This is a genomic window from Paraburkholderia elongata (assembly GCF_013177735.1).
Lineage (GTDB): Bacteria > Pseudomonadota > Gammaproteobacteria > Burkholderiales > Burkholderiaceae > Paraburkholderia > Paraburkholderia elongata.
The window spans coordinates 57,672-115,342 of sequence record NZ_WOEZ01000040.1 but is presented as its reverse complement, the minus strand read 5'-3'; the positions used below and the strand labels follow the sequence as shown (position 1 = coordinate 115,342).

At 61.9% G+C, this 57,671-nt stretch carries 49 protein-coding genes and 1 pseudogene (2 of these 50 cut by a window edge); 29 read left to right on the top strand and 21 right to left on the bottom strand.

Translation table 11 applies throughout. The annotated features are described in order from the left end of the window. The 4 genes from ada to GNZ13_RS07885 form a co-directional block, all read left to right on the top strand. On the top strand, positions 1–42 hold the end of the coding sequence (gene ada, locus GNZ13_RS07900; RefSeq protein WP_172162081.1) for a bifunctional DNA-binding transcriptional regulator/O6-methylguanine-DNA methyltransferase Ada. It extends 1,143 nt beyond the left edge of the window; the window shows 42 of its 1,185 coding nt (coding positions 1,144–1,185); its start codon lies off the left edge, out of view; its stop codon occupies positions 40–42. Further along, positions 39–956 (top strand): DNA-3-methyladenine glycosylase family protein, encoded by a 918-nt coding sequence (locus GNZ13_RS07895; protein WP_172162080.1) that lies wholly within the window; start codon positions 39–41, stop codon positions 954–956. Before ada ends, GNZ13_RS07895 begins: the two co-directional genes overlap by 4 nt. A gap of 265 nt (positions 957–1,221) precedes the next feature. Further along, positions 1,222–2,838: a glutamate--cysteine ligase gene (gshA, locus tag GNZ13_RS07890; protein ID WP_172162079.1), complete on the top strand. Its 1,617-nt coding sequence runs from the start codon at positions 1,222–1,224 to the stop codon at positions 2,836–2,838. A gap of 272 nt (positions 2,839–3,110) precedes the next feature. Then, a complete protein-coding gene (locus GNZ13_RS07885) occupies positions 3,111–3,611 on the top strand; it encodes a hypothetical protein (RefSeq protein ID WP_172162078.1) in 501 nt (166 codons plus the stop codon). A gap of 395 nt (positions 3,612–4,006) precedes the next feature. On the opposite strand, the gene GNZ13_RS07880 is transcribed toward GNZ13_RS07885, so the two are convergent. Further along, on the bottom strand, positions 4,007–5,569 hold the full coding sequence (locus tag GNZ13_RS07880; RefSeq protein ID WP_172162077.1) for a DHA2 family efflux MFS transporter permease subunit: 1,563 nt from the start codon (positions 5,567–5,569) through the stop codon (positions 4,007–4,009). A 135-nt stretch (positions 5,570–5,704) separates the two neighbouring features. Continuing rightward, positions 5,705–6,247: a MarR family winged helix-turn-helix transcriptional regulator gene (locus tag GNZ13_RS07875; protein ID WP_172162076.1), complete on the bottom strand. Its 543-nt coding sequence runs from the start codon at positions 6,245–6,247 to the stop codon at positions 5,705–5,707. A gap of 252 nt (positions 6,248–6,499) precedes the next feature. On the opposite strand from GNZ13_RS07875, the pseudogene GNZ13_RS07870 reads away from it, so the two are divergent. Then, positions 6,500–6,679 (top strand): annotated as a pseudogene (locus GNZ13_RS07870) (hypothetical protein); the annotation flags it as partial. A 189-nt stretch (positions 6,680–6,868) separates the two neighbouring features. Then, on the top strand, positions 6,869–8,437 hold the full coding sequence (locus tag GNZ13_RS07865; protein WP_172162075.1) for an efflux transporter outer membrane subunit: 1,569 nt from the start codon (positions 6,869–6,871) through the stop codon (positions 8,435–8,437). A gap of 69 nt (positions 8,438–8,506) precedes the next feature. Here GNZ13_RS07865 and GNZ13_RS07860 read toward each other — a convergent pair whose 3' ends face one another. From GNZ13_RS07860 to gspG, 9 genes are all read right to left on the bottom strand, one after another. Further along, positions 8,507–10,246, bottom strand: coding sequence for an IS1634 family transposase (locus GNZ13_RS07860; RefSeq protein WP_172162073.1), 1,740 nt, complete (start codon positions 10,244–10,246; stop codon positions 8,507–8,509). Positions 10,247–10,470: 224 nt separating this feature from the next. Further along, positions 10,471–11,250, bottom strand: a complete 780-nt coding sequence (locus GNZ13_RS07855; protein WP_172162071.1) for a type II secretion system protein N — start codon at positions 11,248–11,250, stop codon at positions 10,471–10,473. Between the two features lie 22 nt (positions 11,251–11,272). Then, positions 11,273–11,776, bottom strand: coding sequence for a type II secretion system protein M (locus GNZ13_RS07850; RefSeq protein WP_172162069.1), 504 nt, complete (start codon positions 11,774–11,776; stop codon positions 11,273–11,275). Then, positions 11,773–13,194, bottom strand: coding sequence for a type II secretion system protein GspL (gene gspL, locus GNZ13_RS07845; RefSeq protein ID WP_172162067.1), 1,422 nt, complete (start codon positions 13,192–13,194; stop codon positions 11,773–11,775). Before gspL ends, GNZ13_RS07850 begins: the two co-directional genes overlap by 4 nt. Before the next feature lie 28 nt (positions 13,195–13,222). Further along, positions 13,223–14,500 carry a type II secretion system minor pseudopilin GspK gene (gspK, locus tag GNZ13_RS07840; protein WP_236001865.1) on the bottom strand — a complete coding sequence of 426 codons (1,278 nt, stop codon included), beginning with the start codon at positions 14,498–14,500 and terminating at the stop codon, positions 13,223–13,225. 584 nt (positions 14,501–15,084) lie between these two features. Further along, on the bottom strand, positions 15,085–15,762 hold the full coding sequence (locus tag GNZ13_RS07835; RefSeq protein ID WP_172162066.1) for a PulJ/GspJ family protein: 678 nt from the start codon (positions 15,760–15,762) through the stop codon (positions 15,085–15,087). Beyond that, positions 15,740–16,144 carry a type II secretion system minor pseudopilin GspI gene (gene gspI, locus GNZ13_RS07830; protein WP_172162064.1) on the bottom strand — a complete coding sequence of 135 codons (405 nt, stop codon included), beginning with the start codon at positions 16,142–16,144 and terminating at the stop codon, positions 15,740–15,742. Before gspI ends, GNZ13_RS07835 begins: the two co-directional genes overlap by 23 nt. Position 16,145: 1 nt before the next feature. Further along, positions 16,146–16,715, bottom strand: coding sequence for a GspH/FimT family pseudopilin (locus GNZ13_RS07825; protein WP_172162062.1), 570 nt, complete (start codon positions 16,713–16,715; stop codon positions 16,146–16,148). Positions 16,716–16,861: 146 nt separating this feature from the next. Next, positions 16,862–17,326 carry a type II secretion system major pseudopilin GspG gene (gspG, locus tag GNZ13_RS07820; RefSeq protein ID WP_172162060.1) on the bottom strand — a complete coding sequence of 155 codons (465 nt, stop codon included), beginning with the start codon at positions 17,324–17,326 and terminating at the stop codon, positions 16,862–16,864. 263 nt (positions 17,327–17,589) lie between these two features. Here gspG and GNZ13_RS07815 point away from each other — a divergent pair, with 263 nt between their 5' ends. Further along, the gene (locus tag GNZ13_RS07815) at positions 17,590–18,003 is read left to right on the top strand and encodes a type II secretion system protein N (RefSeq protein WP_172162058.1); all 414 of its coding nucleotides are present in this window, start codon (positions 17,590–17,592) and stop codon (positions 18,001–18,003) included. A 144-nt stretch (positions 18,004–18,147) separates the two neighbouring features. On the opposite strand, the gene gspF is transcribed toward GNZ13_RS07815, so the two are convergent. The 3 genes from gspF to gspD are packed head-to-tail and all read right to left on the bottom strand — an operon-like array spanning position 18,148 to position 23,298. Further along, positions 18,148–19,365, bottom strand: coding sequence for a type II secretion system inner membrane protein GspF (gene gspF / locus GNZ13_RS07810; protein WP_172162056.1), 1,218 nt, complete (start codon positions 19,363–19,365; stop codon positions 18,148–18,150). Between the two features lie 4 nt (positions 19,366–19,369). Further along, positions 19,370–20,950 (bottom strand): type II secretion system ATPase GspE, encoded by a 1,581-nt coding sequence (gene gspE / locus GNZ13_RS07805; protein ID WP_328807196.1) that lies wholly within the window; start codon positions 20,948–20,950, stop codon positions 19,370–19,372. Further along, positions 20,947–23,298, bottom strand: coding sequence for a type II secretion system secretin GspD (gene gspD, locus GNZ13_RS07800; RefSeq protein ID WP_172162054.1), 2,352 nt, complete (start codon positions 23,296–23,298; stop codon positions 20,947–20,949). The genes gspE and gspD overlap by 4 nt, the downstream gene beginning before the upstream one ends. A gap of 526 nt (positions 23,299–23,824) precedes the next feature. On the opposite strand from gspD, the gene GNZ13_RS07795 reads away from it, so the two are divergent. Continuing rightward, the gene (locus GNZ13_RS07795) at positions 23,825–24,271 is read left to right on the top strand and encodes a lytic transglycosylase domain-containing protein (RefSeq protein WP_172162052.1); all 447 of its coding nucleotides are present in this window, start codon (positions 23,825–23,827) and stop codon (positions 24,269–24,271) included. Positions 24,272–24,430: 159 nt separating this feature from the next. Next, positions 24,431–25,729 carry a GTP-binding protein gene (locus tag GNZ13_RS07790; RefSeq protein ID WP_172162050.1) on the top strand — a complete coding sequence of 433 codons (1,299 nt, stop codon included), beginning with the start codon at positions 24,431–24,433 and terminating at the stop codon, positions 25,727–25,729. Between the two features lie 124 nt (positions 25,730–25,853). Here the strand turns inward: GNZ13_RS07790 and GNZ13_RS07785 are convergent, their stop codons facing one another. Next, positions 25,854–26,132 carry an HU family DNA-binding protein gene (locus GNZ13_RS07785; protein ID WP_006050811.1) on the bottom strand — a complete coding sequence of 93 codons (279 nt, stop codon included), beginning with the start codon at positions 26,130–26,132 and terminating at the stop codon, positions 25,854–25,856. 416 nt (positions 26,133–26,548) lie between these two features. On the opposite strand from GNZ13_RS07785, the gene mnmC reads away from it, so the two are divergent. The 7 genes from mnmC to GNZ13_RS07750 all read left to right on the top strand — a co-directional run bounded on the left by mnmC (position 26,549) and on the right by GNZ13_RS07750 (position 35,769). Then, entirely contained in the window at positions 26,549–28,516 is a 1,968-nt protein-coding gene (mnmC, locus tag GNZ13_RS07780) for a bifunctional tRNA (5-methylaminomethyl-2-thiouridine)(34)-methyltransferase MnmD/FAD-dependent 5-carboxymethylaminomethyl-2-thiouridine(34) oxidoreductase MnmC (protein WP_172162048.1), read from the top strand. An 840-nt stretch (positions 28,517–29,356) separates the two neighbouring features. Further along, positions 29,357–30,562 carry a cation:proton antiporter gene (locus GNZ13_RS07775; protein WP_172162046.1) on the top strand — a complete coding sequence of 402 codons (1,206 nt, stop codon included), beginning with the start codon at positions 29,357–29,359 and terminating at the stop codon, positions 30,560–30,562. A 142-nt stretch (positions 30,563–30,704) separates the two neighbouring features. Beyond that, positions 30,705–31,820, top strand: coding sequence for a YbdK family carboxylate-amine ligase (locus GNZ13_RS07770; RefSeq protein WP_172162044.1), 1,116 nt, complete (start codon positions 30,705–30,707; stop codon positions 31,818–31,820). 537 nt (positions 31,821–32,357) lie between these two features. Continuing rightward, a complete protein-coding gene (locus GNZ13_RS07765; RefSeq protein ID WP_172162042.1) occupies positions 32,358–32,996 on the top strand; it encodes a MarR family winged helix-turn-helix transcriptional regulator in 639 nt (212 codons plus the stop codon). 128 nt (positions 32,997–33,124) lie between these two features. After that, on the top strand, positions 33,125–33,838 hold the full coding sequence (locus GNZ13_RS07760) for a glutamine amidotransferase (protein WP_172162040.1): 714 nt from the start codon (positions 33,125–33,127) through the stop codon (positions 33,836–33,838). 73 nt (positions 33,839–33,911) lie between these two features. Then, positions 33,912–35,024, top strand: a complete 1,113-nt coding sequence (locus tag GNZ13_RS07755; RefSeq protein ID WP_172162038.1) for an NADH:flavin oxidoreductase/NADH oxidase — start codon at positions 33,912–33,914, stop codon at positions 35,022–35,024. A gap of 220 nt (positions 35,025–35,244) precedes the next feature. Further along, the gene (locus tag GNZ13_RS07750) at positions 35,245–35,769 is read left to right on the top strand and encodes an SET domain-containing protein (protein WP_172162036.1); all 525 of its coding nucleotides are present in this window, start codon (positions 35,245–35,247) and stop codon (positions 35,767–35,769) included. 62 nt (positions 35,770–35,831) lie between these two features. On the opposite strand, the gene GNZ13_RS07745 is transcribed toward GNZ13_RS07750, so the two are convergent. Both GNZ13_RS07745 and GNZ13_RS07740 read right to left on the bottom strand, forming a co-directional pair. Further along, the gene (locus GNZ13_RS07745; protein WP_172162024.1) at positions 35,832–37,334 is read right to left on the bottom strand and encodes a sensor histidine kinase; all 1,503 of its coding nucleotides are present in this window, start codon (positions 37,332–37,334) and stop codon (positions 35,832–35,834) included. Positions 37,335–37,477: 143 nt separating this feature from the next. After that, the gene (locus GNZ13_RS07740; RefSeq protein WP_028197606.1) at positions 37,478–38,164 is read right to left on the bottom strand and encodes a response regulator transcription factor; all 687 of its coding nucleotides are present in this window, start codon (positions 38,162–38,164) and stop codon (positions 37,478–37,480) included. A gap of 173 nt (positions 38,165–38,337) precedes the next feature. Between GNZ13_RS07740 and GNZ13_RS07735 the strand changes: the two genes are divergently transcribed. Further along, positions 38,338–38,562, top strand: a complete 225-nt coding sequence (locus tag GNZ13_RS07735; RefSeq protein WP_172162022.1) for a DUF3717 domain-containing protein — start codon at positions 38,338–38,340, stop codon at positions 38,560–38,562. A 94-nt stretch (positions 38,563–38,656) separates the two neighbouring features. On the opposite strand, the gene GNZ13_RS07730 is transcribed toward GNZ13_RS07735, so the two are convergent. Continuing rightward, positions 38,657–38,947 carry a 4a-hydroxytetrahydrobiopterin dehydratase gene (locus tag GNZ13_RS07730; RefSeq protein ID WP_172162020.1) on the bottom strand — a complete coding sequence of 97 codons (291 nt, stop codon included), beginning with the start codon at positions 38,945–38,947 and terminating at the stop codon, positions 38,657–38,659. A 103-nt stretch (positions 38,948–39,050) separates the two neighbouring features. Next, the gene (gene phhA / locus GNZ13_RS07725) at positions 39,051–39,941 is read right to left on the bottom strand and encodes a phenylalanine 4-monooxygenase (protein WP_216674748.1); all 891 of its coding nucleotides are present in this window, start codon (positions 39,939–39,941) and stop codon (positions 39,051–39,053) included. A gap of 148 nt (positions 39,942–40,089) precedes the next feature. Here phhA and GNZ13_RS07720 point away from each other — a divergent pair, with 148 nt between their 5' ends. Further along, a complete protein-coding gene (locus GNZ13_RS07720; RefSeq protein ID WP_120346414.1) occupies positions 40,090–40,581 on the top strand; it encodes an Lrp/AsnC family transcriptional regulator in 492 nt (163 codons plus the stop codon). 93 nt (positions 40,582–40,674) lie between these two features. Here GNZ13_RS07720 and GNZ13_RS07715 read toward each other — a convergent pair whose 3' ends face one another. Both GNZ13_RS07715 and GNZ13_RS07710 read right to left on the bottom strand, forming a co-directional pair. Continuing rightward, positions 40,675–41,211: a class IV adenylate cyclase gene (locus GNZ13_RS07715; RefSeq protein ID WP_172162018.1), complete on the bottom strand. Its 537-nt coding sequence runs from the start codon at positions 41,209–41,211 to the stop codon at positions 40,675–40,677. Between the two features lie 343 nt (positions 41,212–41,554). Further along, positions 41,555–42,454, bottom strand: a complete 900-nt coding sequence (locus GNZ13_RS07710; RefSeq protein WP_172162016.1) for a LysR family transcriptional regulator — start codon at positions 42,452–42,454, stop codon at positions 41,555–41,557. 133 nt (positions 42,455–42,587) lie between these two features. Here GNZ13_RS07710 and GNZ13_RS07705 point away from each other — a divergent pair, with 133 nt between their 5' ends. The 11 genes from GNZ13_RS07705 to GNZ13_RS07655 all read left to right on the top strand — a co-directional run. Beyond that, positions 42,588–44,126 (top strand): CoA-acylating methylmalonate-semialdehyde dehydrogenase, encoded by a 1,539-nt coding sequence (locus GNZ13_RS07705; RefSeq protein WP_172162014.1) that lies wholly within the window; start codon positions 42,588–42,590, stop codon positions 44,124–44,126. 849 nt (positions 44,127–44,975) lie between these two features. Further along, complete coding sequence (locus GNZ13_RS07700; protein ID WP_172162012.1) at positions 44,976–46,691, top strand: GMC family oxidoreductase; 1,716 nt, start codon at positions 44,976–44,978, stop codon at positions 46,689–46,691. Positions 46,692–47,067: 376 nt separating this feature from the next. After that, a complete protein-coding gene (locus GNZ13_RS07695) occupies positions 47,068–47,847 on the top strand; it encodes an ABC transporter ATP-binding protein (RefSeq protein ID WP_172162010.1) in 780 nt (259 codons plus the stop codon). Further along, positions 47,844–48,602 carry an ABC transporter ATP-binding protein gene (locus GNZ13_RS07690; RefSeq protein ID WP_172162008.1) on the top strand — a complete coding sequence of 253 codons (759 nt, stop codon included), beginning with the start codon at positions 47,844–47,846 and terminating at the stop codon, positions 48,600–48,602. Before GNZ13_RS07695 ends, GNZ13_RS07690 begins: the two co-directional genes overlap by 4 nt. A 66-nt stretch (positions 48,603–48,668) precedes the next feature. Then, on the top strand, positions 48,669–49,883 hold the full coding sequence (locus GNZ13_RS07685) for an ABC transporter substrate-binding protein (protein WP_172162006.1): 1,215 nt from the start codon (positions 48,669–48,671) through the stop codon (positions 49,881–49,883). A gap of 196 nt (positions 49,884–50,079) precedes the next feature. Beyond that, entirely contained in the window at positions 50,080–50,964 is an 885-nt protein-coding gene (locus tag GNZ13_RS07680) for a branched-chain amino acid ABC transporter permease (RefSeq protein WP_172162004.1), read from the top strand. Further along, the gene (locus GNZ13_RS07675) at positions 50,964–51,935 is read left to right on the top strand and encodes a branched-chain amino acid ABC transporter permease (protein ID WP_172162002.1); all 972 of its coding nucleotides are present in this window, start codon (positions 50,964–50,966) and stop codon (positions 51,933–51,935) included. Before GNZ13_RS07680 ends, GNZ13_RS07675 begins: the two co-directional genes overlap by 1 nt. 520 nt (positions 51,936–52,455) lie before the next feature. After that, the gene (locus GNZ13_RS07670; protein ID WP_172162000.1) at positions 52,456–53,622 is read left to right on the top strand and encodes an ABC transporter substrate-binding protein; all 1,167 of its coding nucleotides are present in this window, start codon (positions 52,456–52,458) and stop codon (positions 53,620–53,622) included. Positions 53,623–54,038: 416 nt separating this feature from the next. Beyond that, entirely contained in the window at positions 54,039–55,199 is a 1,161-nt protein-coding gene (locus GNZ13_RS07665; RefSeq protein ID WP_172161998.1) for an ABC transporter substrate-binding protein, read from the top strand. A gap of 205 nt (positions 55,200–55,404) precedes the next feature. After that, a complete protein-coding gene (locus GNZ13_RS07660; protein ID WP_172161995.1) occupies positions 55,405–56,460 on the top strand; it encodes a branched-chain amino acid ABC transporter permease in 1,056 nt (351 codons plus the stop codon). A 4-nt stretch (positions 56,461–56,464) separates the two neighbouring features. Continuing rightward, on the top strand, positions 56,465–57,671 hold the 5' portion of the coding sequence (locus GNZ13_RS07655) for a branched-chain amino acid ABC transporter ATP-binding protein/permease (protein ID WP_172161993.1). 578 nt of this gene lie beyond the right edge of the window; only the first 1,207 of its 1,785 coding nucleotides appear in the window; the start codon lies at positions 56,465–56,467; its stop codon lies off the right edge, out of view.

Here is a 57,671-nt window from a genome sequence, read left to right as displayed (position 1 = left end):
GCGGCCATTGCTGCCACCACCAACCTGGACCACGCCGCGTGAGTACGCTTGACGACGTCGCAACACTCGAACTGCCGTTCAAACCACCCTTCGACTGGCCGCGCCTGCTGCGCTTCTTCGGCGGACGCGCGACGCCCGGCGTCGAAGCGGTCGAAGACGGCGCCTATCGCCGCGCGATCGATTGGGCCGGCGACAGCTGCACGCTCACCGTGCGCCTGCATCCGCGCAAGCGCTGCATCGTCGCGAACATCGAAGGCCCGGCGAGCCGTCATGCCGACGCGCTCGCCGCGCCGATCGCGAGGATGTTCGACTTGCACGCCGACCCGAAGAAGATCGGCAACGAACTTGCCGCCGACCCATGGCTCGCGCCGTTGGTCGAAGCCGCGCCCGGCTTGCGCGTGCCGGGCGCGTGGTCGGGCTTCGAGCTGGTAGTGCGCGCCATCGTCGGCCAGCAGGTCAGCGTGAAGGCGGCGACCACGATCATCGGGCGATTGGTGCAGCGTGCCGGCGAGCGCATCGAAGGTCATCCGCATGAGAACACCGCATGGCGCTTTCCAACGCCCGCCGCGCTCGCGGCTGTGGATCTGGAAAAGATCGGCATGCCGGGTAAACGCGTAGCGGCGCTGCAAGGCTTCGCGCAGGCGGTCGCTTCAGGCGACGTCCCGCTCGACAGCAGCGTCGCCGATGCCGACAGCCTGCGCGCCGCGTTGCTCGCACTGCCTGGCATCGGCCCGTGGACCGTCGAGTACGTGGCGATGCGCGCATGGCGTGACGCCGACGCCTGGCCCGCATGGGACCTCGTGCTGATGCAGTCGATCTGCGCGCGCGACCCGTCGCTCGTGCGGCCCACGCAGCAACGCACTCGCACGGACGCGTGGCGGCCGTGGCGCGCGTATGCGGCCATGCATCTGTGGAACGAGGTAGCGGATCGGGCAGGCGCCGCGCGCGGCGGCTGAGGTCGTACGCCAGTCGGGGACAACCGCGGATCGCGCGTCGGGTGCGTGATGGGTAGCGTAGCAAGACGCAGGGCAGGCCGTTTCGTCGTGAAATCAGGCCAGGTTGTGTGGTCTGAGGGCCGGCCGAAGCGGCCTCAAGCAGGCGTCGTGGCGAGATGTTAAAGTGCCCGCTACCCGAAAATTCCGCCGAACGTTGTCAACCGCGCAGTGCTGCACATAAGCAGTGAGGCGGCACATGGCGGCCGACAACGCCCGACTCGCATCAATGCCAAACACGACACCTTCCCGCACGAACGACGCGTTATCGCACCGCCTATCCGTGCTGACCTCAGGCCCGCAGCGCGACGCGCTGATGCGTGGCCTGCGCGGCATCGAAAGGGAAAGCCTGCGCGTGACGCACGACGGCAAGCTTGCCATGACGCCGCATCCGCGCGCGCTCGGTTCGGCGCTCACGCATCCGTCGCTCACCACCGACTATTCCGAAGCGCTGCTCGAGCTGATTACGCCGGCTGAGCAAGACGTCGCGATCACGCTCGAGAAGCTCGATACGCTGCATCGTTTCGTGTACGCCGAACTCGGCGACGAGATCATGTGGAACAACTCGATGCCCGGCCTACTGCCCGAAACGGACGACGGCATTCCGATCGCGCATTACGGCACGTCGAATATCGGCAAACTGAAGTACGTGTACCGCATTGGCCTGGCGCTCCGTTACGGCCGCACGATGCAGTGCATTGCGGGCATCCACTACAACTATTCGCTGAACGAAGAAGTGTGGCGGGTGTTGCATGCCGACCAGCAATCCACAGCAAACGCCGTCGATTACCAGTCCGACCGTTACCTCGCGCTGATCCGCAATTTCCGCCGCACCAACTGGCTGTTGATGTACCTGTTCGGCGCGTCGCCAGCGCTGGATCGCCGATTCCTCCGCGATCGCAAACATACGCTCGAAACCTTCGACGCCGACACGCTGTATCGCCCGTATGCGACCAGCTTGCGCATGAGCGACCTCGGCTACTCGAACACCACCGCGCAAGCCGCGCTGCAGGCCGACTACAACACCTTGCCGGGCTACCTCGACGCGCTCGCGAAGGCGGTGAGCCAGCCGTATCCTCCATACGAGGCGATTGGCACGCAGCGCGACGGCGAGTGGGTACAGATCAACACGAACGTGCTGCAAATCGAAAACGAGTTTTATTCGACGATCCGTCCGAAGCGCGTCACGTATCCGGGCGAGCGTCCGCTGCATGCGTTGGCCGCGCGTGGCGTGCAGTATGTCGAAGTGCGTTGCATGGACATCGATCCATTTGAGCCGACCGGCATTTCGCTGGAGACGTCGCGCTTCCTCGATGCCTACCTGCTGGTCTGCGCGCTCGACGACAGCGCGCCGCTGCCGCCGGACGCGTATGCCGAGGCGAATCAGAACTTCGGCCGCGTGACGATGGAAGGCCGCAAGCCGGGCCTCGAACTGACGCGCGACGGCAGCCCGATCGCGATGGCGGATTGGGCGAACGAACTGCTTGTCAAGATCGACGCAGCCGCGGCAACGCTTGACGCACTGCACGGTGGCGACGCACACGCGCGCGCCGTGGCGGTTCAGCGCGCGAAATTGGCGGATGCATCGCTAACGCCGTCCGCGCGCGTGTTGCAGACGATGCGCGACAAGCAGCAGAGCTTCCTCGCATTTGGCCTCGAGCAAAGCGAAGCGCACGCCGCCTATTTCCGCTCGCGTCCGCTGGATGCCGCGCAGATCAAGGAATTCACCGACCTTGCTGCACAATCGCTTGCAGAGCAGGCCAAACTTGAACGGGAAGAGGTGGGTTCATTCGACGCGTTTGTCGCGGCATACCGCGCGTACACACTGAACCGGTTTAGCGTCTAAAGACGAAGTAGGTAGCGCCGGAAAAAGTGGCCCTGGGGGCTAATGCCGTTCAGCTAACACTGAACGGCATTTTCATTCGTGAAGCAGGAAGCGGCCTTGGAGGCCGCTTTTTTTGTTGCGCACAGTAACCTCTGCGCAAAGCGATGCTGGAGGCCTGACCATACCGGCAAAATTCCCAAACGTTTTGACGATTGGCTGATGCGTATGAAACACCTTGCCGGGGATGCGGTCCAACTTACATGACCCGCTCCAAAGAGGGAGGCTTCAACGTGATGAAAAAAGGTCTGTTGGTCGTAGTGTGTCTGGCGACGGCGGCGGGATGTTCGACGCAGGGGCAGGTCGATCCGGACGTCATGCAGATCGCGACCACGCCGTTGACGTGTTCGACCAAAGCCGAGTGTGATGTCTGGTGGCAGCGTGCGCAGACATGGGTAGCGGGCCATTCGAAGTACAAGATCGAATCCGCGACTGCCACGTTGATCCAGACTGCGGGCCCGGACGGCGGCAAGCGGGCACTCGCGTACGAGATTACGCGCACACCGAACCCGGACGGCACGGCAACGATTGGTTTCGCGGCGCATTGTGATGGATCGATGGGTTGCACGCCGAACCCATGGCAGGCGGGCGCCGACTTCAAGCAATTCGTACGAGGCACAGCGGCGGGCGCGCCGCAGAGCGGCGAGAAACCATCGCGACCAGCGCCGACGGAGATGCACCCGGAGGCGTCGGGACAATCGATCCCGGGAGCGGGTGGGGAAGCGGTAACGCAGTGAGGAAGGGGAAAACGATAACGCAGTCGGCGAGGAGAAAGCGCTCACGCATGAAACGCGAGCGTGACATTGAGTAACCTACCGTGCACAAACGCGGTGGGTAGTTTTAAGAAGTACGCTTCGGCGCGCGAAGCGCCGCCGGAAGAATGACTGCTGTGTCACTCACGCCGAATGTGCGAGGGCGCGGATTCCAGATGCTCCACTGCCCCCTCCAAGCCAGGGGACCCGCTTAAGAATTTGCGGTGTGAGCCGCTTTCTTTGCTTACTTTCTTTGCGGCGGCAAAGAAAGTAAGTGCCTGCCCCGCACAGGGGCGACGCTAATAGACCAATATCAAATCAAGGAAAGGCCAACGCCATAGGCACACAGACAACCAAGCGCCGCACAGGCAAAAAACACCTCAATGCCCCATAGAAGCCCCAACCCCCTTCCTAGGCTTAGTAACCCAAACCAGCAAAGCCAGCACAAGAAACCCCGCACAAGAAATACGAAAAAAATCATTAGTGGCCATCATATAAGCCTGCGCGGTGACAACCTGATTCAACTGAGCGGTAACGCTATCACCAGAAAGCCCAATCCCAGCCAACGCATTGGTATAAGCATTGGTATTAGCCGCATAGACATTAACCGAATCGGTCAACATCGCATGATGGCGGATAGTATCGTTCTCCCAGTAAGTCGTACTGACAGCCGTCCCAATAGCCCCTGACAAAGTCCGAAAAAAGTTCGACAAACCAGAAGCACTAGCAAGCCGATCATCCGACACGCTAGACAACGTAATCGTAGTCATTGGCACAAAGAAGCAAGCAACCCCAATCCCTTGCACCAACCGCGGCCAGATCACATGATTGAACGGCACATCGAGCGTAAAAGTCGAGTTCCAGAACGACACGAACGCAAACACGATGAACGCAAAACTCGCCACCACGCGCAGGTTCAGCCGATGCATATTCTTGCCGATCATCGGCGACAAAAACAGCGCAAGAATGCCGACCGGCGCCGTCGCCAAACCGGCAATCCCCGCGGTGTACCCCATCACCGTCTGCAGCCAGAGCGGGAAAATCACCACCGACCCGAAGAACGCCATAAACCCGAACGAGATAATCACCACGCCGAGCGCGAAGTTACGATCCTTGAATAGCGAGAGATCGACAACAGGTTCCTTATCCGTCATCTCCCACACCAGCAGGAACGCAATCGACACCACCGCGATGATCGCCAGCGTGATGATGAACGTCGAGTTGAACCAGTCGCGATCCTTGCCCAGGTCGAGCACCATCTGCAGGCACGACACGCCGATCACGAGCAACGCGAGGCCGATCGCATCGATACGCTGTTTGGTGACCTTGGTCTCGCGGCCGCGCAGCAACAGAAACGCGCACACCGCCGAGAACAACCCGATCGGCACGTTGATATAGAAGATCCACGGCCACGTGTAGTTGTCGGTGATATAGCCGCCCATCACGGGCCCGAAAATTGGCGCGCAGATCACGGTCATCGCCCAGAGGCCGAGCGCGAGCCCGCGCTTTTCCGGTGGGTATGAGCGCATCAGAATCGTCTGCGAGAGCGGCACCATCGGCCCGGAGACGAGTCCTTGCAGAAGCCGGAACGCGATCAGCGACTCGAAGTTGTGCGCGAAGCCGCACAGCGCCGAGGCGATCGTGAACAGCAGAACGGACAGCGTGAACAGCCTCACCTCGCCGACACGCCGCGCAAGCCAGCCGGTCAGCGGCACCGCGATCGCCGAGGCCACGGAATACGATGAGATGACCCAGGTCCCCTGACTGGTCGCCACGCCAAGGCTGCCGGAAATGGTCGGCACGGCAACGTTCGCGATCGATGTATCGAGCACTTCCATGAACGTGCCGAGCGCGAGACCGACGGTGAGCAACGCCAGCGCCCCGCCTTTGAGCTGAGCGGGTTCGGCGGCAGGTAGGGCTTCGGCGGGAGCCGTAGCAGCCATGTGTGTTTCTCCTCAACTGGGAAAGCTTGTCGCGGCAGCTTTATCGCACCCTCCGAATGGCGCGCTTACATGCCGGATCACCCTCTGCCCAGACAGACATCTTCAAACGATGGCGCTTTCAAAAACGCCTCTTGGTTACTGCCCGCCGTGATCTGACGACGACTCTTCGGGCGATGCTTCCACCGATTCCTGCGACGGTCCGAGTCTGCAACAGGCGCTTGCTCCCTCGCCGATGCCGTTCGCGATGAAACGGCCGAGCAGGTCGAGCAGGGCAGCGTGGTCCGCGGCGGAAAATCCGCGCAACTGCTCGTTCAGCACGGCGGCGCCCAGACTGGGCAATTGCTGCGCGGCTTCGTGGCCCTGCGGCGTCAGCTCCAGCTTGACCATCCGGCGGTCGGCGTCGCTGCGCGTGCGCACGACAAAGCCTTTCTTTTCAAGGCGATCGAGCAGACGTGTCATCGATCCGCTGTCGTATGACATGACGCGCGACAACTCGAACGGTGTGCTCGCGCGTTGCGCGGACAACAGCAGAATCACGCCGATCTGCTGGGCGGTGAGTCCCAACGGTTTGACCGCACGGTCCATCCGCTCGACAAGCACGTTTCGCGCTTTCGTCAGGTAATAGCCAAGACTCGATTCGAGGTGAGTCGCGTCCGCTTTGTAGGGGCCGTCAGTCATCGTGTATCCGAAAACATCGCCAAGCAGAACGAATTCTAGCTGCCTAGGCAGACAAGTCAAACTGGATTTCGCGTAGCGCGAACGGCGCAAAAACAACACTACCCTTGCGCGCGAAGCAAAGTATCTTGAAATTTGATTGCATAGTCAATATTATTGTAGGCAACGAGTTACGCGCGACCCGCGCCACCCGAGACCATGTTCTGACCGCTTGTCTGCACGCCGCAATGGCGCCGTGCGAAAAGGATTTCCCCGATGCTGTACCTCAAAAACACCCTTGGCGGCTTGAGCCGCTCCCTGACCGATTCCGCGCTAAGCAGCTTTCAAGGGCCGCATCGCTGGTGGAAACTGGCGTTGTTCGCCGTCCTGTTCGTACTGCCCGGTGGATCGGTGGGGGTCGCGGCGCTTGCGTGGGTGGAGCATCGGCGCTCACGCGTCTGATCCGTAACAGCACGTAACCATCCCGACACCCTAAGTAACACACCTCCGCCTGCCCCCGCATTACCCTTTCAGTTTCCCGCGCCCCTGCGGCCCCCTACGCTAACATTCTGGTAGAGCCATGATCTCGCCCGGTCGACAGTGCCGCCGTCGGCCGCGCTGCGGCGTCCAGAAGGAATCTATTGCATGCAGTTTGATCGAATCTCGCGCGCGCGGACGCTTGCGCCCCGCGCCCTGACTATCGCGGTAGCAGCGGCCTTCGCCACCCTGCTGGCCGGTTGTGTGGTCGGCCCCGACTACAAGCGGCCCGCGGCTGAGATCCCCGCTTCCTACAAGGAAGCCGTGCCCGGCTGGAAAGTCGCCCAGCCGGCCGACCAGCAAGACCGCGGCGACTGGTGGACCATCTACGAAGACCCGCAACTCAACGCGCTCGAAGACAAGCTGAACGCTTCGAACCAGACCATCGCCCAATTTGCCGCCGCCTATCGCCAGGCACGTGCGCTGGTCGGCGAGGCGCGCGCGGCGTATTTCCCGACCGTCGGTGCATCGGCAGGCGCCACGCGCTCCGGCACCGGCTCGTCGTCCAGTGGCTCCTCGACCACCGCCTCGAGCCGCTCCGGCATCAGCAACAGCTTTAACCTGCAACTCGACGCAAGCTGGGAGCCGGATCTGTGGGGCTCGGTCACGCGTTCGGTGAATGCGCAGAAGGCCGGCCAGCAGGGCGCCGCGGCCGATCTGGCGAATGCGCGGCTGTCCGCCCAGGCCACGCTCGCGCAAACCTATTTCTCGCTGCGCTCGCTCGACGCCACCCAGAAGCTGCTCGACGACACCGTCGCGGCCTATGGGCGCTCGCTGCAGCTCACGCAGAACCAGTACGCGGCAGGCGTCGCCGCACGTTCCGACGTGATTCAGGCGCAAACGCAGTTGCAATCGGCACAAGCGGCCGCAATCGACAATGGCGTGCAGCGCGCGCTGGACGAGCATGCGATCGCCGTACTCGTCGGCGAACCGGCCTCGACTTTCTCGATTGCGCCAATGCCGCTCACCGCCACACCGCCCGCCGTTCCCGCGCAGATGCCGTCGGCATTGCTCGAGCGGCGCCCGGATATCGCATCGGCCGAGCGCAAGGCCGCGGCGGCGAACGAACAGATCGGCGTCGCGATCGCCGCGTTCTTCCCGACGCTGACGCTGTCGGCCACCGGCGGTTTCCAGAGCTCGGTGTTCTCGCAATTGCTGACCGCGCCGTCGCGATTCTGGACGCTCGGCCCGCAACTTGCCGCCACGATCTTCGACGCCGGCCTACGTGAGGCAAAGACCGAAGCCGCGCGCGCTACCTACGACCAGAACGTCGCGACGTATCGTCAAACGATTCTGGCGGCGTTCCAGGACGTCGAGGACAATCTCGCCTCGCAGCGCATTCTCGAACAGGAAATCGTCGTGCAACAGCAAGCGGTGGATTCAGCGCGTCAGGCGCTGGCCATCGTCACGAACGAATACAAGGCGGGCACGGTCGGCTACGTCAACGTGCTGACCGCGCAGACCACCGCCTTCCTCGCTGAACAGAAGCTTGAGAACATCGCCGGGCAGCGGATGGTGTCGTCGGTGGGTCTGGTGAAGGCGCTCGGCGGTGGGTGGGAAGCGTCGCAAATGAACCGCGAAACAGGCGGTGTGGCGGCGCCCGCGCCGCTGCCGGCAGCGTCGGCGACACCGGTGGCGCAAAGCGGAGCCACGTCGCAGCCGGCGCAGAGCAACTAGGCCGAACTTTGACCATGCCGAAACATAAGCTATTGATTTCGCACTCTTATGTGTGCGAAGGCGGGATGTTTACTGGGTACAGGCAGGGTTGACGTTCAGCAGGCGGAAGGCTTTTTCCTGAATGGGCGTCGGCCGCGTGATCATGACGATCCTGGCCTCAGGATTGAGTGGCGTATGACAGACGTTGTACGCGAGCGTGGCCAGATCATCGAGCAAGGTGCGGAAGCTATGGACCGGCAAACCGTCCTCGCCAAGCCTGGTGGCGTCCTTGGCTTTCGCCTGGTCCGAACGTCGTGCCTTGGCCACCGGCGACGCGCGGCTAGCGCGTGCCTGTTCGACATATTCATCGTCAAACAGCATCGGCTTTAACTTCTCGCGCATGTGCCACTCGACGTAGTAAGCGAGCATGCACAGAAAGACATGCGCGCGCACGCGCCCGGCGTTCCAATGGAACACGGGCCGCACCTGCAGGTCGACCGTCTTGAGCGAACGGAAGGCCCGCTCCACGACTGCCAGGCCCTTGTAGGCCGTCACGGCCGCCTCGGCTGACAGAGCCGCTGCCGGCAGACTCGTACGCACCACATACAGACCATCAAGTGCGGCCTCCTGCTGGATCTGCACCGTCTTGCGCTCCCAGCTAAAGCTCGAGTCGGTGATGCTCAACTCGAAGTGCTTGGCCATCTTGAAGTGATCGATGACCCGGCCCACGCGCAAGGCAATCGCTTCGGTACCCTTGAGCCGGTTGCGCACGCGCGAGGTCGCTTCGGCTATCTTCATCAGCTCTGCTTCGGTGGCCTGCAGCAGCGCCTCGCGTTTGCGGCTGCGCTCCTCGGCCAACAGCGGATTGCGACACACGATGAGCCGCTCGCCGGGGAACGCGTCACTCGTCATCTCAAGCAGGTTGCGCTCATCGAACAGCGACGGCTGGAAGGGTCCCTTCTCCTGGGCGAGCGCGGCCATCTGCGGCGCGCGCAGGCTGCTCACCCAGTCCAGCCCGGCCGGGCGCAACACCGTGTCGATACGTGCCTGCGTGAGCATGCCCCGGTCGCCTACCCAGGCGAGCTTGTCGATCCCATAACGGTCTTTGAGCTTCTCCACCTGAGATGCCACGGTCGCGGGATCGGCGGTGTTGCCGGCGAAGACTTCGACCGCCACCGGGATGCCTTCAGACGTGCAGACCAGCCCGAACACGATCTGCGGGTCGTCACGCTTGCCATCGCGGCTGTAGCCGTGCGCCGCGAGCTCGCAGCAGCGTCCGGTCACCCATGTCGAAGTGAGGTCGTAGAGCACCAGCGTACTACCGGCCAGATGCTGGCGGGCGAGGCGCTTCTCGATGCCCGCCTGAGCCTCTCCCAGCCAGTCGAGGGCGGCATAGACCTGCTCGAGGTCGACTTCCCCCAGCTCCAGCAGCCGCGACAGCGAGTGGGTCGCGGTCTCGTCGCGCAACATGCGATGGGTGGCGAGCTTGGAGGCGGGCGACACCACCCGCGCCACCAGCAGCGCCATGACCACGGAGCGCACCGCGGCGGGTGCGGTGGCGAACCACTGCTCGGCGCCGCAGGCGCGCGCCGCGCCGAGCACCGCGGCCACATGCCCGTGCGGCAGGCTGCGCTCGATCACGAAGGCATCATCGACCGAGGATACGGCGACACCGCCGCGTAGCAGGACCTTCAAGCCCTCGATCACCTCGGCGGGCAGCGACGAGAGGTTGGCCAGGGTGCGCTTCCTGACCTTGTTGCCGTCACGATAGGACTCGCGCAGCAGGATTGCGGGTGGCGAGTTGCGGTTGGGGACGTGTTCGATGTACATGAACACGAATAAAAGCAAAGCATGAGCGAAAAATCAAGGTGATAATGTGAATTACATGGCTACATAGGACTACTAAAAAATTGCCGAACCCTACAACTGATGCGGGTTCCAGCAATTTCAGAAGCTAAAGCTGGGACTAGGACTAGGCGCACGACTCGCCAAAGCAAATCAAAACAGGCATGGCCGCGCAATGCGGCCATGCCTCTTTTTTTACAACCCGCGCCTCAGTGCACGAACGTCAACGCGACCGTATCCGGTCCGCTTGGCCGCCCCAACAGATTCAACAGTCCCGCGAGGTTGTCGCGCGCTTCCGGGGCGGCGCTCGCCGTCCCGTGAAACGATGTCGAGGCTGACGACACCGTACCATTGCCAGTCAGCATCAGCGGCCCCTTAAGGGTCGTCAGATCCAGCGTGGACGACATACCCTGCGCCTGGAACAGCAGCCGATAAGAACCCAGCGGCTTGACCAGCGAGACGCGCGAACTGACGTCGTTCAGGGTCACGGTCATCTGGCCGAACGCCTCCTGATTGAAGCTGCGCCAATCGGACCATGCGAGGCGCACGTCGCCTTGCAGATCGAGCGTATTGAACGGCGCGCCGAGGCCGCTCAGCAGCGAAGCCGGCACCGCCATCGCCCCCGGCGTCACGGTGGCGCTGCGCGGGGTGACGTCGACGGTGATCGGGTCGGGCATCGCTTCGCTGTGCCGCATGATCATCCGCACGCGGCCGGTGAAGAGCGGCCAGAACGCCGTGCGCCATTCGATCCGCCCCGGCAGCAGGGTCGCAGCACTCATGTCGGAACCGGCGGCAAGCATCAGCGTGGCCGAGCCGTGCCACAGCGAGCCGGCCGGATCGACGAGATTGACGTGGCCACGGGTCTGTTTGGCGAACTGCTGCGTGATCCAGGCGGCCGGCAGCATCGTGAGCATCACAACCGCGCTCGCCAGCACCGCGACCGCTAGCCAGGGTAGCGCGACGCGCAGGCGCCGCATCCAGTGAGTCATGCGAGATCCTGTAACGGCGCGGTCATTTCGCGGTAGACGGCTGCAACGACGCCGTCAGATCGACCTGGCCGTCTTCCTTGAGCGCCGTCACGTGCGCCTCGGCGACCTGCACCTTGAACTGCTTGCGCGCGTCGTCGACCCAGCTCGTCCATGCGGGGAACGACGCGTTCTTCATCTGAATCTGCACCGCGTTACCGATCACCTGCACCTGGGTCGCGGCCAGGCCGTGATCGCTGAGCGAGGCAGTAAGCGCATCTTTCAGCGCAGCGCCCGTCGGCGCGACACCCTGAGCCGCGGCGGAGAGCTGGCGCGCTTCATTAGCCTGCGCGGTCATCTGCGCCAATTGACGCTGCAAGGTGGGCAACGATTGACGCAGATGCGCGCGGCCATCCTGCGCCGGCGCCCACAGCACCGACCACGCGATCACCACCGCCAGCACTCCGCCACCCCACGCCAGCAGCGTTTTTTCGCGCTCGGTGCGTTGGTCCCAGAATCCAGCCCAGCTTTGGGCGAGTTCGGCTTTCATTGTCCGTTCCTGATGGTCCACTTGCCGGTGTTGCTGTCGATCGCGCCGGTCAGGCCGTTGCGTGCGAGACGTTTGGCGAAATCGGCATCGAGTTTCACCTCGGGCTTGAAGGTCACGTCGAGCCGCCGGTCGTGATAGTCGAGCGCGGCGATGCCGTTGACCGGCACCGGCGCCAACGAACGCGCGAGGCCATCGGCGAGCGACAGGAAATCGTCCGGCGACAGTTCACCCGCCGCCACCCGCAACTGCTGCAACTGGCGCGACATCTGATCGGGCGCATCGAGCACGACCGTCGTCTTGGGGAAGGCGTTGAGGAGCAGCTCGGTCATCTGCGTGTTGATCGCGTCGCGCTGACGCGAGAGCATCAGCCACTGCACGTTCGCGCCGACAATCGCGATCACCAGCGCGGCGACCGCCAGCATGACCGGCAGGCGCAGACGCCGCAGCGTCGCGCGGTCGAGCCGCCACGGTTGCGAGGCAAATTCGAACTGACACAGGTCGAAGCGGCACGCCAGCGCGCGGCGCGCGAGTTGCTCGAACGGCAACGGGCTGGCCCCGTGCACGTAGGCGGCAAGCTTCGCCGGACTGGTTGCGGCGAGACTCGGCTCGTTGCCGGACACCTCGGTTAGCATGTACAGCGAGACCGGCGCTGCGCCGGCGAGCGCGCTGAGCGTCGCGTTCACGGCATTAGCCGGCACCGCCAGCCCCTCGCCTTGCACGCCGCGCGCGATAGCCAGTTCGACGCGTGGCGCACCGTTGACCACCGCGCTTTCGACCGCGCCTTCAAGCAGTAACGCGGGCGCGGTCTGGATGACGGCTGCGCCACGGCCCGCTCCGTCCGACACCGCCGGCGGGACGCCGGGCGCCCCCCCCGGAGCCACCCCGGGCGGGGCCGTCGCCCGGGTCGCGGGGCCCGCCATGACTGGCTCGCCCGCGTTGACCATTTCCGCGACTTCGGCGGGTGTGTTTAGCGCGGCGGCTTGCGGCAGACAGCGCGTGACCGGTACGGCGCGCAGGCTGCGATGCCCGGCTGCGGCAAAGGCCTCGCAGATGAAGCGGAACCAGCCGCGGTCGATGATCGCAAGCAACTGCCGGCCGCCCGTGAGCGGTTGCGGGTCGACGGCGATGTGACAGGTTTGCGGGTCCTGGATCAACTGATCCTCGACGATATTCGGCAATGCCTGACGCAGCCGCGGGCCGCGCAATGGCGGCAGCTTGGCGGGCATCATCAGCAGGTCGCGGGCGGCGACCATCAGCACTGTCGACGAGGCGCGCGGCAACAGCGCGAGCGCCGAGCGGCCCGCGCGCTGGGTGCGGCCCGACTTGTCGAGCAGCACGAACGGCAGCTCCGGCAGTTGCCATTCCTGCGATGGCACCGCCGGATCACGCGGCGGCAATAGAACGATCAGCGTGCTCAAAGGCCACTCTCTCTGGGAAAGGCGTTATTCATAGTTGGTCTTGTACCCGCACGATACGCGTAGTGTGAGTCAATGCGTCGCGATAGACGAGGGTCGTGCGGTCCACTTCCGCGCGTTCGTGCTGCACACGGCCGTGGATCAGAAAGTAGTTCGTGTTGACGTCCATTTCACTCGAGTCGATCGAGACCGACTGTACGCCGGCACCGCGCAAGGCGAGTTGCACATCGCTGACGTTATGGAAAAACACTGTCTGCCGACGCGCGACAAAGGCTTGCGCGGCGGACAGGCTCATTCCCGGCACGATCGCCGCGATGACTTCGGCGGAGGCCGTATTCATGTTGACCGCCGACACCGTCGGCAGCACGGTGACGAACGGCCGCAAGCGCGCGACGATTTCCGGCGTATAGCCGGGGATATCGAGCAGCGAATCGACGCTGGTCATTTGCAGCGGCGCGACTGCCGCGTTGTCGTCGCCGTCTTCGATACCGGGTTTGTCGGTGAAGCTGCCGCCGGTGGCGCCGCCGCCCGCGGTGATCGGGGTCGCCGTCGAGCCCGTGGTGGACGTGACTGTCTGGAAACGTGTCGCCGATTGAGCGAGACTCGTGCGAACCTGCACGGCGGTGGCTTTCGCCAGTTGGCTGTTTACGCCGAGGGACACGAGCAGGCGCTGATAGGCGCCGATCTGTTCCGTGTCCAGTTGCATGACGCCGGGAGCTGGGCTCGAGACCAGATTGCGGAGGTTGAATTTCGACTGGGCGTCTTCGATTGAACCTGAGAGGTAGGTTTCGTGGCCTTGTTCTGCTCTTACTTCGCCGATCTGGCCGAGGAAATCCGATAGGCGTGTTTTGGCAATGGGGACGCCCCATAGGCCGCCCAGGTAGGTGATGCCTGCTGAGGTGTCGCCCTCAGAGCGGAGGATCAGGCGCGTCCAGTCCAGCGCGCCGCGGGCGACCCATTGCGCCTGGGATAGGAGGCGCTGGTTTTCTATCCTTCGGATTTGGACTTGCTGGCGCCAGAGCATGCCCGATACTAATATCGCTGATAGCGCGACTACTAGTAGGGCGCTGATGATTGCTGCGCCGTGTTGGTTTGCCTGCGGTTGCTGTTTTGTCTGTGTGCCTGCGGCGTTGGCCTTTCCTTGTTTTGTTATTGGTTTATTAGCGTTCCCCCTGTGCGGGGGGGCACCTACTTTTCTTTGCCTGCTGCAAAGAAAAGTAGGCAAAAGAAAGCAGCTCAAACCGCCAACTCTTAAGCGGGTCCCCTGGCTTGGAGGGGGCAGTGGTGCATCTGGAATCTGTGCCCCCATATCCTCAACCCGAAGTGACAAGGCAGTCATACTTCCCGCCTCGCGCTCCGCGCTCGCCGGAAGGGTCTGCCTCGAAAACCAGTGGCTTCGTTGGAGGTGAGTGGGGGCCGTCGGCTTCGCCTCGGCGAAACGCCCAACCAACTTTTCGGCAGATGCTTCTGCGTGTGCGTCTGAAGCACCAGGCGTTTTTTGTGATGTGCCGCTCGGCGCGCGCAGCGCCGCCGGAACGGATGACTGCCTTGTCACTGATGCGAAGTGTGCGAGGGCACGGATTCCAGATGCACCACTACCGTTAGATGTGCGGGGGACCCGCTTAGCATTAGCGGTTTGAGCCGCTTTCTTTTGCCTACTTTTCTTTGCGGCGGCAAAGAAAAGTAGGTGCCTGCCCCGCACAGGGGCGACGCTAATAGACCGATAAGAAAACAAGGAAAGGCCAACGCCACAAGAGCGCAGACAAGCACGCCGAGCAGGCAAAGAACCGAACGAAAGGCACCGCCGCAGGCGCCCAGACACAAAGCGTCGCGGAGACAACAACAACACCGAAAACCCAGAGCGTCGCGGAGACAAAAAAGAGAACTTCATATTCATTCTCCGACGAGAAAAACCCGCGTAATAGACCGCGCCAACGACTTAGCCCCAACACTTACTTCCAGCCCAGTCACCGACCGCGGCAGCGGCGCATTCCCCAACTGGGGCACCTTCAAATTATTGTCGTTCTCCGTAATCGCACTCTGCACATCCTTCATCTGCGTGGTCCAGCCAACCTTCGGCACATAAAGACGAGCAGAAATAGCACCGACGCCCCCCATCAAAGGCACCGCCGTCCAGCCATCTCCCTCGCCAACGCGCAGCGCGCTCCGCAACTCGCCCACATTCGCCAACGGCGGCGACGCATACCGAACCACACGCCCCTCGGACACGCGATACCTCACCACCTGCAAACGCGGCGCCGTCCCCGGCAACACCATCTGCCGCACGATCTGCAGCACGCTGCCGCTGACCGACACTGCCGCCTGTCCGGACTCATCATCCGACGCGGCCTGGCGCGCGTCGATCCGCATCTGGTCGAATAGCTGCGCAAAGACGCGCTCGTCTTCCATCGCATTCGTAATCGTCTGCCGGCCGCGAATGATCTGGTCCAGCCCGCGCCACGACAGCACGGCAATCACCGCCATGATCGCAATCGCGACCAGCAACTCGATCAGCGTGAAACCACACGCGCCCGATCGGCCGCGGCGCTTAGAGCGAGCGGTTGTTTTCATTCGCGACCACCGTGACCATCTGGGCAAGATTGCCGGAACGCCCAGGCATCGTCACCACCACTTCGACTCGACGAAACACCGGATTCGGCGTCGCCGTCACTTGCTCGGTACAGATCAACTGCAAATTGCCCTGTGAGCAGTCAAAACTCGTCGAGCCGACATTCGGCCAGCCATGCGTCAAATGCAATTGCGCCAGCGTATTGTCCGCGCTCCATCCCGCCAGTAGCCGTTGATGCAAATCGGCTTCGCCGCTCGCCAGACTCCCGACCGCGCGCAACGACGCCGCCAATGCAATCGCAATGATCGCCAGCGCCACCAGCACTTCGATCATCGTAAAACCGCGCTGCGAAACGCGCGCTCCCATGTCCCTGCAACGACGCATCTCAGTGCACCTCATAGCGGCCATTGCCGGTGCCGACGATCGTCGCGCGCCCCGCCGCCGAAAACAGCGTGATCTGCACAGGCACGTCGATCGCTTCGGTGCCGAACACGACACGGCTCGGGTGCGAATCCGAGCCGGGGTAATCGATCGTGACGCCGGTCACACCACCTTCCCAGTTGCGCGGCCCGAGCAGATCGTCACGCAGCGGACGCCAGCCGTCTTCAGTGCGCAGATCGAAACGAAAGCCGCCGTCGAGCGGTTGCCATGCGATCGGCCGTGCGCGCACCTGGGCTTCGTCGCCGGCCGATTCGAACAGCAGCGCGAGACGCTGCGCTTCTTCGTTCAGATCGGTGCGCGGGTTGCGGGTCATCGTCAGCGCTGTCAGCGATACCAGAATGCCCGCGATCACCAGCACCACCATCATTTCCAGCAGCGTGAAACCCGCCGCACGCTTCGGGCGGCCTGCGCTGAAACCACGTGCGCCAGGCGCGCGCGCGCCGGCGCACGCCGTGCCCGGCAGCGGCGCCGTACACGGAGTGTCCACACGGGACTTGCAAGCGGACAGTCGCATAGTGCCGGCCACGAACGATCAACTAAAGATCAGAAAAACAATGAGTCGATAAGACGCGCGGTGGATCGCCAAAGAGCAGGGCGATCCGGCGCGCCCGACAATCAACGGCGCTTAATAAACTACTAAAAAACGACTGAACTACCAACCTACTGCCACGAACCTATGTCGGCGTCGTTGCCTTCGCCGCCCGCTTTACCGTCCGCGCCATAGCTGAACACGTCGATTTCGCCGTGCACGCCCGGGTTCAGATACTGATAGGTATTACCCCACGGATCGTTGGGCAGGCGTTCGAGGTAACCGCCATCCTTCCAGTTGTTCGGCACCGGATCCGTGGTCGGCTTTTCGATCAGCGAACGCAGGCCTTGCTCCTGAGTCGGATAACGGCCGTTGTCGAGACGGTAGAGTTTCAGCGCCTGCATCACCGTGCCGATGTCCTGCTTGGCGGCCACGCGCCGCGCTTCGTCCGGACGGCTCATGATTTTCGGCACGATCAACGCGGCCAGAATGCCCAGAATCGCGATCACGACCATGATTTCAATCAGCGTGAAACCGCGCTGACGACGGCTGCGCGGACCCGCGATTTCAATACGTCGAGTGGTCGACAGTTGCATAGCTTGCTACCTCTTTTCAGGTGAAATTTTCGATCGGGCGGGATTCGCGTGTCAGCCAATCAGGGTGCCATTGAACACGCCCGGCCGGTCATTTTAATGTCATGGTCTTGAAGGGTTGCGAGAAAACGCCGGGCCGCCCCAAGTTTTCGCTCCGCAGGAAGTCCCCTTGGGGGATCGCCTCCCCTCGGGGGCCTGGCGCGAAGCGCCAGGTTAGGGGCACTTTCCCCCAACGCAATTTTCACAATAGTCCGTACAATATGCGCATGAACGCCATTCAAATCCGCCTTCTGTCGCTCGCACTGTTCGCCGTGTTTTGCGCGACGCTGACCTACTGGGTCATCACGCTTTCCACGATGTCCGGCGCGCCGTTGCCCGCTGCCGCCGCCCATGCGCAGGTCTCGACCGAACAAGCTGCCACGCTGTTCGGCGGCCAACTCACCCGCAACGCCAACCAGGACGTGCATCTGTTCGGCATCCTCGCTTTGCGGGAAGGCGCCGCGGCCATCGTCAGCGTCGGCGGCGAACCGCCGCATGCGGTGTCGCTCGGCAGCGCGCTCATGCAAGGCGCCAAACTCTCCGAAGTCCGCGCCCGCTCGATCATCATCGACCGCAATGGCGCGCATTCCGAAGTGTTCCTGCCGACCAATCCGGCAGGTCCCACCATCTACGTGCGCTAACCCAGGCGTTCTGCCTGGCTTCAGCTGATCGCGCGGCCGCTGCATGCAGCCACCACAGCGGTTACCAACGTCGCTGTCACCGCAGTGGTCGCAGCGGTTGCCAAATTAACCGCTGCACCCGCGCAATCGAAGAACTTCTCCACCTTACTGCACCAGGTTGTTCAACTCGATGATCGGCAGCATCACCGCCAGCACGATCACCAGCACCACGCCCCCCATCGCCAGAATCAGCAACGGTTCGAGCAGACTCGTCAGGAACATCGTGCGACGCTCCAGCTCGCGTGCTTCGCCGTCGGCCGCGCGGTCGAGCATCGTCGTCACGTCGCCAGTCGCTTCACCCGAACGGATCAGGTGAACCAGCACCGGCGGAAAAGTCTTCGTATTGCCCAGCGCGCGCGACAGGGACGTGCCTTCGCGCACACGCACGATCGCATCGTCGATGTTCTCGCGCATCGCGTTGTTGCTGAGCGTTTCGGCGGCGGCTTGCAGCGCGCGCAGAATCGGCACGCCCGCTGCCGTCAGAATGCCTAGCGTGCTGGCAAAGCGCACCGTGTTGTAGCCGCGCACGAGTTTGCCGAGCAGCGGGGCGGTCAATAGCCATCGGTCGAAGGCGAGGCGCGGGCCGGGCTGCTTCAAAATCGAGCGCACCAGATACACCAGCACAACCACGCCGATCAGCATCGCCCACCACCAGTGCCGCACGAAACCGGACAGCGCCATCATCATGATGGTGAGGATCGGCAGTTGCTGTTTGGTGCTGGCGAACACGTTCACGACTTGCGGCACCACGTAGCTCAGCAGAAAAGTGACAATGCCGAACGCGATGAGGGTCACGATCGCCGGGTACGTGAACGCGAGCACGATCTTCTGCTTGAGCGCGTTGCGCTGCTCGATGTAGTCGGCCAGACGCGAGAGCACGAGGCCGAGCTTGCCGGTATGTTCACCGGCGGCCACCAGCGCGCGATAGATCTCGGGGAAGTCTTTAGGATGCTGCGTCAGCGCATTCGCGAGCGAATGGCCGCCGAGCACTTCGGCGCGAATCGACGCCATCAGCTCGCGAATGTAGTCGCGCTCCGATTGCTCGGTCAGCACCGAAAGCGCTTCGTCGAGCGGCAAGCCGGCGATCAGCAGACTGGCCAGTTGACGCGTGAGAATCGCCTGCTCGCGCTGCGACAAACGCCGTCCCAGCGACAAGCGCTGATTGCGCTCGCCACGTGTGCGCGTCGCGGCCGGTTCGACGACGAGTGGCGTCAGTCCTTGCGAACGCAGATTGGTCCGCGCGCCACGTGCGCTGTCCGCGTCGAGCACGCCTTTTTGCGCCTTGCCCGCCGCATCGATCGCTTCGAAACGAAATGCCGGCATGCGCTTATGCTCCGCCCGTCACACGGATCACTTCTTCGAGCGACGTCAGCCCGGAGGCGAGCCAGCGGTCCGAATCTTCGCGCAGCGTGCGCATGCCTTGCGCACGGCCCGAAGCAAGAATTTCCGCATCGGACGCATTGCGGTGGACCAGCGTGCGGATTTCGTCGTCGATCAGCAGCAGTTCGTATACGCCGCGCCGGCCCGCATAGCCGGACTGGCCGCACCTGTCGCAGCCAACCGGATGCCAGCGCACGCTGCCATCTTCTTCAACGCGTTCTTCGCGGCACACCGCGCACAAACGCCGCACCAGCCGCTGCGCCAGCACGCCGAGCAGCGACGACGCCAGCAGATACGGCTCGACGCCCATGTCCGTCAACCGGGTCACCGCGGATGCCGCGTCGTTCGTGTGCAACGTCGCCAGCACCAGGTGACCTGTGAGCGAGGCCTGCACCGCGATCTGCGCGGTTTCCAGGTCGCGAATTTCACCGATCATGATGACGTCCGGGTCCTGCCGCAGAATCGAGCGCAGCGCCCGCGCGAAGGTCATGCCGATCCGCTCGTTGACCTGCGTCTGGCCGATGCCGGACAGGTCGTATTCGATCGGGTCTTCGACCGTCATGATGTTGGTCGTCGCGGTTTCAAGCCGCGACATCGACGCGTACAGCGTGGTCGTCTTGCCCGAGCCGGTCGGGCCGGTCACCAGCACGATGCCGTGCGGTTTGCCGATCAGCTTGTCGAACTTGACGAGCGTATCGGGCGCCATGCCGAGCGCTTCGAGATTCAGGCGCGAGGCGTCCTTTTCCAGGAGACGCAGCACCGCGCGTTCGCCGTGACCGGTGGGCAGCGTCGAGACGCGCACGTCGACCGGGCGTCCGCCGACGCGCAGCGTGATCCGGCCGTCCTGCGGCAGACGCTTCTCGGCAATGTCGAGTTGCGCCATGATCTTGATCCGCGAGATCAACGCGCCGTGCAGCGCTTTCTTCGGACGCACGACGTCACGCAACGTGCCGTCGACGCGAAAGCGCACCACGGAAGAAGTCTCGAACGGCTCGATGTGAATATCGGAGGCCTGTTCACGCGCCGCTTGCGTGAGCAGCGCGTTGATCATGCGGATAATCGGCGCATCGTCTTCCGACTCAAGCAGATCCTCAACCTCGGGAATGTCCTGCATCAAACGCGACAGATCGACTTCGCCTTCCACTTCGCCGACCACCTGCGCCGCGCTGCCATCCTGGCGTGCGTAGGCCTGATTGATCGCCTGAGCCAGTTCGTCAGCCGGCACCCGCACCACGGACAACGCACCGAAGTTGCGCGCGACTTCGGCCAGCGCCGCATCGCTGGTGCGTTCGCTGATCCAGACTTCGAGGCTGTCGGGGTGCCGATGCGCGACCAGAATCTGGCCGCTGCGGGCGAAGCCGTAGGGCACGAGGCGCGCGGCAACCGCCGACGGCGCGATGCGTTCGGCGTGCTCCGCCACGACGGCGGGCGGAATCGCGGAGGCTTGGGCCGCTGCTTGCGTCGATGCACCGGCTCGCGCCGCTGCAGACGACGCAGAAGCTGACGGCGGCGTGGACGGCGTGCTCACGGCTGCGCTCCAGGCGATGCGGTGGACGGCGCCGGGGGTACCGGGTTGGTCTGCACGGCGCCGCCGGTCGTGACAGGGTTCGTCTGCACAGCACCGCCATTCGTGACCGGCGCCGGAGCGGAAACTGGCGGCGGCGCCATCTGCTGACGGCGCATCTGGTCGAGATTAAACAGGTTCATCGCGGGCGAACCGCCCTGGCTCGGGCCGATCGGCATCGGCGGAACCACCGGATCGTCCTTGTCCTTGATCAGGTTGTTGTCCGACTTGTACGCGCCCGTCACGCCTTGGACGTAGTCGTAGCGGTTCGATGTCACGGCCTGTGCGGTATCGCGATCGGTGATGATCACGGGGCGCAGGAACACCATCAGGTTGGTCTTCTGGCGGGTCTTCTGTTCCGAGCGGAACAACTGGCCGAGCCACGGGATATCGCCCAGCAGCGGCACCTTGCTGTTACTGACCTGATAGTTGTCCTGCATCAGGCCGCCCAGCACGATGATCTCGCCGTTATCGGCGAGCACCGTCGACTGGATCGAACGCTTGGTGAACTGCGGGCCGGACGGGTTGGTCGCCACGTTGGTCGTGCCGGTCACGATCGCCGAGTCTTCCGTGTAGAGCTGCAGCTTCAGGATGCCGCCGTCGGTGATCTGCGGCTTGATGTGGAGCGTCAGACCGACGTCGACACGGTCGAACGTATTGAACGCGTTGCCCGTGGTGCCGCTCGTGAGGTTCGAATACGAGCCCGTCTGAATCGGCACGTTCGTGCCGACAACGATCTTGGCTTCCTCGTTGTCGAGTGTGATCAGGTTAGGCGTCGACAGCACGTTCGCGTCGGCGGTCTGCGACAGCGCCTGCAGCAATGCGCCGAGCCCCTGCACACCGAAAATGTTATGCACCCAGCCAACGTTGAGCCCCTGCTGGATATTCTGGGTTGCGAGCGCCCCGGCAAGACCGCCGCTGGTGGTGGTCGCGGCGGCTATCGCGGCCGCCCCCGTCAGGTTGATGATGCTGTTGCCGGAGCCGGTCGCCAGATTCGTGCCGGCAAAGATCGAATTGTTCGCGACCTGCCACTGAATGCCGAGATTGGCGTTCGTGTTCGAGTTCAGCTCGACGATCAGCGCCTCGATATAGACCTGCGCGCGCCGCGCGTCGAGCTGGTCGATCACCGCCCGCAGGTTGCGGTACACCGGCTCGGCCGCCGTGATGATCAGCGAGTTGGTCGCAGCGTCCGCCTGGATCATGCCACCCGGCTGATTCTCGTCGCCCTTGTCCTTGTCGCCGCCGAGCAGGCCGCCGGAACCGGAGCCGCCGCTCGAGCCGTATGCTCCTCCGCCGCCGCCCATCGGCGAGGCCAGCGAACTACTGTTGAGTCCGCCCGACGGCAGCGGCGGCGTACCCGACGTGCCCGTCGAATTGCTGCCCAACCCGCCACCGCTGTTCTGGTTGAACGAATTCGCTTCGTTCGAGCCACCCGATGTGCCGGTTTCGCCGCCTTTGCCGAGCATCCCGCGCAAGGTCTTCGCGAGCTTCGTCGCGTCCGCGTTGCGCAGCGCCACGACGTGCATGTTGCCGGGCATGGAGGTCGGCGCGTCGAGTTCCTTCGCCAGTTGCCTGGCGGCCGCGAGCCGGCCGGCGTTCGAGGCGCGAATCAGCAGCGAGTTGGTGCGCGGGTCTGGGGTAATCGACACCTTCAGCGTCGCGTCGGTGCTACCGATCGCGCCGGGGTCGAGCATCTTGGTCAGTTGCGCGGCAATGTCGATCGCGTTCGCGTTCTTCAGCGGCACCACCGACACCGACTGGCCCGCGGCCGTATCGACACCCGCGATGATCTGCGCAATACGCCGCACGTTGTCGGCGTAATCGGTCACCACAATCGTGTTGTTGGCCGGGTAGGCCGCCACGGTATTGTTCGGCGAGATCAGCGGACGCAAGACCGGCAGCAGGTTATTGGCCGATTCGTTCTTCAGCACGAACACCTGCGTGACCACCTGATCGCCGCGCGCAACAGGTGCATTGCCGACGTAGGTCGGCACGCCTTGCAGCTTGGCATCGGCCTCAGGCACCACCTTCAGCACGCCGTGGTCCTGCACCAGCGCGAAACCCTGCATCCGCAAAGCGGATTGCAAGGTCTTCAGCGCCTGATCTTCAGGCACCGCATTTTCCGACACGAGGTTCAGCTGGCCCTTCACGCGCGGGTCGACGATGATCGTTTTGCCCGTTGCCGCCCCGATCGCCTTGGCTACCTGGTCGATATCGGCGTTCACGAAGTTGAGTGTCACCTGTGCCTGTGCTGTCTGCGCTGTGATCAATCCAGCCACCAGCAGCGCCGTTGCGACGCGACGCAATGCCATACGATTTCTTCTCATGGAATGTGGGATCGATGCCGACGGCCACAGCCGTCGACGGTCATGCAGTGCGAACATTCGAGCAGGCCGCCGCCCTGTCGGTCTGCCAGCCAGCCTCACGGGCGATCGATGCCCCGGATGCCGGACATCCAATGTCCAAAAAAAATGAACAGTAACAGTTTTTCATGTCGGATTTGTCACAAAACAAACGGCGCCGTGCGATTACTCTAAAGATCGTCACAAACTGTCAAACAATTGAAAGCAAATGCGCTTCTGTGCGCCGACCCTCAGAAACGCTTCGTTTTACGCTCGATTATGTCGGTTAGCCAACTTGACGCGTATCAGTCTGCCGGTATGATACGAGCCGTTCGAGGTACTGGTTGCGACTTGCCGACGCGGGTTTTCCCCGATGCCCGTCAAAGGCCCGGCCAGCGAGCCTCACCGGCATCCAGTGGCTGAAGTATGGCCGATGGATTGCCTTACTAAACCTTACCCTTGTGATTTGTTTAGTCGTCTTGACTGATCTGGACTGATGAAAAGAGCCTTCGTCACCGTCGCCGCAGGACTTGCCGTGCTGATCGCAGCAGGGCAGGCACGCGCCGATTGCTTTGACGAAGCGGCGAAGTATCAGAAGGTCAACCCATTGATTTTGCGCGCAATTGCGTGGCAGGAGTCACACAATCGGCCGGACGCGCAGCATAAGAACGCCAACGGCTCGACCGACTACGGCGTGATGCAGATCAATTCGATCCATCTGCCCGTACTCGCGCAATACGGCATCTCGCAAGGCACGCTGATGGAGCCCTGCAAGAACGTCTACATAGCGGCATGGCATCTGCGCCGCCAGATGAACAAGTACGGCAATACCTGGCAGGCGGTCGGCGCGTATCACTCCGAGACGCCGGCGCTGCGCGATAAGTATGCGATGCAGATCGCCGCGATCCTGCGCAGGTGGAATCTGATGCCGGCTGCACACTGACTCACGCGCTTCCCGATCTGGCCCGTCGCGCGGCCGTCACCCGTTTTGATGCACAATGCGGCTTCGTGCTGCCGTCGGTGTTCGGCCATCTTCTGGCCCCGGAGTCATGCGACCCCAAGCCCGGCACGCCTTCCAATCCTCTTGTCTTTCCGTACTGCGATGAACCAGCCGCTATTGCCCGTCACCGTGCTCTCCGGTTTTCTGGGCGCCGGCAAGACCACGCTCCTGAACCACATCCTCGCGAATCGCGCCGGTTTGCGCGTCGCGGTGATCGTCAACGATCTGGCCGCCGTCAATATCGATGCAACGCTCGTGCGCGACGCGGCCTCGCTCTCGCATGTCGAAGAGCAGCTCGTCGAGCTGTCGAACGGCTGCATCTGCTGCACGTTGCGCGACGACTTGCTGGTCGAGATCAAGCGGCTTGCCGGCGAAAAGCGCTTCGATGCGATCCTGATTGAGTCGACCGGCGTGGCCGAGCCGATGCCGATTGCCGAAACCTTCACCTTCGTCGACGACGAGGGCGCGTCGCTGTCCGATGTCGCGCGGCTCGATACGATGGTGACGGTGGTCGACGCGTTCAACTTCCTGCGCGACTACGGTTCAGCCGAGGCGCTCTCCGAACGGGGCATCGCCGCGACTGAAGAGGACGATCGAACGCTGGTCGAATTGCTGATCGAGCAGATTGAATTCTGCGACGTGCTGGTGGTGAACAAGGCCGATCTGGTGAGCGCGGATGAACTCACGCGTTTGCAGCGCATCCTCGCCCGCATCAATCCACGCGCAGTGCAGGTGGTGAGCCGTTTCGGCGAGGTACCGCTTGCCGAAGTGCTGAACACCGGGCGTTTCGATTTCGACGAGGCGTCGAGCGCACCGGGCTGGCTGGCGTCGCTCAATCACGAACATGAGCATGCCCATCACGGTGAAGCGGACGAATTCGGCATCGGCAATTTCATTTACCGCGCGCGGCGGCCGTTTCACCCGGAGCGCCTGTGGGCGCTGCTGCATCAGGAGTGGAAGGGCGTCTTGCGCAGCAAGGGCTTCTTCTGGCTCGCAACGCGTAACGACATCGCCGGTTCGCTGTCGCAGGCGGGTGGCGCTTGCCGGCATGGTCCGGCAGGGATGTGGTGGGCCGCTCAGGATCGCAGCGAATGGCCGTACGGCGATGACGAGCTAGCCGCCGAAATTGCCGCCGACTGGTACGGCGATCCGGACGATCTGAGCATCGGCGATCGTCGCCAGGAACTGGTGATGATCGGCGTCGGTATCGACCCGGCTGTCTGGAAAGCAAACTTCGACGCGTGCCTCGTGACCGATGAGGAATACGCGACGGGACCGCAAGCGTGGCAACAATTCGCCGATCCGTTCCCGGCATGGGACTTCGACGAAGACGACCATGACCATGATCATCATGACCACGACGGCCATGGCCACGGCGAAATCGTGCATCGTCACGATTGAGCTTGAGCGGCCTTTTCGCCTGGTGCCGAGTGTTTAGCCGCGACGCCCGTCGCGGCTAAAACAAAAATCGCAGACGAAAAAAAACCCGCCGTTGGCGGGTGTCAACTGCCAGGCAGTAATCTGCTTAGCGCTTGTTGACTGCGTCCTTGAACGCCTTACCAGCCGTGAACTTGACGGTCTTGGCGGCCGGGATCTTGATAGTCTCGCCGGTCTTGGGGTTACGACCCGTACGTGCTGCGCGCTTGCCCGAACCGAAGCTGCCGAAGCCGATCAACTGGACCGCGTCGCCCTTCGACACAGACTTCTTGATCACTTCAAGCAACGTGTCCAGCGTCTCACCGGTTTGAGCCTTGCTGGCGCCCGTCTGTCCTGCGACGGCGTCGATCAGTTCCTGTTTGTTCATTAAGGTTCCTTTCTGAGTTTAGGTTGACACGAACAGCGCGAACGCGCCGATTATACGTGCGCGGGCCGCGCCGTCGAGCAGCTGCGGCTCCGGATCCCCTCCGGACAAATAGCACCTGGCAGTTGACTGCCTGGCGGCCGTGCCGCCGCTCCCTTCGCGGCGCTTGCTATGATAGCGCAGCGCAAACCCAATCAGGACAAGGGTTTCGAAGAATTAAGCGCTTCCGGGGCCGATATCGAGGGGAAACCCTTCTTTTTCCTCTTCGCGGACCTCAATCGAAGGCTGAAACCCAGCATGGACGGGGCTTAGCGTTGGTTTTTGCCAACGCTACAGCGCGTCTTTTTCGCCGCCCGGCGAGTTGCGCGCGCTGGCGGTAACGTCTGACCCGCTCTTTCGAGCGTCAATTACCGCCGCGCATGACCGATCCGCTGATCCCCGCCGTCCTCGCGTTTCGCGACAACGGCACGCCTTTTTCGCCGTTCTACGACGACATCTATCACAGCGCCGTCGGCGGTCTCGAACAGGCTGAATACGTGTTCCTCCACGGCAATGGGTTGCCGCAGCGATGGCAGGGCCGCCGTGTCTTCACCGTGCTGGAAACCGGCTTCGGCATGGGCATCAACTTCCTGACGACATGGTCTGCCTGGCGAGCCGATCCGGCACGTTGCGAGCGCTTGCACTTCGTCTCGACTGAGAAGCATCCGTTTACTCAACCCGATTTGCGCAGCGTCTACGCGGCGACGATTTCAAATCCGGAGATTGCCGCACTGGCGGAAACGCTGGCCGCAGAATGGCCGATGCTCGTCCCCGGCACGCATCGGCTCGAATTCGAGGGCGGACGGATCACGCTGACGCTCGTGTTCGCCGACGCGGTGGACAGCTTGCCAGCCTTGAGGTTGCGCGCGGATGCGTTCTATCTCGACGGCTTCGCGCCAGCGAGGAACCCTGAAATGTGGACGCCCGCGATCTTCAAAGCGCTCGCTCGGCTGGCCGGCGAGGGCGCCACGTTCGCAACCTATAGCAGCGCCGGCGACATCAAACGTGCGTTGACGCAAAACGGCTTTGTGTACCAAAAAGTTGATGGCTTCGGCTGGAAACGCGCGATGCTGGTCGGCCATTTCGCGCCCCGCTGGCGCGTACGCCGCTATGAGCCGCCCGCGCCACTTCAAGTTGATGAACGACACGCGATCGTGATCGGCACCGGGCTCGCCGGCTGCGCGACGATCGAACGTCTGGCCTCGCGCGGCTGGCGCGTCACGTCGCTGGAGCGGCACGCGTCGGTGGCCCAGGATGCCTCGGGCAATCCGGCCGGCGTGTTCCATCCCATGATCTCGCGCGACGACAGTGTCGCTTCGCGCGTCACGCGTGCGGGCTTTCTCTACACGCTCAGGCGCTGGGCAGCGCTCGAACGGCTTGGTCACCACCCATTGCGCGGCGCTCCCGGCCTGTTGCAGATCGCCGCGGACGAAGAAGAAGCACGCTCGATGAGCGAAGCAATCGCGGCATTCGGTTACCCGTCTGAATACGTGACGCCCGTCTCGGTGAGCGAAGCACAAAGGCTTGCGGGCATGCCGCTCGCACGCAGCGGCTGGTTCTTTCCGCATGGCGGCTGGATCGACCCGACGTCGCTTTGCGCCGCGCAGTGCGCAGCGGCCGGCGGGCTGCTCGAACGCCGCTTCGGCGTGGACGTGGCGCGCCTCGAGCGATCCGGCAGTCAATGGACCGTCTTCGACGCAGCAGGGCAGGCCATTGCGCGCGCGCCGGTGGTCATTGTCGCGAGTGCACACGACGCCGCACGCATCGCCGGTTTGCAGCACGCACCGACCCGCAGCATCCGAGGCCAGTTGACTTTGCTGCCGCCGGGCACCGTCCCTTCGCTCGCTATGCCGGTGATCGGTGAAGGCTACGCAGTCCCACTCGCCGACGGCGTCACGCTGACCGGCGCTACCTACGAACTCGATGACCCTGACAACTCGCTGCGACCGGATGGCCATCTGGAAAACCTCGAGCGCGTCGCGCAGATGCTGCCGGCCTTTGACGGCATCGTCGAACCCGCGCGAGCGGCGGTGCTCGCCGGGCGCGTCGCGTTTCGCTGCGTCACGAGCGACCGGATGCCAATGATCGGCAACTTCGCCGACGAAGCCGCATCGACGCGCGACGCCCAGCGGTTGCGTGGCGCATGGCCGCTCGATTTGCCGCGCGTTGACGGCTTGTACGGTGCGTTCGCCTACGGGTCGCGCGGTCTGGTATGGGCAGCGCTGGGGGCCGAGTTGATCGCCTCGCAGATCGAAGGTGAGCCGTGGCCGCTCGAACGAGAGTTGGCCGAAGACATCGATCCGGCTCGCTTCCTCTTGCGCGCGTTGCGCCACGGCACAGCGGGTTGACCGCGCGCTGAACATCGGTGACGAGAAAAGTTATCCACTGAATCTTGTGGATAACAGCGCCGTTTACCGGCGCAACTCATGTGGAACCGTTGTGGACGTAAACGGGGTAACTTTGCTGCCGCCGAAAATCGCGAAAAGTTACCCTTGTATACCCGCCGCTGCCGCACACGCTGTGCATCCTGTTATGCGAGCTGCAACCCGATGAATTGATTCGGTAAACAGAGGTTATCCACAGAAAACGAGGCACCTTGTTAACTGTTACTACGTATACATACAGTAAACCTGTAAACAGAAGAGCCGTCTCGAGATCGACCGCGATCGTCACCCCCGAACCGCCGACAATGGGTAGAAAACACCGTCGAATGTGTCCCGAAAAACACACCTGCAACGTTGAGTCTGTACCCTATGAGAGCCCGACCCGCTTTTAAAACGGTCGCTTTTTCCTCAACTTGCGAAGATAACGTACGTTTTACCGTTTTACCTGCATGTTCCTGTCTTTTCGGTCAAGTCTGAAAAAGCTATGGCACAATCGCCGTTCTTTTCCGCGTCGTGCCTCGCCTCTGGCGGCACGCGCTCTAACGGAACGGCGCCGCTCAATCAGAATCTGATTCAAAGTCGACGGCGTTCTTTCACCGTGCCGTGCCGGTTGCTACGGCCGCACTCCAGAATGCGCCGCGCTCACAGTGGCTACGGCGTGTTCAGATCATCCGATCGTTGAAAACTCGCAACGCGGGTCACGCGAAGCGATCGCGACAGTGAGCGCCTAATGCGTTCACCCGCTCGCCGGTGTCCGCGCCGGTTCGTGTCGTCTGCCGTTGCTGCCAAGGAGAACCCATCACAATGAAGTCGGCGTTTTCATTTTTCCCAGCCTGGCCACTCACACCCGACGCGATTTTTTGGGCTGGTCTTGCCTTGCTCGCCGCCGGTCTGTGCGGTGAGCTTTGCTATCGCGCATGGCATTTGCCGCGCATTTCCGGATATGCGGTCATCGGTCTGGTAGCGGGCGCAGCCGGTTTCGGCGTGATCGACGCGGAATCCGCGAGCGCCGCGCGGCCGTTGCTCGATGTGGCGCTCGGTTTGTTGTTATTTGAACTGGGCAGCCGGCTCGATCTGCGCTGGATTCGCCGCAATCCTTGGTTGATTCTCTCGAGCGTCGCCGAAGCCACGCTGACGTTCGCGCTGGTTTTGCCGGTTTTGTTGTTCCTGAAGGTGCCGCTGATGGTGGCAACGGTGCTCGCCGCGATTGCCATGGCGACTTCGCCGGCGATGGTGATTCAGCTCAAAACCGAACTGCGCGCGGAAGGTCAGGTTACCCAACGTTTGTTGACCCTAACCGCGCTGAACAGCATGTACGCGGTGGTAATCGAAAAGCTCGTCTCGAGCTGGTTGCATCAGGAGGTTTACGGCAACGTATACGCCACGATTCTGCAGCCGCTGTATCTGCTAGCCGGCTCGCTCGTACTGGCCTATCTGCTCGCGCGCACTTGCACGTTTTTTTATCGCCGTCTGAACATGCAGGACGAGCATTCGTTCGTCGCGTTGTTCGGCCTCGTGCTGCTGGCCATTGCGGTGGCGCATGTGTTCAAGCTGTCGACGATTCTCGCACTGCTGGCCGCGGGCATCATCGTGAAGAATCATGAAGCGCGTCCGCAGTTGTGGCCACAGCATTTCGGCACGGCCGGCTGGTTGTTGACCGTGATTCTTTTCGTGCTGACACTGACTTCATTCGAATGGAAAGACATCGGGCTTGGCGGTGTCGCGGCGCTGGGCCTGATTGTTGCGCGTCTGGTTGCGAAACTGGTGGGCGTGATGGCCTTCGCCAAGCCGAGCGGTTTGAACTGGAAGCAGGGCATGGCCCTCGGTTTGTCGCTATCGCCCATGTCAGCGCTTGCGTACCTGCTCGTCGACGATACCTACAACCTTTATCCGAATTTCGATCCGCAGTTGCGCGCCATCGTGATGTGTTCGATTTTCGTGCTGCAGATTCTTGGGCCGTGGCTCGTGTATCGCAGCCTGGCGCTGGTGGCCGAACGGCGCGAAGAGTAAGCGCGTACCGGTGCTGGATGCTTCAGGCGCTTGATTTGCGCGCTTTATCCAACTTATTCGATTCAAAACCGGCCGGGTGTGTGACACAGACATGTGACGCAGGCATGTGACACGCACCGGCCGACCTGACTCAGGGGACGCCATGTCACTCGAACCTTTCATCGATTCGAAACCGTTCACTTTCGGTGTCGAACTCGAGATGCAGATCGTGAATACGCACGACTATGATCTGACCAAAGCCGGCTCGGATCTGATGCGTCTCATCAAAGATGAAAAAATCCCCGGCAACATCACGCCGGAAATCACTGAAAGCATGATCGAGTTGTCGACCGGTATCTGCACGACGCATGAACAGGCCGTTGCTGATTTGCGCACGATCCGCGACACGCTGGTTTCCGCGGCCGACCGTCTGAACGTCGGCTTGTGCGGCGGCGGCACGCACGCATTCCAGCAATGGAGTGAAAGGCAGATCGTCGATACACCGCGCTTTCAGTATATTTCAGAGTTGTACGGCTACCTTGCCAAGCAATTTACGGTGTTCGGCCAGCACGTGCACATCGGCTGTCCGGATCCGAACAGCGCGCTGTATCTGCTGCATTCCATGTCGCGCTTCATTCCGCATTTCATCGCGTTGTCCGCTTCGTCGCCGTTCGTACAAGGTGTCGACACCGGTTTTCATTCGGCACGACTGAATTCCGTGTTCGCGTTCCCGCTGTCGGGCCGTGCGCCGTTCGTGTTGACGTGGGACAGCTTCGAGGAATACTTCTCGAAGATGGTCCACACGGGTGTGGTCAACAGCATGAAGGATTTTTACTGGGACATCCGGCCGAAGCCCGGTTTTGGCACGATCGAAGTACGCGTGATGGATACGCCGTTTTCCGTGGATCGCGCCGCGGCGATTGCCTGCTACATCCAGACGCTGGCACGGCATCTGTTGCTCGACAAGCCGATCACGCCGAAGGAAGACGATTACCTCGTCTACACGTTCAACCGTTTCGAGGCATGCCGCTTCGGTCTGGCCGGCAACTGCATCGATCCGCAAACGAGCGAACGTAAGACGATTTCCGAAGACATCCTCGAAACGCTGGATCTGATTGCACCGCACGCCGAAGCATTGGGTTCGGGCAACGCGCTCGCCGAAATCGGTGCGATTGCACGCGGTCAGATCAATGACGCGACCTGGCTGCGCGGCGTCTTCGAGCGGGAAAAGTCGTTGCACGAAGCCGTAAGGCAGCAGTGTCTGCAATGGCGAGCCTAGCCGGATACAGGATTGCTTACGTTAAACCGTAAGGAAGACCCGCTTCGTGCGGGTTTTTTTTCGTAAATAAATTTCCAGCTCGGGGGCCTTCAGGTTTTTAAAAAGTTTACGTATACAAACGTAGTAGTAGTTAACAAGCATTGCATCTGCCTGTGGACAACTGAATAATTCCCTGCAAAGTCAAAGTGCTATGTAAACTACAACTAGGCTGATCCGAGGCGCATCGGCGCCGGTAAACGAGGACAACTTCGGTAAGGATAGGGGTGGCAAGTGGCTTATCAAGAATCGACACACACGCCATCCCCGGTGTTTTCCCATGGTTATCCACAGCTTACGTTGGATAACTTAGCTGTACGATTGGCCGGTCTCGCATAGAATGTCGTTTTCGCTGCCTTTGACTTACAAGGCGGTAAATTTTTGAGATAGTAGAAACCGTCTCGTCTGCTGTTGGGCGAGGCTACCCCACACAGGCTATGGGCGTGTTCGGCAGCGGTTTGTCGACATCGCACGCAAGCTTTAATAAACCAAACGAAGACTATGAGCGAAGGCGTATACGGAGAACAGGCAACCGGGCGAGTAACCCACAGCCTATTGCGATTGAGCACGGCCATGCGGAGCCAGGCTTGGGAATGGGCGGAAGGCGCAGGCCTTACGCCGACCCAAGGCGAAATCCTGGTCTTGCTGATGCAGCGTAAAGGCCCGATGCGTCTTGGGGAAATTGCCCGGGAAACGGCGCTGACCGCCGCGACCACCAGCGATGCCGTGAGCACGCTTGAGACCAAAGGCCTGGTCGAAAAACGCCGTGCCCTCGACGACGGCCGCGCCCTTGCGGTCCGTCTGACGGCGCGTGGCCGCACCGCCGCGAAGCGCGCTGCGCAATGGCCGGACTTCCTGGCCAAAGCGGTCGGCACGCTGCGCGACGAAGAGCAGACGCTGTTCTATCGCACGCTGCTCAAGACCATCCACCAGCTGGAAGCGCAAGGCACGATTCCGCCGCACCGCATGTGCCTGAGTTGCGCGCACCTCGAGCCGAGCAAGAATCCGAAGAAGACGCCGCATCACTGCGCGCTGCTCAATATGAACATGTCGGATACGGATCTGCGTCTCGATTGCTCGGTGTACGAAGCGGCCGACGTCGCCACCCAAAAGAAGACCTGGAAGATCTTCGCCCAATAAGGCGGCGGCTTCCGGGACAATCCGCTACACTGCCAAGCCGTGTTCCGGCGGGCGGCAATTGCCGTCTGCCGGCCGGTTCGGGCCGCGTAGCGGCAAGTCTTTAGTCAACCTGAAGGTGGGACAGGCTGATGAATCGCGAAGTTCTGGCCATTCGCCATGTGCACTTCGAGGATCTGGGCAGTCTTGAACTGGAGCTCGGCGAGCGTGGTCGCCCGGTGCGTTATCTCGATGTCGGCCTTGCCCGTATCGGAGCGCCGAACCCGGTTGCCGCATCGCTCATGGTCGTACTCGGCGGCCCGATCAGTGCAACCGACGACGCGCTTTACCCTACGCTCGTCCCGTTGCTGTCCATGATCGAAAAGCGCATTGCCGCCGGCTTGCCGACGCTCGGCATCTGCCTCGGCGCGCAACTGATCGCGCGTGCGCTCGGTGCGCGCGTCTATCCCGCAGGCCATACCGAACTCGGCTGGACACCGCTGACGCTCACCGATGCCGGCCGCGCTTCTCCGGTGCGTCATCTGGATGGCGCGCACACGTCGATGCTGCATTGGCACGGCGACACCTTCGATCTGCCCGACAACGCCACACGTCTCGCCTCGACGCCTGCCTGCGAAAACCAGGCGTTCGCTTGGGGCGGCCACGTGCTGGGTCTGCAATGTCATCCGGAGATTCGCGCTGACCGGTTCGAGCCCTGGCTGATCGGTAACGCGGGTGAAATTGCCGGCCACGGTATCGACGCACGCCAGTTGCGCGCCGAGACTGCACAGTTTGGTCCAGCGCTGGAAGCTGCCGCGCGCCGGATGTTCGGCGAGTGGCTCGATCAGGTCGAGCCGAAACCCTGATCTGCGCGTGCCTGCAGACAATCACCCGCGGTGCTATGCTCGTTCGCTCTTGGGTTTTTACTGGGCGTAATCCATGAGCGCGCTTTTTTCTCCGCTCACGCTGCGTAGCGTGACGCTTCCCAATCGTATCGTCGTCTCCCCAATGTGCCAGTATTCCGCCGAACGTGGCGAGGCTACCGCGTGGCACATGATCCATCTCGGCAGTCTCGCGTTATCCGGCGCAGGCATGTTGTGCATCGAGGCGACCTCCGTCGAACCGGATGGCCGTATTACACCGGGCGATCTCGGACTGTGGGACGACGCCATCGAAGCCGCACTCAAGCCGATCCTGGCCGCGATCCGTAAGCATTCGCCGATTCGCGTCACGATGCAGTTGGCGCATGCGGGGCGCAAGGCGTCGAGTCATGTGCCTTGGGAAGGCGGTCAACTGATTCCGGTATCGCAAGGCGGGTGGCTGCCGCATGCGCCGTCGGCGTTGCCGCACAAAGCAGGCGAGGAGCCGCCGCTCGCGCTCGACATACCGGCTTTGAACCGGATTCGCGAAGCGTTCGCGGCTTCCGCGCGCCGCGCCGCGCGCCTCGGCGTCGATGCACTGGAAGTGCACGCGGCGCACGGTTATCTGCTGCATCAGTTCCTGTCGCCGATCGCCAATCAACGCAGCGACAACTACGGCGGTTCGCTAGAAAACCGCATGCGCTTTCCGCTCGAAATCTTCGACATCGTGCGCGCCGCGTTTCCCGCCGATAAACCGGTTGGTGTGCGTGTCTCGGCCACCGACTGGGTCGAAGGCGGCTGGACGCTCGAGGACACGATCGCGTTCGCGCAGCAGTTGAAAAAGCGCGGCTGCGACTGGATCGACGTGTCGTCAGGGGGTGTCTCGCCGTTGCAGAAGATTCCGCTTGAGCCGGGCTATCAGATTCCTTTCGCGAGGGCCGTCAAGCATGCAACGGGCCTCACTACCATCGGCGTGGGCCTGATTACCGATCCGCTGCATGCCGAACAACTCATCGAAGAGGGTGATGCCGATCTGATTGCGATGGCCCGCGCGTTGCTGTACAACCCGCGCTGGCCGTGGCATGCCGCAGCGCAACTCGGCGCGACGGTCGAAGCGCCGCCGCAGTACTGGCGTTCGCAACCGCGCGACCAAAAGGCCCTGTTCGGCGAGATTTCGTTTGGACAACGGTGAACCTGCCCATGCGCCGTGTGCGTACACGTCTTTTTGACGGTTGAAGGAAGCCGTCTTGAGCGTGTAGGATGCCGGATGTGGCGCATGAGCGTCGCAAGTCGACGCGGCGCTCGCAAGGCGCCGCGTTTGCTATCCGCGTCAGAAAAAGCAACGCGTTAGACGCGGGCATTTCTGGCGGCTGCCGGATCTTCACCCCCAGTTCTTCACAAGGATTCATTCAATGAGTTCACGCAGGATCGCCGTGCGCCGTTCGGGTGTGCACGGCAAAGGCGTGTTTGCCATCGAGCCGATTGCGGCGGGCGAGCGGCTGATCGAATACAAGGGTGAGCGGATCTCCTGGAAAGAAGCGTTGCGCCGTCATCCGCATAATCCGGACGAACCGAATCACACGTTTTACTTCGCGCTCGATAGCGGCAAGGTGATCGACGGCAAAGTGGACGGCAACAGCGCGCGCTGGATCAACCATTCATGCGCGCCGAACTGCGAAGCCGAGGAGATCGACGGTCACGTGTACGTGCACGCGCTGCGCGACATCGCCGAAGGTGAGGAAGTCTTTTACGACTATGGCCTCGTCATCGACGCGCGCCAGACCCAGAAGCTCAAGAAGGAATACGAATGCCGTTGCGGCGCGCGCAAGTGCCGCGGCACGATGCTGGCGCCGCCGGAGAGAGAGAAGGGCGCTTCCAAGTCCGACAAGACGGTGAAGAAGGCGAAAACGCCGGCGAAAAAAGCGAAGAAGAAATGAAACACGGGTTGCCAGAGTTGAACTCAAGGCAGCCCGTGGCGACGCATTGACCCACTGCAGAGTCACATATCGATCGGCGCCGAGTGCGCCGATTTCTTTGCCGGACGCCGGGTCTCGGGATCGACGTCGTGCTGAACGCTGATCGGCATAAGCGGAATACGCACGATAAAGCGCGCACCGCCTTCCGGCGCATCTTCGTAATGCACGCTGCCGTGATGCAGCACCATGATGTCGTGGACGATCGCGAGACCGAGACCGGCGCCGCTATCCACACCGGCTTCGCTCTGACCGTCGCCGCGGAAAAACCGTTTGAATAGATCGGCTTGCTGCGTGAGCGGCACGCCCGGCCCATTGTCTTCCACGATGATCTCGGCCATGCGCACCTCGTCGATCACGGTTTGCGACACCGTCACGGTGATGCGGCCGCCATCGAAACGCGAAGGCGGCACGTACTTGAGCGCGTTATCCAACAGATTGGCGATAACTTCATGCAGCAGTACCGGATTGCCGCGCACCATCAGCGGATGATCGTTGGCCGGGTCGTCGAGTCGCTGGAAGCCGAGGTCGACGTGGAAGGTCAACGCCCGTGGCACCCATTCCGCTCCTGTATCGAACGCGAGCGCGGCCATATCCACATTGACGAAACGTGCCGCCTGTTCACCCGGCTCGGCGCGCGCAAGCGAAAGCAACTGGTTCGACAGCCGCACGGCGCGGTCGGCCGCTGCGCGCAGTTCACGGACCGCAGCGAGCGTCTGCTGCGGATCACGCGCGACGGCGGCCTGTTCCGCATGCAGCTTGACGGCGGTGAGCGGCGTGCGCAGCTGATGTGCGGCGTCGGCGATAAATTTGCGCTGGCCGTCGAGGGCGGTTTTCAGACGATCAAGCAGCGCGTTCAGGGCGCCGGTGAGCGGCCGGATTTCAACTGGCACATAGGTCTCGTCCACCGGTTCGAGCGATGTGTGGGTTTGCCGGTTCAGCGAGTCCGCGAGATCGGTGAGCGGATTGAGCTGTTGATTGACGACACGCCACACGATCACCCAGCCCGCCAGCAGCAGCAACAGCAGCGGCATCATGATCGCGACCAGAAACTCGGCGGCGATGCGAAAACGGTGATGCACCGGCTGACCGACTTCGACGACGATCGGATTGCCGTTCGGCTGATCGACGCGCACTTGGGCCACGCGTACCGTCACGCCTTCGTGTTGCGTTTCGAAGACGTACGCGTAATGCATGCGCCGCACGCTGGTGCCCTGCAGCGGCAGATTGTGGTCGCCGGCGATTTCGGTTTCGCCGTTGCTGATCCGATAGACGAGTTGCTCGACCGGATCGGAGAACATGGCCTGCGCGAGCGGCGGCACCGTCACCTGGGCGTCAGGGCCGGCTATCTGGATCTGTTTGGAGATCGCGGTGGCGAGATCGGCGAGCGATCGGTCAACCACGTGCTGCGTGTACTGCCACGCCAGCCAGTAAGCGATCAGGCCGCTCATCAGTGCGAGCAGTGAAAGGGGAGCAGCGAGGCGCCGCAGCAGCGTGCGGCGCAGACTATTGGCGGCCGGCTGGGGCATGATCGAACGCGCGGGAAAGTGGCAACGGCGTAAACCACCGTGGCGCCGTGAAAATTCGCCGGAAGCCGGTGAATTGCACACCGAGTGCGCGGCGCCGGCCCGGCGCTGTCAGGCCGCAACACAGCGTGCGGCCCTTGCGACGATTATGCGGCCTGGCGGATTTCCTGCAACAGGTAACCGAAGCCACGCACCGTGACGATTTCGACACGGCAGTTTTCGAGCTTTTTACGTACCCGGTGCACATAGACTTCAATCGCGGTATCGCCGAGATCGCCGCCGAAGTGCGTCAAATGGTCTTGCAGCTGAGCCTTGCTGACCACGCGGCCGTGGCGCAGCAGCAGCATTTCGAGTACCGCGAATTCGCGCGGCGACAGTTCTAGCGGCTTATCGTCGTTGAAAATGCGGCGATCGACGCCCGACAAACGTACACCGCCCAGTGACACTTCCGGGCGCGGCATGTCGCCGTGCGGGCCGCTGCGGCGCATCACGGCGCGGATGCGCGCTTCGAGTTCGGTGGGTTCGAATGGCTTCAGCATGTAGTCGTCCGCGCCGGAATTCAGGCCTTGCACGCGGTCGTTCAACTCGTCGCGCGCGGTGAGGATGATCACCGGCGTGTGGCGATTGCTCTGGCGAAAGCGCGCCAGCAGCGTCATGCCGTCGATACCGGGCAGGCCCAGATCGAGGATCACAAGCTCATGGCGGTTTTGGGTGAGGGCCTGTTCGGCGAAAATGCCGTCATGGACCATGTCGACGGTGAAGCCGGCTTGTTCGAGACTACTTTGGATGCCGCGTGCGATGGGGCGGTCATCTTCGATCAGAAGGAGTCGCATGGATTTCGCTCAAGTACAATGGTTTTAGGCGTTTGGGCAAGCGGTTCGCCGGGGCGCCTGCTGCACAGGCAGCGTGCCGCGTGGCCGTGCCGAACTGGCACCAGGCTCCCACGAGGCAGCTATCGAGCAGCCGTGAAGTAGCCCGAAAGCAGCCACCGAGTGATCACGAAGTCATGTCCGATATAACGATTCACGAACTGGAAGCCGCGATCAACTTCTGGCGCGCCCGCTCACCTTCGAGCGGCGACGAACTCGTTCTGTGCAAGGAGGCAAGCGCGCTCTCCAAGCCGTATGCGCTGATGATTGTACAGCGTCAGCAGACGCTATCACCGGATCGTTTGGACGGGATCGCCAAGCAAGCGTGGGATTCTTACGTGCGCCTTAATACTACCCTGTAGAACTGAAGGTTTGGGCACCAGATTGCCTGCAATGCCCTTTCATTATCGTCAAATTGTTCGATACAGGGTGCATCGAGGCACCTGATCGCTTGTATTACGCCGTAATACTATCGATAAATCGGGCCAGTTTGATGTCCCGCTCCGTCAAGCCATTGGCCTCGTGCGTCGACAGCGTGATCTCCACCTTGTTGTACACGTTGAACCATTCCGGGTGGTGATTCATCTCCTGCGCCTTGATCGCCACGCGCGTCATAAAGCCGAATGCTTCGTTGAAGTCGGCGAACTTGAAGTGGCGCTGGATCGCGTCGCGGCCCGCCACGGCTTGCCAGCCACGCAGCTCCGTAACCTGCGTGGCGCGTTCTTCGGAAGTCAGTTTGTTAATCATGGTGCTACCTCATTGATCTGAACAGGCGCGCCGGTGGGCGTGCGTATCCGCTATTTTTTCACGGATGCCGCGAGCCTGCTGGCGGCCTGTTCAGGCTGTGTTGTCAGATATCCCCGTCGGCTTGCCAGCCTTCCTGCGAGCCGCGCGTGATGACGCGATCGTGCTCGAGCACGTCGCCTGCCGCGAACGCCGGCTCCGCGGCCAGCTTTGCCAGCAGCGGCGCGAAGTCGGTTTGCGCCACGCTGAACAATTGCGCGAAGTCGTCGATCACGAAGTAGGTTTTCTGGAACGTGTCGATGCGGTAGCGCGTGCGCATCACGCGTTCGAGGTCGAAGCCGAGCCGGTTCGGCGCCGCGCTTTGCTGGCTGTAGAGCGTCTCGCCTTTGCTCGACACGATGCCTGCGCCGTAAATCTTCACGCCGTTCGGACTCGCCGCGTCGCGGATCAGGCCGAACTCGACTGTGTACCAATAGAGCCGCGCGAGCAGCGGCAGGGCGCCGGCGTCATTAGCGGCGAGCGCGGCGCGGCCGTACGCATGCATGTAGTCCGCAAACACCGGATTGATCAGCAGCGGCACGTGGCCGAACAGATCGTGAAAGCAGTCCGGTTCCTGCAGATAATCGAGTTGATCGGGGCGACGCATCCACCAGGTCACGGGAAAACGGCGGTTCGCCAGATGCTCGAAGAACACCTGGTCGGGCACGAGTCCGGGCACGGCGACGATTTGCCAGCCCGTCGCGGGTGTCAGCTTCGCGTTGATTTCATCGAAGGAGGGCACGCGGTCGGACGGCATGCCGATACGGTCGACGCCTGCCAGAAATTCATCGCACACACGGCCCTTGACCAACGCGGTCTGACGTGCGTACAGCTGTTGCCATACCGCGTGGTCGACTGCGCCGTATCGTTCGGTCGGCTGGTCGATGGTGAAATCGGCGCGGGTTTCGAGGCCGGCGTCGAATTGCTCTTTGAGTTTGGCGGTGTTGGCTGTGGACATGATGCTGCGCGCTCTACGGTGACTGCGGGTTGAAACGGTGATGCAAGTGTAGAGCGGCGAGCGTGCGGAAAGGGCGCAATGATGGCGTTATGGCGGGATAACATGCGATAATCGTGCATCAAATACAGGTTTAATGCGGATATCGATCATGTTAGAACTCGATCACTTCGATCTCGCGCTTCTGGACGTTCTTCAGCGCTTCGGCCGGGCTACGCATCAGCAATTGGCTGAGCAGGTGCCGCTATCACCGTCGCAGATCGGGCGGCGCTTGCAGCGCCTGGAGCAGGTGGGCGTGGTGGACGGCTATCGCGTCGTGCTGCGCCCGGAAAAACTCGGGCTCGGAGTGACGGCTTTTACGAGTCTGAAGTTGAAGCATCACGGCGACTCGATCATCGAGCAATTTCAGCAACAGATCGAGGTGCTGCCGGAAGTACTGGAATGTCACGCGGTGGTCGGCGACGCCGATTATCTACTGCGCATCGTGGCGCCTGATCTGAACTATTTGTCGACGTTCGTGATGAAAAAGTTGATGCGTGTACCGGGCGTCGACAGCGTGCGCTCCAATATCGTGTTGACCACGTTCAAGCGCAATGGGCCGTTGCCGCTCGGCCATCTGTCGCCGGGGGCGGCCGCCGTTTGATGCGGCGGCTTCCCGGCCGTTCCGGTGTTTGGGAGTTTTGAAGGGGGCCGCGCTTCAAGGATTGATGTCACCGCGACCCTTGATGCTGAAGTTTTACGCAGCTTGCTTCGGTTCGTTGTCCGGGCTCAGCAAATCGACGTAGGCGACGGCCACCAGGTCCGATTCCGGCACGCCGAGGGTCTGGAACATCGCATGCGCTTCGGCATGGCCGCCTTCTTCGTCGTCGTCCTGAGCCAGCACGACTTCGAGCTCGACGAAGTCGCCGAGACCATCGACGCGGTCCAGATGGATCCGCGTACGGCCCGTCAGATAAACGTGACGTTCCTTCGTGACGATGCCACGCGTGGTCAGCGCCGTGGCGAGCAGCGCGTGCATCGCTTCAGGGTTGGTCACCGGGCTGCGCGTGTAATACGACGCCTTGGGACCATCGCGGTCGTCGCGCTGATAGAAGATCAGTTCGGCCGGCGTGCCGTCGTCGAACTGACGCAGCTTCAGGCGGCCACGCGGCACGTCGTAGAAGAAGTCCTGTTGGCGGAAGATCAGCGGCGCGTCCGGTGCAAGCTTTGCAGCTCGCTCGCGCAGTTGCTCGAAATGCTGGGCGCGGGCTTTGATTTCAATGTTGCGTGCCATGTCAGGCTCCTGTCGAAGGATGGCGTGGTCGGCGGCTTCCGGTGTTGCCGGGGCGAAGCTGCCGGGAAGGACAAAGTCAGACGGAACAAAAACGAAGCGGGCCGGCGCGTGAGCGCGAACCCTCAATCTAACAAAAAGTGCGTGGTGGTGTGGTTTCAGATGACAGGGCCGACGAGGATCGCCTGTCAATGTGACCAGCGCCCACGACCGCCAAGGGTGTTCAGCGCGGTCGCTCTGCACGGAACCGCCAGCGAGCATGACTAGCGGCCGCACGGTGAGCGGCCGTCATGAGAGTGGCTCATATCGCTCTCGTTTTGCCATCAGGCGTGCATTCATGCGGCGGCTATGTCGCCCATTGCTGCTCGATCAGCTTCAACGCGGCGGCAATCGCCGGTTCGTCCTTGCGCTCCGCCAGCGTGATAAAGCTGAGCTGGGTCGGCACGGTGACGCCCTCGACGATGGTCAACGCGTGCGCATGAGCTTCCGCGATCGCGGTGGCGTCGCGCGCGAGCGTTAGGCCGACACCTGACTTGACCAGATCGAGCATCGACGGCTCCTGATCCACTTCCGCCACCTTAACCGGTTTTACGCCGGCCTCGTCAAAGCAGCGCGACAACAATCGATTGTGCGCGGACGCGGGCGGCGTCCAGATCCACGGCAGTGCGGCGAGCGAACGCCAGTCGCGCGCACCCTTCACGCGATCTTTCCAGCCCGCCGGCGCGAGCACGCGGTACTGGAAGTGCGTGAGCGTCACGGCGTGAAAGATGGCGCCGTCACGGCTATCGTCATCGGATGGAAGGCCGATGTAATAGCCCACATCCAGTTCTCCCGCGCGAACCTGCTCCAGCACCCAGCCCGACATGCCGTGGCGCAAGGCCGTTTCGATGTGCGGCCAGGTTTCCACCAGTTGCTTGAGAAAGCCGCCGAGGCGCAGAAAGGCCGGATCGAGGATCGTGCCGATCCGCAACCGACCGCGCACTTCGTGGCGCAGCGACGCCGCTGCGCGCTGCACGTCGCTCGCGGCGCCCAGCGCGCGTTCGGCATGGGGCAGCAGGGCCTGGCCATCGCGTGTCAGCGAAAGCCCGTGCGAAGTCCGCGTGAACAGCGTCACGCCGAGCGTCTCCTGCAAATGCTTGATTTGCAGGCTGACGGCAGGTTGGGTCAGGTGAAGCTGCACCGCGGCACGGGTGAGGTTGCCCTCGCGCGCGACGGTGACGAACGCCCGTAGCAGAGTCAGATCCATATCCTGATATTAGCTCAGCTTATAGCGCAGTTGAGCATTACTCATTGGATTTGTCGCCCCGAAGCGCCGTACGCTTGCGTTCATCACGCCGTTTGCGGTGGGCGGAAGACATTCACAGGAAGAGGACAAGAAGATGAGCGAGACATATCAGGACGAGACCGTCCGGAGCGAGACGAGCGCACGCGCGCTGACCCATTTCATCAACGGCAAGGCTATCGAAGGCACGAGCGGCCGCTTCGGCGAAGTCTTCAATCCTGCGCTTGGCAGCGTGAGCGCACGCGTGCCGCTGGCGAGCGTCGCTGAAGTAGACGCGGCGGTCGCTGCTGCCAGTGCTGCGTTTCCTGCATGGAGCGAAACCGCGCCGATCAAGCGGGCGCGCGTGCTGTTCAAGTTCAAGGAATTGCTCGACCGCCACCATGACGAACTGGCGGAGTTGATCACGCGTGAGCACGGCAAGGTGTTTTCCGATGCCAAGGGCGAGGTGATGCGCGGCATCGAGATTGTCGAGTTCGCGTGCGGCATTCCGAATCTCTTGAAGACCGACTTCACCGACCAGATCGGCGGCGGCATCGACAACTGGAATTTGCGTCAGCCGCTGGGTGTGGTTGCCGGCATTACGCCATTCAATTTCCCGATGATGGTGCCGTGCTGGATGTTTCCCGTGGCGATCGCATGCGGCAACACGTTCGTGCTGAAGCCGTCAGAGCGTGATCCATCCGTCTCGAATCGACTGGCCGAACTGCTGAAAGAAGCGGGATTGCCGGATGGCGTGTTCAATGTCGTGCATGGCGACAAGGTGGCTGTGGATGCGTTGCTCGTGCATCCCGAGGTTAGCGCATTGTCGTTTGTCGGTTCGACGCCGATTGCGGAGTACATCTATACGGAAGGCACGAAGCACGGCAAGCGCGTGCAGGCGTTGGGCGGTGCGAAGAATCACCTGGTGGTGATGCCGGATGCGGATCTCGATCAGGCTGTCGATGCGTTGATCGGCGCGGCCTATGGTTCCGCTGGCGAGCGGTGCATGGCGATTTCGGTGGCGGTTGCGGTGGGGCATATTGCCGATGAACTGATTGAGCGACTGACACCGCGAGTGAAGAGCCTGAAGATTTTGAATGGCATGGAATCGGAAGCCGAGATGGGGCCGTTGGTGACGGCGGCGCATCGCGAGAAAGTGGCGGGTTATATCGACGCCGGCGTTGCGGCTGGTGCGAAGCTGGTTGTCGATGGGCGTGGCCATCAGGTGGCCGGGCATGAGAAGGGGTTCTTTCTCGGCGGCACTTTGTTCGACGATGTCTCGACCGATATGAAGATTTATCGTGAAGAGATTTTTGGTCCGGTGCTGTGTGTTGTGCGGGTGCCGGATTTTGCTTCTGCTGTTGAGCTTGTTAACTCTAACGAGTTTGCTAATGGGGTGTCGTTGTTTACCTCCGATGGTGGGGTGGCTCGGGCTTTTTCGCGGCAGATCCAGATTGGGATGGTAGGGATTAATGTGCCGATTCCTGTGCCGATGGCGTGGCATTCTTTTGGTGGGTGGAAGAGGTCTCTCTTCGGTGATCATCATGCCTACGGCGAAGAGGGTGTTCGGTTTTATACGCGGTACAAGAGCATCATGCAGAGGTGGCCGGATAGCATCGGCAAGGGGGCTGAGTTCACTATGCCGGTGGCTAAATAGGTTTGGTTTTTGCCTGTTAGGCGCTTCGTGTCTGTATGCCTACGGCGTTGGCCTTTCCTTGATTTCTTATTGGTCTATTAGCGTCGCCCCTGTGCGGGGCAGGCACTTACTTTCTTTGCCGCCGCAAAGAAAGTAAGCAAAGAAAGCGGCTCCAACCGCCAACTCTTAAGCGGGTCCCCTGGCTTGGAGGGGGTAGTGATGCATCTGGAATCTGTGCCCTCGCACATTCGGCGTGAGTGACAAAGCGCTCATCAGCTCCCACTCCGCACTGCGTGCGTCGCGGATGGGTCTGCATGGGAAACCGGGGGCTTCGTTTGGGCGCGGTGGGGGCCATCGGCTTCGCCTTGGCGAGGCGCTTGGTCGCTTGGTGGCGAATTGCGAGAGCGGATGCAGACGAGAGCGAGCAAGTGTGAAGGTGGGGTGCTGAGTGAAGTGGTCGGCATCCGGCAAATGTGAGCGGAAGAGGGTGCCGAGTGAACCGATGGTTCTATGAAGTGCGCATCGGCGCGCGCAGCGCCGCCGGAAGTATGACGGCCTTGTCACTCACGCCGAATGTGCGAGAACACAGATTCCAGATGCACCACTACCCCCTCCAAGCCAGGGGACCCGCTTAAGAATTAGCGGTGTGAAGCCGCTTTCTTTGCTTACTTTCTTTGCGGCGGCAAAGAAAGTAAGTGCCTGTCCCGCACAGGGGCGACGCTAATAAACCAAAAAGAAATCAAGGAAAGGCCAATGCCGCAGGCAAACAGACGAACAAGCGCGACCAGGCATAAACCCAGGAAAAGCCCAACGCCGCAGGCAAACATCCATTAAGCGCCGCGCAGGCAAAAAAGCTTAGGAGACGAATCAATGAGCAACACAGAAAGAGCACCAAAGGCCCCCCGCCGCCTGGAAGGCGAATTCGACTACATCATAGTAGGCGCCGGCACGGCAGGTTGCGTACTAGCCAACCGCCTATCGGCAGATCCTGAAATCCAAGTCCTACTATTAGAAGCCGGCGGCAAAGACGACTACCACTGGATCCACGTGCCGGTAGGCTACCTCTACTGCATCGGCAATCCCCGCACGGACTGGCTCTACAAAACCCAATCAGAACCCGGCCTGAACGGCCGCGCTCTCTCATACCCACGGGGCAAAGTACTAGGCGGCAGCTCATCGATCAACGGCATGATCTACATGCGCGGCCAGCGCGAAGACTACGACGAATGGGCCCGCGTCACCAACGACGCCTCCTGGTCCTGGAACGCCGTCCTCCCCATCTTCAAACGCAGCGAAGACCACCACGCCGGCGCGTCCGAATCGCATGGAGCAGGCGGCCCATGGCGCGTCGAAAAGCAACGCCTGAAATGGAAGATCCTCGAAGAGTTTTCACACGCCGCGCAACAAACCGGCATACCCGCCACCGACGACTTCAATCGCGGTGACAACACCGGCGTCGGCTACTTCGACGTCAATCAGAAACGCGGTATCCGTTGGAATGCGTCGAAAGCATTTTTGCGTCCAGCGCTCAAGCGCCCGAATCTCACCGTCATTACCGGTGCACACACACAGCGCGTCGTGTTCGAAGGACGCCGCTGCACCGGTGTCGAATATCGCGGCGACAACACCGACTATCTCGCCAAAGCCCGTTGCGAAGTGATCCTCAGTTCCGGTGCAGTCAACTCGCCGCAATTGCTCGAACTCTCCGGTATCGGCAATGGCGCGCGTTTGCAGAATCTCGGCATCGAGGTCGTGAAGGATTTGCGCGGTGTCGGCGAAAATCTGCAGGACCATCTGCAATTGCGAATGGCCTATAAAGTCGACGGCGTGCGCACGCTCAATACCGCCTCCGCTCATTGGTGGGGCAAGCTGATGATCGGCATGCAATACGCACTGTTTCAAAGTGGCCCCATGTCGATGTCGCCATCGCAACTCGGCGCGTTCGCTAAATCCGATCCTGACGATCGCTCGCTCACGCGCCCCGACCTCGAGTATCACGTGCAGCCGCTCTCGCTCGATCGCTTCGGTGAACCGCTGCATCGCTTCAATGCGTTCACCGCGTCGGTGTGCCAGTTGCGGCCGACCTCGCGTGGCAGTATTCACATCGGATCAGCCGATGCCTCGGCGCCGCCGCTGATCGCGCCGAACTACCTGTCCACCGATTACGACCGGCACGTCGCTGCCAACGCGTTGCGTCTCACGCGCCGCATCGCCGCGGCGCCTGCGCTCGCGCCCTATCGGCCGCAAGAGATTCTGCCCGGTGTCCAGTACCAGACTGAAGAAGAGCTTCAGCAGGCCGCGGGCGCGGTCGGCACCACCATTTTTCATCCGGTCGGCACCTGCCGTATGGGCACCACCGACGATCCCGGTGCCGTAGTCGACAACCGGCTACGAGTTATCGGTGTTGACGGTTTGCGTGTGGTCGATGCATCAATCATGCCGTCCATCACCTCGGGCAACACCAATTCGCCGACGCTGATGATCGCCGAGCGCGCCAGCGACATGATCCGTGAAGACCGTCGCGCACGCGTGGCCGGCAGCGTTCTGGCTCAGACGAGCGCCGCGTCGTCCGTGTCCGCCGTGTGACACACCGTGTGACAGGGGGAGCCGAGGCCGCGGCGCGTGCCTCGGACTTCTCCTGGCACGCCTCGCGCAGGATTGGAGTACCGTTCAAGCATCCCCCAGGCACGCCCCGAGCGAGGTTCGAGTACCGCTCGAGCACGCCGCGAGCCTGCCTCAGTCCCGCGTAAGGCATTCGTCATCCACTAAGTGCAAATCCCGATGAATGCGCTGCATCATTGGCGCGACAATGGCAGCCATGCTGCGTGCTGCCCCATGGATTACCATCCGGATTGGTGCAGCACGCCAACGAGCGGCACGGGGGTGTCGCCGTCATCAAACGTCGCGCAGCCTTTCGCGCGGAAGATCGTAGTGCTTCGCCTTACTCCGTATAGAAGGGAACATGATTCTCGGCGATACGATTCTCGAAACGCGCGGCCTCACCCGCGAGTTCAAAGGCTTCATCGCCGTGAACGGGGTGAACCTGCGCGTGCGCCGTGGCTCGATCCATGCGCTGATCGGCCCTAATGGGGCGGGCAAGACCACCTGCTTCAATCTGCTCACCAAATTCCTCGAACCGACCGCAGGCCAGATCGTCTTCAACGGAATCGACATCACCGATGAACGCCCGGCGCAAATCGCCCGGCGCGGCATCATCCGCTCGTTTCAGATTTCTGCTGTATTTCCGCATCTGACAGCATTGCAGAACGTGCGCATCGGTTTGCAGCGCGTGCTCGGCACGGCATTTCATTTCTGGAAGAGCGAGCGCACGCTGCGCCAACTCGACGATCGGGCGATGGACCTGCTCACGCAGGTGGGTTTGACTGATTTCGCCGATGTATTGACCGTTGAGCTTTCTTACGGCCGCAAACGCGCGCTGGAAATCGCCACCACGCTCGCGATGGAGCCCGAATTGATGCTGCTCGACGAACCAACGCAAGGCATGGGCCATGAAGACGTCGATCGCGTCACCGCCTTGATCAAGAAAGTATCGAGCGGCCGCACCATCCTGATGGTCGAGCACAACATGAACGTGATCGCCGGCATTTCCGACACCATCACCGTGCTGCAACGAGGCGAGGTGCTCGCCGAAGGCAGCTACGCCGAAGTGTCGAAGAATCCGCTCGTGATGCAGGCCTATATGGGAAGCGCAGACGCTGCGCTCGCCGGAGCCCACGCATGAATACAATTGCCGAGCGCGAAAGCGTCGAGGTGAGCGGCACGGCTGGCGGTGCCCCCGCGCTGGAGATCGCGGGTTTGCAGGCATGGTACGGGGAGTCCCATATCCTGCATGGCGTCGATTTGACGGTGAACCGCGGCGAAGTCGTCACGCTGCTGGGCCGTAACGGCGCGGGGCGCACCACCACACTGCGCGCGATCATGGGGCTGACCGGCCGGCGCACCGGTTCGATCCGCATCGGCGGACGCGAAACCGTCAACCTGCCTACCCATCGCATCGCCCATTGCGGCATCGGTTATTGCCCGGAAGAGCGCGGGATTTTTTCGAGCCTCTCGTGTGAGGAAAACCTGCTGTTGCCGCCGCCCGTCGGCGACAAGGCGCACATGATGTCGCTCGAAGAAATCTATTCGATGTTCCCGAATCTGCAGGAACGCCGCATGAGCCAGGGCACACGGCTCTCAGGTGGCGAGCAGCAGATGCTGGCCGTCGCGCGCATTCTGCGTACCGGCGCGAGTTTGCTGCTGCTCGACGAAATCTCGGAAGGCCTTGCGCCGGTCATCGTGCAAGCGCTCGCCCGCATGATCATGACGCTCAAGGAGCGCGGCTACACGGTCGTGATGGTCGAGCAGAATTTCCGCTTTGCCGCGCCACTCGCCGATCGCTTCTACGTGATGGAGCACGGTACGATCGTCGAGCACTTCGAGGCCGCTGAGCTCGAAAGCAAGATGCCAGTGCTGCACGACCTACTGGGCGTATAGACAGGAAGTAACGAGAAGCGTCCGATTGCCTCTGATAACCACAAGCGAAGAAACCAGGAGACAGGAATGAAAAAGAACCCACTCGCGCGGCTTGCCACACTATGTTTCGCGGTTGCCGCCGGCGCCGCGTTGACGATGGGCAGCGCGCAAGCGGCTGACGATGCGGTGAAGATCGGCTTCATCACCGACATGTCAGGTCTGTACGCGGATATCGACGGCCAGGGAGGCCTCGAGGCAATTCGTATGGCGGTGGCGGACTTCGGCGGCAAGGTCAACGGCAAGCCGATCACGGTGGTCTACGCCGATCACCAGAATAAGGCGGACATTGCGGCATCGCGCGCGCGTGAGTGGTTCGACCGTGATGGCGTCGATCTGCTGATCGGCGGCACGAACTCGGCGACCGGCCTCTCGATGAACACCGTGGCCGGTGAAAAGCACAAGGTCTACATCAGCATCGGCGCGGGCGCCGACACCCTGACCAATGAGCAGTGCACGCCGTACACCATCCACTACGCGTACGACACGACAGCGCTTGCCAAGGGCACCGGCTCGGCGGTGACGAAGCAGGGCGGCAAGACGTGGTACTTCCTGACCGCTGACTACGCGTTCGGCAAGGCGCTCGAAAAGAATACGTCGGACGTGGTGAAGGCGAACGGCGGGCAGGTACTGGGCACCGTGCGTCATCCGCTGTCGGCATCGGATTTCTCGTCGTTCCTGTTGCAGGCGCAGGCATCGAAGGCGCAGATCCTCGGCCTCGCCAACGCGGGCGGCGACACGATCAACGCGATCAAGGCGGCCAAGGAATTCGGCATCACGAAGACGATGAAGCTGGCCGCGCTGCTGATGTTTATCGACGATGTCCACAGTCTGGGTCTGGAAACGACCCAGGGCCTGGTGCTGACGGACAGCTGGTACTGGAACAAGGACGCCAACACGCGCAAGTGGGCGCAGCGCTACTTCGACAAGATGAAGAAGATGCCGTCGAGCCTGCAGGCCGCCGACTACTCGGCGACCATGACTTATCTGAAGGCCGTGCAGACAGTCGGCTCGACCGACTCCGACAAGGTGATGGCGCAGCTGAAGAAGACCAAGATCGACGACTTCTTTGCGAAAGGCTACATCCGTCAGGACGGCAGTATGATCCACGACATGTACCTGATGCAGGTGAAGACGCCGGCCGAATCCAAAGAGCCGTGGGACTACTACAAGATCACTGCGACGATTCCCGGCGAGCAGGCGTTCACGACCAAGGCTGAAACGCGCTGCGCGCTGTGGAAATAAACGCAGGTTGATAACCAGATGACCGTCTGTCTGCTCTGCCTGGCGGGCGATACATAGCGCCGTGTTGGTACACAGGCTGACGGCAAACCGTTTCATGCGCCGTGCGCGATTGGCCGGATGGCTCGCCGATCGCACGCCGGCCGGATCGTACGTAACCGATCTCACCTTGGCGATGGCTTAAGGGATTAAGGCTTCAATGGAAATCTTTGGCGTTCCGCTACCGGCGATGCTGAGCCAGCTGCTGCTGGGGCTCGTGAACGGCTCGTTCTACGCGATTCTGAGCCTGGGTCTTGCTGTGATCTTCGGCTTGCTCAACGTGATTAATTTCGCGCACGGCGCGCTGTTCATGCTCGGCGCGATGCTCGCGTGGATGGGCCTGTCGTATTTCGGCCTGCCGTACTGGGTGATGCTGGTGCTCGCGCCGTTGATCGTCGGCGTGTTTGGCATCGTGATCGAACGTTCGATGCTGCGCTGGCTCTACAAGCTCGATCACCTGTATGGGCTGCTGCTCACTTTTGGACTCACGCTGGTTGTCGAAGGCGTGTTCCGTTCGATCTACGGGTCGTCCGGCCAGCCGTACGACGTGCCGTCGGCGCTGTCCGGAGCGACCGATCTCGGCTTCATGTTCCTGCCGAACTATCGCGCGTGGGTGGTGGTCGCGTCGCTCGTGGTCTGCTTCGCGACGTGGTTCGTGATCGAGAAGACGCGCCTTGGCGCCTACCTGCGCGCAGGCACCGAAAACCCGAAGCTGGTCGAGGCGTTCGGTGTCAACGTGCCGTTGATGATCACGCTCACCTATGGCTTCGGCGTCGCGCTGGCGGCGTTCGCCGGTGTGCTTGCCGCGCCGGTGATTCAGGTCTCGCCATTGATGGGCCAGCCGATGATCATCACCGTGTTCGCCGTGGTCGTGATCGGTGGCATGGGTTCGATCATGGGCTCGATTCTTACCGGCCTGCTGCTTGGCGTGATCGAAGGGCTGACGCGTGTGTATTACCCGGAAGCGTCGGCGACCGTCGTCTTCGTGATCATGGCGCTCGTGTTGCTGGTGCGCCCGGCGGGTCTCTTCGGCAAGGAAAAATGATGCAGAGAAAAGTGCTCTACGGTCTGCTGCTGATCGCGCTTCTCGCGGTGCCCGTGCTCGGCATCTATCCGCTATTCGTCATGAAGGTGCTGTGCTTCGCGCTGTTCGCGGCGGCCTTCAATCTGCTGATCGGCTACACGGGCCTGCTCTCGTTCGGTCACGCGATGTTTCTCGCCTCGGCCGGTTACGTCACCGGCTATGCGATGCAGACGCTCGGCTTCTCTCCGGAACTGGGTGTGCTGGCCGGCACCGCTGCGGCGACGGTGCTTGGGCTGGTGGTCGGCCTGTTTGCGATTCGCCGGCAGGGCATCTACTTTGCGATGGTGACGCTGGCGCTCGCGCAGATGGTTTACTTCGTGTTCCTGCAAGCGCCGTTCACGCACGGCGAGGACGGCCTGCAAGGCGTGCCGCGCGGCAAGCTGTTCGGCTTGCTGGATCTGTCGTCGGACATGACGCTGTACTTTGTCGTGCTGGCCGTGATGGTGCTGGCATTCCTGCTGATCGTGCGGATCGTACATTCACCGTTCGGGCAGGTGCTGGTGGCGATCAAGGAGAACGAGCCGCGCGCCGTGTCGCTGGGTTATGACACCGATCGCTTCAAGCTGCTGGCTTTCATTCTGTCCGCAGGGATCGCCGGATTGGCGGGCTCGCTCAAGGTGCTGGTGCAGGGCTTTGAGACGCTGAGCGACGCGTACTGGACCATGTCGGGCCTGGTGATCCTGATGACGCTCGTCGGTGGCATGGGCACGCTGTTCGGGCCGCTGCTCGGCGCGGCGCTGATCGTCGCACTCGAAGACCGGCTCGGCGATATCGGCACGGCGCTGGCAACGACAACCGGGGTGGACTGGTTCCGGTCGCTGGGCGAATCCGTGACCATCGTGACGGGCGTGATTTTCATTGCCTGCGTGCTGGCGTTCCGGCGCGGCATTGTCGGTGAGATCGTCGCGCGAGTGCGGCCGTTACGGGCCTGAAACTGCGCAGAATTTGAATTGCTTTGGCGTCCGATATAATTCGGCGGTCTTGAAGTCGGCTAGGCTGGATCTTGCGTGGTGCATAGCGTCGGCCCTCGCGACCCAAGCCACACAAACCGTGCCCCAAATTTGTGCCGCAGTGCACCACTAGGGTAATTGCTAGTTGTAGCCGGCTAAGTGCTCGTTTAATCTTCATGCAGTTCTGATGCACCACGAAATTTGCAGGTGGAGAACGAGGAGACAATGAGGCACTCAGTGCCCAGACGAAAGCGCTGTTGGATTGATATCCAACAGCGCTTTTTATTTGTACTTTTCATAAAGCGCCATTCAAATCTTGCGCTAATTCGGTGCCCCTTTTTTATTCACCGAACCACACCCAATTTCACCCAGCGCTACCCTGCGAAATGCTTGCAGCGCGGGGCTTTCGTCCGCTAAACTCGCTATTCACCGACCGCTGGGTCGGTGATTTAAATCCGCGGATTTAAATTCAAATGAATAACGGGGTAGATCGAGGAGCGGGATGAAGTCGGCATTGCGTTGGATAAGCGCGGCATTGGTCGCGACCGGAGTATCCGCAGCATGGAGCGGCCATGCATTCGCGGACGTGAAAATCGGCGTCACGGTGTCGGCAACGGGGCCGGCTGCATCGCTCGGTATTCCGGAAAAGAACACGATTGCGCTGCTGCCTAAAGAGGTGGCCGGCCAGAAAATCGACTACATCGTGCTCGACGACGCCACGGATTCGACCCAGGCCGTCAAGAACGCACGCAAGCTCACCAGCGAAGATCACGTGGATGCGTTGATCGGCTCGACCGTCGTGCCGAATTCGCTCGCCATGATCGACGTCGCCGCCGAAAGCACCACGCCAATGATCTCCATGGCCGCTGCGGCGAGCATCGTCGAGCCGATGGATGCGAAGCGCGCATGGGTCTTCAAGACACCGCAAAACGACATTCTGATGGCCACCGCGATCGCGCAGCATATGGCGAATCACGGCGTGAAGACGGTCGGGTTCATTGGCTTTGCAGATGCGTACGGCGAAAGCTGGTTCAAGGAATTCGGCAAGGCGGCCGATCCCGCCAAGATCAAGATCGTTGCGAACGAACGTTTCGCGCGCAACGATGCTTCAGTGACCGGCCAGGTGCTGAAGATCATGTCGCAGAATCCGGATGCGGTACTGATCGCCGGCGCGGGCACCCCGGCCGCGCTGCCGCAAAAAACCCTCAAGGAACGCGGCTACAAGGGCAAGTACTATCAGACGCACGGCGTCGCCAATAATGACTTCCTGCGTGTGTGCGGCAAGGATTGCGAAGGCACCTATCTGCCCGCCGGTCCGTTGCTGGTTGCCGACCAACTGCCCGATTCGAACCCGGTGAAGAAAACTTCGCTCGCGTACAAGCATGCGTATGAAGCCGCGTACGGCGCCGGTTCGGTGTCGACATTCGGCGGTCACGCGTGGGATGCAGGCTTGTTGCTGCAACGCGCGATCCCGCTTGCGCTGAAGAAAGGTCAGCCGGGCACGCCCGCGTTCCGCGAAGCGCTGCGTGCGGCACTCGAAAGCACTAAAGACATGCCTGCTTCCCACGGCATCTTCAACATGAGCGCGAACGACCATTCTGGTCTCGACCAGCGGGCGCGTGTGATGGTGGAGATCGTCGGCGGCAAGTGGAAGCTGTCCGGCGACTGAGCGAAGGCGAAGCGATACGGAACCCCATCAAAAAGACGCGTGCAGTTGACGCGTCTTTTTTATTGCCCGCGTTTGATGAATGGCGGTGCGTGAAGTGCGTTGGACAAGCGAAGGATCGGTGTTGAAAGTGCGGTCAAAGCGTGGCTAAAGCGGCCGGTTTCAGGACAAACCCGCATTCGGGCGACAGTCTATTGACCGTGGGTAATGCAGAACGCAATACTACTAACATGTTAGTGTTTCGCGCATAAGAAATCGCAGCAGTGGTTCGCAGCAGGGGAGTGGCACTAGAACGGCGAAGGCATTGACGCTGAGCAGGGAAAACCATGCTTGGCATGCCTGAACCCTATAACTAGATTCAGACACCCGGCCCGTGCGCCGGATTACAGATACGCGCGTCAAAGCGTTTGGAGACTTGCATGAAAAAGACAAAGCAATGGGTACGCACCGGTATCGCGATGGCGTTGATGTGCGGCGCGGGCGCTGCCTTCGCGCAGGTGAAAATCGGCGTCACGCTGTCCACGACGGGGCCGACCGCATCGCTCGGGATTCCTGAAAAGAACACGATCGCATTGCTGCCCAAAGAGATCGGCGGCAAGACGGTGCAGTACATCGTGCTTGACGATGCATCGGACACCGGCAAGGCCGTGCAGAACACCCGTAAGCTGATCGATGAAGACCACGTGGACGCGATCATCGGATCGACGACCACGCCGAATTCGCTGGCGATGCTCGACCCTGCAGCGGAAGGCAAGACGCCGGTGATCTCGCTGGGGGCATCGGCCGCGATCATCTCGCCGATGGACGCCAAGCGCGCATGGGCCTTCAAACCGCCGCAAAACGACAGCCTGATGGCTGACGCAATCGCCGACTACATGGAGCGTCACGGCGTGAAGACGGTCGGCTTCATCGGTTTTGCTGATGCGTACGGCGAGGGCTGGAACAACGTCTTCACCGCTGCGGCCGCGGCACATCATCTGAAGATCGTCTCCAACGAACGCTTTAACCGCACCGACGCATCGGTGACCGGCCAGGTGCTGAAGATGATGAGCGCGAACCCGGACGCGGTGCTGATCGCGGGTGCAGGCACGCCGTCGGCGCTGCCGGCCAAGACGCTCAAGGAGCGCGGCTACAAGGGCAAGGTCTATCAGACGCACGGCGTCGCCAACAACGACTTCCTGCGCGTGTGCGGCAAGGATTGCGAAGGCGAATTCCTGCCGGCCGGCCCGATCCTCGTGGCGGATCAACTGCCGGAATCGAATCCGGTGAAGAAGTCGGCGGAAGCCTATAAGGCAGCGTATGAGAAAGCGTATGGCGCGGGCTCGGTGGCGACCTTCGGCGGTCACGCATGGGATGCCGGCCAGATGCTGCAAGCTGCGATTCCGGTCGCGCTGAGGACCGCTCAGCCGGGTTCTGAGGCGTTCCGCGTGGCACTGCGTGGTGCACTGGAAAACATCAAGGAACTGCCGGTCTCGCACGGCATCATGAACACCACGACGACCGACCACAACGGCCTCGACAAGCGTGCGCGCGTGATCGTGCAGATCGTCGACGGCAAGTGGAAGCTGCAGAACGACTAACAACAAAAGCGGTACGCGCCTCTCGCGCAACGTGCGGCGCATGACGCCGCATTGCCATTCTGTTCGATGACAATGGCGACGACCGCCGCGCCGTATTCCGGCGCGGCGGTCGCCTTTTCAGGCATTGCTGGTCGGTGGCCGGCCGCGGGTTCTGCCGCCACGACGGTTTCCCGGTTTCGATTTCGACGCTTCAGGACGAGGAAGTATGGATCTATCAATTGCGGCGATCCTCGCGCAGGACGGCATCACCACTGGCGCGATTTACGCGCTGCTCGCGCTCGCGCTGGTGCTGGTGTTCTCCGTGACTCGGGTGATCTTTATCCCGCAGGGGGAGTTTGTTTCGTATGGCGCGCTGACGCTCGCCGCACTGCAGACACAGAAATTTCCTGCAACGTGCTGGTTGCTGATGGCGATGGGCGCGGCGTGTTTTGTCGTCGAGGTAGCGGGGCTGGTGCGGCATCCCGAAAGACGCCGGCATGCGGCGCGCACACTAGTGATGCTGGTGAGCAAATACCTGCTGTTTCCGATCGCGGTCTACGCGCTCACACAAGGCGTTTTCCTACATCCGCTGCCGATGATCGCGCAGATCGCGCTGACACTCCTGATCGTGATTCCGATGGGGCCGTTCGTCTACCGGCTCGCGTATGAACCGATCGCGGAGGCGACCACGTTGCTGCTGTTGATCGTGGCGGTGGCGGTTCACTTTGCGATGGTCGGCCTCGGGCTCGTGATGTTCGGCGCTGAAGGTTCGCGCACCACGGCGTTCTCCGATACGACCTTCAACCTCGGCACGCTGTCGATTTCCGGGCAAAGCCTGTGGGTGGTCGGCACGGCGGTGGTGCTGATCGCTGGGCTCTATCTGTACTTCGATCGCTCGATTTCCGGCAAGGCTTTGCGCGCGACCTCGGTGAACCGGCTCGGCGCGCGGCTCGTCGGCATCGGCACGACGCAAGCAGGGCGCCTCGCGTTCACACTCGCTGCGGGGCTCGGTGCGCTGTGCGGCATCCTTGTCGCACCCTTGACCACCATCTACTACGACTCGGGCTTCCTGATCGGTTTGAAGGGCTTCGTGGGGGCGATTATCGGCGGCCTGGTCAGTTATCCGCTGGCAGCCGCAGGTTCGATCCTCGTCGGTTTGCTGGAATCGTATTCGTCGTTCTGGGCGAGCGCTTATAAGGAAGTGATCGTGTTCACGCTGATCATCCCGGTGCTGCTGTGGCGGAGTCTGGCCAGCCCGCACTCCGAAGTGGAAGAGGAGTGACACGATGAAACGGATCATGCAAAACAAGTTCTTCTGGTTGTTCCTCGTGGTGCTGTTCGCGTTGCCGGTGTTGCCGCACCCGATTCATGTACCTGAGTACTGGGTGACGCTCCTCAACTACATCGGCCTGTATTCGATCGTCGCGATCGGTCTCGTGCTGCTGACGGGTATCGGTGGGATGACGAGCTTCGGGCAGGCGGCGTTCGTTGGCATCGGCGCGTATGCGACCGCGTATCTGACAACGACGTACGGCGTGTCGCCGTGGCTCGCGCTGATCGCGGGCGTGGTGGTGACGGCGTTGATCGCGCTGATGCTGGGGCTCGTGACGATGCGGCTGTCGGGCCACTTTCTGCCGCTCGGCACGATCGCGTGGGGGCTCGCGCTGTTCTATCTGTTCGGCAACCTGGAGATGCTCGGCAAGTACGACGGCATCAACGGAATTCCGGTGCTGAATGTTTTTGGCATCAACCTGGAGTCCGGCCGCCATATCTATTACCTGATCTGGGTGGTGGTGCTCGGCGCGGTGATTTCTGTTCAAAATCTGCTTAATAGCCGGCCGGGGCGGGCGATCCACGCATTGCGCGGCGGCGGCATGATGGCCGAAGCGATGGGCGTCAATACTGGGTGGATGCGTGTGGTGATCTTCGTCTATGCCGCGGTGCTGGCGTCGATCTCAGGCTTTCTGTACGCCCATCTGCAGCGCGCGGTGAATCCGACACCGTTCGGTCTGAACCACGGCATCGAGTTTCTGTTCATGGCGGTGGTAGGAGGCGTGTCGCACGTGTGGGGCGCAGTACTTGGTGCCGCGATCCTGACCGTATTGCAGGACTATCTGCAAACGTTGCTGCCGAAGCTGCTTGGTGAGAACGGCAACTTCGAAGTGATCGTGTTCGGCATCCTGATGGTGCTGTTGCTGCAATACGCTCGCCAAGGCGTCTGGCCTTTTGTCGCGCGATTTTTCCCGAAGGGGCCGCGCGCGCATCTGTCAGATCACGCGGAGCCGCTGCCGCAGCGCAGCAAGCCGACTGCCGGTGAAGATCTGCTGACGGTGAATAAGGCGCGCAAGCAGTTCGGCGGTCTGGTCGCGGTGAACGACGTCAGCTTCGAGGTGAAAGCAGGGCAGATCATCGGTTTGATTGGCCCGAATGGCGCCGGCAAGTCGACCACCTTTAATCTGGTTACGGGCGTGCTGCAGGCGACGAGTGGCGAAA

Coding starts and splice junctions, on each gene's coding strand:
- gshA (WP_172162079.1), top strand. CDS start 1,222: ATGCCAAACACGACACCTTCCCGCACGAACGACGCGTTATCGCACCGC.
- GNZ13_RS07885 (WP_172162078.1), top strand. CDS start 3,111: ATGAAAAAAGGTCTGTTGGTCGTAGTGTGTCTGGCGACGGCGGCGGGA.
- GNZ13_RS07880 (WP_172162077.1), bottom strand. CDS start 5,569: ATGGCTGCTACGGCTCCCGCCGAAGCCCTACCTGCCGCCGAACCCGCT.
- GNZ13_RS07875 (WP_172162076.1), bottom strand. CDS start 6,247: ATGACTGACGGCCCCTACAAAGCGGACGCGACTCACCTCGAATCGAGT.
- GNZ13_RS07865 (WP_172162075.1), top strand. CDS start 6,869: ATGCAGTTTGATCGAATCTCGCGCGCGCGGACGCTTGCGCCCCGCGCC.
- GNZ13_RS07860 (WP_172162073.1), bottom strand. CDS start 10,246: ATGTACATCGAACACGTCCCCAACCGCAACTCGCCACCCGCAATCCTG.
- GNZ13_RS07855 (WP_172162071.1), bottom strand. CDS start 11,250: ATGACTCACTGGATGCGGCGCCTGCGCGTCGCGCTACCCTGGCTAGCG.
- GNZ13_RS07850 (WP_172162069.1), bottom strand. CDS start 11,776: ATGAAAGCCGAACTCGCCCAAAGCTGGGCTGGATTCTGGGACCAACGC.
- gspK (WP_236001865.1), bottom strand. CDS start 14,500: ATGGGGGCACAGATTCCAGATGCACCACTGCCCCCTCCAAGCCAGGGG.
- GNZ13_RS07835 (WP_172162066.1), bottom strand. CDS start 15,762: ATGAAAACAACCGCTCGCTCTAAGCGCCGCGGCCGATCGGGCGCGTGT.
- gspI (WP_172162064.1), bottom strand. CDS start 16,144: ATGCGTCGTTGCAGGGACATGGGAGCGCGCGTTTCGCAGCGCGGTTTT.
- GNZ13_RS07825 (WP_172162062.1), bottom strand. CDS start 16,715: ATGCGACTGTCCGCTTGCAAGTCCCGTGTGGACACTCCGTGTACGGCG.
- gspG (WP_172162060.1), bottom strand. CDS start 17,326: ATGCAACTGTCGACCACTCGACGTATTGAAATCGCGGGTCCGCGCAGC.
- GNZ13_RS07815 (WP_172162058.1), top strand. CDS start 17,590: ATGAACGCCATTCAAATCCGCCTTCTGTCGCTCGCACTGTTCGCCGTG.
- gspF (WP_172162056.1), bottom strand. CDS start 19,365: ATGCCGGCATTTCGTTTCGAAGCGATCGATGCGGCGGGCAAGGCGCAA.
- gspD (WP_172162054.1), bottom strand. CDS start 23,298: ATGGCATTGCGTCGCGTCGCAACGGCGCTGCTGGTGGCTGGATTGATC.
- GNZ13_RS07795 (WP_172162052.1), top strand. CDS start 23,825: ATGAAAAGAGCCTTCGTCACCGTCGCCGCAGGACTTGCCGTGCTGATC.
- GNZ13_RS07790 (WP_172162050.1), top strand. CDS start 24,431: ATGAACCAGCCGCTATTGCCCGTCACCGTGCTCTCCGGTTTTCTGGGC.
- GNZ13_RS07785 (WP_006050811.1), bottom strand. CDS start 26,132: ATGAACAAACAGGAACTGATCGACGCCGTCGCAGGACAGACGGGCGCC.
- mnmC (WP_172162048.1), top strand. CDS start 26,549: ATGACCGATCCGCTGATCCCCGCCGTCCTCGCGTTTCGCGACAACGGC.
- GNZ13_RS07775 (WP_172162046.1), top strand. CDS start 29,357: ATGAAGTCGGCGTTTTCATTTTTCCCAGCCTGGCCACTCACACCCGAC.
- GNZ13_RS07770 (WP_172162044.1), top strand. CDS start 30,705: ATGTCACTCGAACCTTTCATCGATTCGAAACCGTTCACTTTCGGTGTC.
- GNZ13_RS07765 (WP_172162042.1), top strand. CDS start 32,358: ATGAGCGAAGGCGTATACGGAGAACAGGCAACCGGGCGAGTAACCCAC.
- GNZ13_RS07760 (WP_172162040.1), top strand. CDS start 33,125: ATGAATCGCGAAGTTCTGGCCATTCGCCATGTGCACTTCGAGGATCTG.
- GNZ13_RS07755 (WP_172162038.1), top strand. CDS start 33,912: ATGAGCGCGCTTTTTTCTCCGCTCACGCTGCGTAGCGTGACGCTTCCC.
- GNZ13_RS07750 (WP_172162036.1), top strand. CDS start 35,245: ATGAGTTCACGCAGGATCGCCGTGCGCCGTTCGGGTGTGCACGGCAAA.
- GNZ13_RS07745 (WP_172162024.1), bottom strand. CDS start 37,334: ATGCCCCAGCCGGCCGCCAATAGTCTGCGCCGCACGCTGCTGCGGCGC.
- GNZ13_RS07740 (WP_028197606.1), bottom strand. CDS start 38,164: ATGCGACTCCTTCTGATCGAAGATGACCGCCCCATCGCACGCGGCATC.
- GNZ13_RS07735 (WP_172162022.1), top strand. CDS start 38,338: ATGTCCGATATAACGATTCACGAACTGGAAGCCGCGATCAACTTCTGG.
- GNZ13_RS07730 (WP_172162020.1), bottom strand. CDS start 38,947: ATGATTAACAAACTGACTTCCGAAGAACGCGCCACGCAGGTTACGGAG.
- phhA (WP_216674748.1), bottom strand. CDS start 39,941: ATGTCCACAGCCAACACCGCCAAACTCAAAGAGCAATTCGACGCCGGC.
- GNZ13_RS07720 (WP_120346414.1), top strand. CDS start 40,090: ATGTTAGAACTCGATCACTTCGATCTCGCGCTTCTGGACGTTCTTCAG.
- GNZ13_RS07715 (WP_172162018.1), bottom strand. CDS start 41,211: ATGGCACGCAACATTGAAATCAAAGCCCGCGCCCAGCATTTCGAGCAA.
- GNZ13_RS07710 (WP_172162016.1), bottom strand. CDS start 42,454: ATGGATCTGACTCTGCTACGGGCGTTCGTCACCGTCGCGCGCGAGGGC.
- GNZ13_RS07705 (WP_172162014.1), top strand. CDS start 42,588: ATGAGCGAGACATATCAGGACGAGACCGTCCGGAGCGAGACGAGCGCA.
- GNZ13_RS07700 (WP_172162012.1), top strand. CDS start 44,976: ATGAGCAACACAGAAAGAGCACCAAAGGCCCCCCGCCGCCTGGAAGGC.
- GNZ13_RS07695 (WP_172162010.1), top strand. CDS start 47,068: ATGATTCTCGGCGATACGATTCTCGAAACGCGCGGCCTCACCCGCGAG.
- GNZ13_RS07690 (WP_172162008.1), top strand. CDS start 47,844: ATGAATACAATTGCCGAGCGCGAAAGCGTCGAGGTGAGCGGCACGGCT.
- GNZ13_RS07685 (WP_172162006.1), top strand. CDS start 48,669: ATGAAAAAGAACCCACTCGCGCGGCTTGCCACACTATGTTTCGCGGTT.
- GNZ13_RS07680 (WP_172162004.1), top strand. CDS start 50,080: ATGGAAATCTTTGGCGTTCCGCTACCGGCGATGCTGAGCCAGCTGCTG.
- GNZ13_RS07675 (WP_172162002.1), top strand. CDS start 50,964: ATGCAGAGAAAAGTGCTCTACGGTCTGCTGCTGATCGCGCTTCTCGCG.
- GNZ13_RS07670 (WP_172162000.1), top strand. CDS start 52,456: ATGAAGTCGGCATTGCGTTGGATAAGCGCGGCATTGGTCGCGACCGGA.
- GNZ13_RS07665 (WP_172161998.1), top strand. CDS start 54,039: ATGAAAAAGACAAAGCAATGGGTACGCACCGGTATCGCGATGGCGTTG.
- GNZ13_RS07660 (WP_172161995.1), top strand. CDS start 55,405: ATGGATCTATCAATTGCGGCGATCCTCGCGCAGGACGGCATCACCACT.